Origin of the sequence: Leptospira noguchii serovar Panama str. CZ214 (assembly GCF_000306255.2) — a bacterium.
GTDB lineage: Bacteria > Spirochaetota > Leptospiria > Leptospirales > Leptospiraceae > Leptospira > Leptospira noguchii.
In genome coordinates this window covers 57,672-115,342 of sequence record NZ_AKWY02000031.1, presented here as the reverse complement: position 1 = coordinate 115,342, position 57,671 = coordinate 57,672, and the positions used below count along the sequence as shown (strand labels likewise).

The 57,671-nt window shown below is 36.5% G+C and carries 54 protein-coding genes, 1 tRNA gene and 1 pseudogene (2 of these 56 cut by a window edge); 41 read left to right on the top strand and 15 right to left on the bottom strand.

Annotated features, from left to right (window positions below; genetic code table 11):
• Window positions 1-17, top strand: partial view of a YraN family protein gene (locus LEP1GSC059_RS16395; RefSeq protein WP_002176681.1) — the 3' portion only. 334 nt of this gene lie to the left of the window's left edge; only the last 17 of its 351 coding nucleotides appear in the window; the start codon falls outside the window, past its left edge; its stop codon occupies window positions 15-17.
• A gap of 95 nt (window positions 18-112) precedes the next feature.
• Window positions 113-310: a hypothetical protein gene (locus LEP1GSC059_RS16390; protein WP_000836436.1), complete on the top strand. Its 198-nt coding sequence runs from the start codon at window positions 113-115 to the stop codon at window positions 308-310.
• Window positions 311-329: 19 nt separating this feature from the next.
• Here LEP1GSC059_RS16390 and LEP1GSC059_RS16385 read toward each other — a convergent pair whose 3' ends face one another.
• Window positions 330-1,859, bottom strand: a complete 1,530-nt coding sequence (locus LEP1GSC059_RS16385; RefSeq protein WP_017213202.1) for a YifB family Mg chelatase-like AAA ATPase — start codon at window positions 1,857-1,859, stop codon at window positions 330-332.
• Between the two features lie 156 nt (window positions 1,860-2,015).
• Here LEP1GSC059_RS16385 and LEP1GSC059_RS16380 point away from each other — a divergent pair, with 156 nt between their 5' ends.
• The 14 genes from LEP1GSC059_RS16380 to gspN all read left to right on the top strand — a co-directional run bounded on the left by LEP1GSC059_RS16380 (window position 2,016) and on the right by gspN (window position 15,728).
• Window positions 2,016-2,390, top strand: coding sequence for a type II secretion system-associated lipoprotein (locus LEP1GSC059_RS16380; protein ID WP_017213204.1), 375 nt, complete (start codon window positions 2,016-2,018; stop codon window positions 2,388-2,390).
• Window positions 2,365-3,369 carry a peptidoglycan DD-metalloendopeptidase family protein gene (locus LEP1GSC059_RS16375; RefSeq protein WP_085976722.1) on the top strand — a complete coding sequence of 335 codons (1,005 nt, stop codon included), beginning with the start codon at window positions 2,365-2,367 and terminating at the stop codon, window positions 3,367-3,369. Before LEP1GSC059_RS16380 ends, LEP1GSC059_RS16375 begins: the two co-directional genes overlap by 26 nt.
• A gap of 58 nt (window positions 3,370-3,427) precedes the next feature.
• Window positions 3,428-4,336, top strand: coding sequence for a type IV pilus biogenesis (locus LEP1GSC059_RS16370; protein WP_004430778.1), 909 nt, complete (start codon window positions 3,428-3,430; stop codon window positions 4,334-4,336).
• A gap of 5 nt (window positions 4,337-4,341) precedes the next feature.
• Complete coding sequence (gene gspD / locus LEP1GSC059_RS16365; RefSeq protein ID WP_002176710.1) at window positions 4,342-6,132, top strand: type II secretion system secretin GspD; 1,791 nt, start codon at window positions 4,342-4,344, stop codon at window positions 6,130-6,132.
• A 3-nt stretch (window positions 6,133-6,135) separates the two neighbouring features.
• The gene (gene gspE, locus LEP1GSC059_RS16360; protein ID WP_002176672.1) at window positions 6,136-7,809 is read left to right on the top strand and encodes a type II secretion system ATPase GspE; all 1,674 of its coding nucleotides are present in this window, start codon (window positions 6,136-6,138) and stop codon (window positions 7,807-7,809) included.
• 5 nt (window positions 7,810-7,814) lie between these two features.
• Window positions 7,815-9,041 (top strand): type II secretion system F family protein, encoded by a 1,227-nt coding sequence (locus LEP1GSC059_RS16355; RefSeq protein ID WP_002152195.1) that lies wholly within the window; start codon window positions 7,815-7,817, stop codon window positions 9,039-9,041.
• A 21-nt stretch (window positions 9,042-9,062) separates the two neighbouring features.
• Entirely contained in the window at window positions 9,063-9,539 is a 477-nt protein-coding gene (gspG, locus tag LEP1GSC059_RS16350; protein WP_002176729.1) for a type II secretion system major pseudopilin GspG, read from the top strand.
• Window positions 9,540-9,559: 20 nt separating this feature from the next.
• Window positions 9,560-10,129: a pilus assembly FimT family protein gene (locus LEP1GSC059_RS16345; RefSeq protein WP_017213205.1), complete on the top strand. Its 570-nt coding sequence runs from the start codon at window positions 9,560-9,562 to the stop codon at window positions 10,127-10,129.
• A complete protein-coding gene (locus tag LEP1GSC059_RS16340) occupies window positions 10,104-10,640 on the top strand; it encodes a type II secretion system protein (RefSeq protein WP_002176581.1) in 537 nt (178 codons plus the stop codon). The genes LEP1GSC059_RS16345 and LEP1GSC059_RS16340 overlap by 26 nt, the downstream gene beginning before the upstream one ends.
• Window positions 10,641-10,700: 60 nt before the next feature.
• Entirely contained in the window at window positions 10,701-11,294 is a 594-nt protein-coding gene (locus LEP1GSC059_RS16335; protein ID WP_337587754.1) for a type II secretion system protein GspJ, read from the top strand.
• Window positions 11,295-11,478: 184 nt separating this feature from the next.
• The gene (locus tag LEP1GSC059_RS16330) at window positions 11,479-12,639 is read left to right on the top strand and encodes a type II secretion system minor pseudopilin (RefSeq protein ID WP_002176567.1); all 1,161 of its coding nucleotides are present in this window, start codon (window positions 11,479-11,481) and stop codon (window positions 12,637-12,639) included.
• Window positions 12,640-12,644: 5 nt separating this feature from the next.
• Complete coding sequence (gene pilM, locus LEP1GSC059_RS16325; protein WP_017213207.1) at window positions 12,645-14,267, top strand: cell division protein FtsA; 1,623 nt, start codon at window positions 12,645-12,647, stop codon at window positions 14,265-14,267.
• Window positions 14,268-14,274: 7 nt separating this feature from the next.
• On the top strand, window positions 14,275-14,802 hold the full coding sequence (locus LEP1GSC059_RS16320) for a hypothetical protein (protein WP_002176723.1): 528 nt from the start codon (window positions 14,275-14,277) through the stop codon (window positions 14,800-14,802).
• A complete protein-coding gene (gspN, locus tag LEP1GSC059_RS16315; protein WP_020981087.1) occupies window positions 14,799-15,728 on the top strand; it encodes a type II secretion system protein GspN in 930 nt (309 codons plus the stop codon). The genes LEP1GSC059_RS16320 and gspN overlap by 4 nt, the downstream gene beginning before the upstream one ends.
• A 161-nt stretch (window positions 15,729-15,889) precedes the next feature.
• Here the strand turns inward: gspN and LEP1GSC059_RS16310 are convergent, their stop codons facing one another.
• Window positions 15,890-16,480, bottom strand: coding sequence for a TetR/AcrR family transcriptional regulator (locus LEP1GSC059_RS16310; protein ID WP_020981063.1), 591 nt, complete (start codon window positions 16,478-16,480; stop codon window positions 15,890-15,892).
• 218 nt (window positions 16,481-16,698) lie between these two features.
• On the opposite strand from LEP1GSC059_RS16310, the gene LEP1GSC059_RS16305 reads away from it, so the two are divergent.
• Together LEP1GSC059_RS16305 and LEP1GSC059_RS23770 are read left to right on the top strand one after the other, a co-directional pair.
• Window positions 16,699-16,914 carry a tautomerase family protein gene (locus tag LEP1GSC059_RS16305; protein ID WP_017213209.1) on the top strand — a complete coding sequence of 72 codons (216 nt, stop codon included), beginning with the start codon at window positions 16,699-16,701 and terminating at the stop codon, window positions 16,912-16,914.
• A 22-nt stretch (window positions 16,915-16,936) separates the two neighbouring features.
• Window positions 16,937-17,994: pseudogene (locus tag LEP1GSC059_RS23770) on the top strand (alcohol dehydrogenase catalytic domain-containing protein).
• A gap of 177 nt (window positions 17,995-18,171) precedes the next feature.
• Here LEP1GSC059_RS23770 and LEP1GSC059_RS16295 read toward each other — a convergent pair.
• On the bottom strand, window positions 18,172-21,759 hold the full coding sequence (locus tag LEP1GSC059_RS16295; RefSeq protein WP_020981062.1) for a vitamin B12-dependent ribonucleotide reductase: 3,588 nt from the start codon (window positions 21,757-21,759) through the stop codon (window positions 18,172-18,174).
• 208 nt (window positions 21,760-21,967) lie between these two features.
• Here LEP1GSC059_RS16295 and LEP1GSC059_RS16290 point away from each other — a divergent pair.
• A tRNA-Asn gene (locus LEP1GSC059_RS16290) sits at window positions 21,968-22,043 on the top strand.
• A gap of 1,478 nt (window positions 22,044-23,521) precedes the next feature.
• Here LEP1GSC059_RS16290 and LEP1GSC059_RS16285 read toward each other — a convergent pair.
• Genes LEP1GSC059_RS16285 through LEP1GSC059_RS16270 form a run of 4 tightly spaced genes read right to left on the bottom strand, consistent with a single transcriptional unit; the run spans window position 23,522 to window position 26,829 of the window.
• Window positions 23,522-23,809 (bottom strand): exodeoxyribonuclease VII small subunit, encoded by a 288-nt coding sequence (locus LEP1GSC059_RS16285; RefSeq protein ID WP_002176771.1) that lies wholly within the window; start codon window positions 23,807-23,809, stop codon window positions 23,522-23,524.
• Window positions 23,810-23,811: 2 nt separating this feature from the next.
• Window positions 23,812-25,080, bottom strand: coding sequence for an exodeoxyribonuclease VII large subunit (xseA, locus tag LEP1GSC059_RS16280; protein WP_002176698.1), 1,269 nt, complete (start codon window positions 25,078-25,080; stop codon window positions 23,812-23,814).
• A 3-nt stretch (window positions 25,081-25,083) separates the two neighbouring features.
• On the bottom strand, window positions 25,084-26,214 hold the full coding sequence (locus LEP1GSC059_RS16275; protein WP_002176518.1) for an AI-2E family transporter: 1,131 nt from the start codon (window positions 26,212-26,214) through the stop codon (window positions 25,084-25,086).
• Between the two features lie 6 nt (window positions 26,215-26,220).
• Window positions 26,221-26,829 (bottom strand): hypothetical protein, encoded by a 609-nt coding sequence (locus LEP1GSC059_RS16270; RefSeq protein ID WP_036057857.1) that lies wholly within the window; start codon window positions 26,827-26,829, stop codon window positions 26,221-26,223.
• On the opposite strand from LEP1GSC059_RS16270, the gene LEP1GSC059_RS16265 reads away from it, so the two are divergent.
• Window positions 26,818-27,459, top strand: a complete 642-nt coding sequence (locus LEP1GSC059_RS16265; protein ID WP_017213603.1) for a DedA family protein — start codon at window positions 26,818-26,820, stop codon at window positions 27,457-27,459. The genes LEP1GSC059_RS16270 and LEP1GSC059_RS16265 overlap by 12 nt on opposite strands.
• A 64-nt stretch (window positions 27,460-27,523) precedes the next feature.
• On the opposite strand, the gene LEP1GSC059_RS16260 is transcribed toward LEP1GSC059_RS16265, so the two are convergent.
• Entirely contained in the window at window positions 27,524-29,083 is a 1,560-nt protein-coding gene (locus tag LEP1GSC059_RS16260; RefSeq protein ID WP_002176726.1) for a phosphatase domain-containing protein, read from the bottom strand.
• Between the two features lie 145 nt (window positions 29,084-29,228).
• Between LEP1GSC059_RS16260 and LEP1GSC059_RS16255 the strand changes: the two genes are divergently transcribed.
• The 7 genes from LEP1GSC059_RS16255 to LEP1GSC059_RS16225 all read left to right on the top strand — a co-directional run bounded on the left by LEP1GSC059_RS16255 (window position 29,229) and on the right by LEP1GSC059_RS16225 (window position 36,870).
• Window positions 29,229-29,540, top strand: coding sequence for a Smr/MutS family protein (locus tag LEP1GSC059_RS16255; RefSeq protein WP_002176656.1), 312 nt, complete (start codon window positions 29,229-29,231; stop codon window positions 29,538-29,540).
• Window positions 29,537-31,087, top strand: a complete 1,551-nt coding sequence (gene cimA / locus LEP1GSC059_RS16250; RefSeq protein ID WP_020981080.1) for a (R)-citramalate synthase CimA — start codon at window positions 29,537-29,539, stop codon at window positions 31,085-31,087. Before LEP1GSC059_RS16255 ends, cimA begins: the two co-directional genes overlap by 4 nt.
• On the top strand, window positions 31,075-31,647 hold the full coding sequence (gene pth / locus LEP1GSC059_RS16245) for an aminoacyl-tRNA hydrolase (protein WP_002176770.1): 573 nt from the start codon (window positions 31,075-31,077) through the stop codon (window positions 31,645-31,647). The genes cimA and pth overlap by 13 nt, the downstream gene beginning before the upstream one ends.
• A gap of 236 nt (window positions 31,648-31,883) precedes the next feature.
• A complete protein-coding gene (gene xerC, locus LEP1GSC059_RS16240) occupies window positions 31,884-32,819 on the top strand; it encodes a tyrosine recombinase XerC (protein ID WP_002176667.1) in 936 nt (311 codons plus the stop codon).
• Entirely contained in the window at window positions 32,806-33,348 is a 543-nt protein-coding gene (gene hslV / locus LEP1GSC059_RS16235) for an ATP-dependent protease subunit HslV (RefSeq protein ID WP_002149760.1), read from the top strand. The genes xerC and hslV overlap by 14 nt, the downstream gene beginning before the upstream one ends.
• A gap of 9 nt (window positions 33,349-33,357) precedes the next feature.
• Window positions 33,358-34,791, top strand: coding sequence for an ATP-dependent protease ATPase subunit HslU (gene hslU, locus LEP1GSC059_RS16230; RefSeq protein WP_002176761.1), 1,434 nt, complete (start codon window positions 33,358-33,360; stop codon window positions 34,789-34,791).
• A gap of 696 nt (window positions 34,792-35,487) precedes the next feature.
• Window positions 35,488-36,870: a PQQ-dependent sugar dehydrogenase gene (locus tag LEP1GSC059_RS16225; RefSeq protein WP_036057869.1), complete on the top strand. Its 1,383-nt coding sequence runs from the start codon at window positions 35,488-35,490 to the stop codon at window positions 36,868-36,870.
• Between the two features lie 487 nt (window positions 36,871-37,357).
• On the opposite strand, the gene LEP1GSC059_RS16220 is transcribed toward LEP1GSC059_RS16225, so the two are convergent.
• Window positions 37,358-37,876 carry a hypothetical protein gene (locus LEP1GSC059_RS16220; RefSeq protein WP_036057867.1) on the bottom strand — a complete coding sequence of 173 codons (519 nt, stop codon included), beginning with the start codon at window positions 37,874-37,876 and terminating at the stop codon, window positions 37,358-37,360.
• Between the two features lie 396 nt (window positions 37,877-38,272).
• Window positions 38,273-39,103: a hypothetical protein gene (locus LEP1GSC059_RS16215; RefSeq protein WP_002176534.1), complete on the bottom strand. Its 831-nt coding sequence runs from the start codon at window positions 39,101-39,103 to the stop codon at window positions 38,273-38,275.
• 67 nt (window positions 39,104-39,170) lie between these two features.
• On the opposite strand from LEP1GSC059_RS16215, the gene LEP1GSC059_RS16210 reads away from it, so the two are divergent.
• Genes LEP1GSC059_RS16210 through LEP1GSC059_RS16195 form a run of 4 tightly spaced genes read left to right on the top strand, consistent with a single transcriptional unit; the run spans window position 39,171 to window position 42,093 of the window.
• Window positions 39,171-39,431, top strand: coding sequence for a lipoyl domain-containing protein (locus tag LEP1GSC059_RS16210; RefSeq protein ID WP_002152108.1), 261 nt, complete (start codon window positions 39,171-39,173; stop codon window positions 39,429-39,431).
• Window positions 39,428-40,306, top strand: a complete 879-nt coding sequence (locus tag LEP1GSC059_RS16205) for a metallophosphoesterase family protein (RefSeq protein ID WP_002176746.1) — start codon at window positions 39,428-39,430, stop codon at window positions 40,304-40,306. Before LEP1GSC059_RS16210 ends, LEP1GSC059_RS16205 begins: the two co-directional genes overlap by 4 nt.
• A 1-nt stretch (window position 40,307) precedes the next feature.
• Window positions 40,308-41,351 carry an Mrp/NBP35 family ATP-binding protein gene (locus LEP1GSC059_RS16200; protein ID WP_017213595.1) on the top strand — a complete coding sequence of 348 codons (1,044 nt, stop codon included), beginning with the start codon at window positions 40,308-40,310 and terminating at the stop codon, window positions 41,349-41,351.
• Window positions 41,352-41,403: 52 nt separating this feature from the next.
• Window positions 41,404-42,093, top strand: coding sequence for a hypothetical protein (locus LEP1GSC059_RS16195; RefSeq protein WP_002176576.1), 690 nt, complete (start codon window positions 41,404-41,406; stop codon window positions 42,091-42,093).
• A gap of 6 nt (window positions 42,094-42,099) precedes the next feature.
• Here the strand turns inward: LEP1GSC059_RS16195 and LEP1GSC059_RS16190 are convergent, their stop codons facing one another.
• Both LEP1GSC059_RS16190 and LEP1GSC059_RS16185 read right to left on the bottom strand, forming a co-directional pair.
• Window positions 42,100-42,714 carry a UbiX family flavin prenyltransferase gene (locus LEP1GSC059_RS16190; protein WP_002176495.1) on the bottom strand — a complete coding sequence of 205 codons (615 nt, stop codon included), beginning with the start codon at window positions 42,712-42,714 and terminating at the stop codon, window positions 42,100-42,102.
• A 613-nt stretch (window positions 42,715-43,327) separates the two neighbouring features.
• Complete coding sequence (locus LEP1GSC059_RS16185; RefSeq protein ID WP_017213594.1) at window positions 43,328-44,251, bottom strand: 4-hydroxybenzoate octaprenyltransferase; 924 nt, start codon at window positions 44,249-44,251, stop codon at window positions 43,328-43,330.
• Between the two features lie 62 nt (window positions 44,252-44,313).
• On the opposite strand from LEP1GSC059_RS16185, the gene LEP1GSC059_RS16180 reads away from it, so the two are divergent.
• From LEP1GSC059_RS16180 to rfaD, 6 genes are all read left to right on the top strand, one after another.
• The gene (locus LEP1GSC059_RS16180; RefSeq protein WP_017213593.1) at window positions 44,314-44,961 is read left to right on the top strand and encodes a hypothetical protein; all 648 of its coding nucleotides are present in this window, start codon (window positions 44,314-44,316) and stop codon (window positions 44,959-44,961) included.
• Between the two features lie 6 nt (window positions 44,962-44,967).
• Window positions 44,968-46,188 carry an LIC11612 family fibronectin-binding protein gene (locus tag LEP1GSC059_RS16175; RefSeq protein ID WP_017213592.1) on the top strand — a complete coding sequence of 407 codons (1,221 nt, stop codon included), beginning with the start codon at window positions 44,968-44,970 and terminating at the stop codon, window positions 46,186-46,188.
• A 39-nt stretch (window positions 46,189-46,227) separates the two neighbouring features.
• Window positions 46,228-47,325 carry a redox-regulated ATPase YchF gene (ychF, locus tag LEP1GSC059_RS16170; RefSeq protein ID WP_002176658.1) on the top strand — a complete coding sequence of 366 codons (1,098 nt, stop codon included), beginning with the start codon at window positions 46,228-46,230 and terminating at the stop codon, window positions 47,323-47,325.
• A 79-nt stretch (window positions 47,326-47,404) separates the two neighbouring features.
• Window positions 47,405-48,517 (top strand): A/G-specific adenine glycosylase, encoded by a 1,113-nt coding sequence (gene mutY, locus LEP1GSC059_RS16165; protein ID WP_036057854.1) that lies wholly within the window; start codon window positions 47,405-47,407, stop codon window positions 48,515-48,517.
• Window positions 48,514-50,271, top strand: coding sequence for a UbiD family decarboxylase (locus LEP1GSC059_RS16160; RefSeq protein WP_020981069.1), 1,758 nt, complete (start codon window positions 48,514-48,516; stop codon window positions 50,269-50,271). The genes mutY and LEP1GSC059_RS16160 overlap by 4 nt, the downstream gene beginning before the upstream one ends.
• Window positions 50,272-50,285: 14 nt before the next feature.
• The gene (gene rfaD, locus LEP1GSC059_RS16155; RefSeq protein WP_002176597.1) at window positions 50,286-51,257 is read left to right on the top strand and encodes an ADP-glyceromanno-heptose 6-epimerase; all 972 of its coding nucleotides are present in this window, start codon (window positions 50,286-50,288) and stop codon (window positions 51,255-51,257) included.
• 27 nt (window positions 51,258-51,284) lie between these two features.
• Here the strand turns inward: rfaD and LEP1GSC059_RS16150 are convergent, their stop codons facing one another.
• From LEP1GSC059_RS16150 to LEP1GSC059_RS16140, 3 genes are all read right to left on the bottom strand, one after another.
• Entirely contained in the window at window positions 51,285-51,584 is a 300-nt protein-coding gene (locus LEP1GSC059_RS16150; protein WP_000031888.1) for an ArsR/SmtB family transcription factor, read from the bottom strand.
• Between the two features lie 177 nt (window positions 51,585-51,761).
• A complete protein-coding gene (locus tag LEP1GSC059_RS16145; RefSeq protein ID WP_002176520.1) occupies window positions 51,762-52,532 on the bottom strand; it encodes an SDR family oxidoreductase in 771 nt (256 codons plus the stop codon).
• Window positions 52,522-53,226 carry a hypothetical protein gene (locus LEP1GSC059_RS16140; protein WP_002176754.1) on the bottom strand — a complete coding sequence of 235 codons (705 nt, stop codon included), beginning with the start codon at window positions 53,224-53,226 and terminating at the stop codon, window positions 52,522-52,524. The genes LEP1GSC059_RS16145 and LEP1GSC059_RS16140 overlap by 11 nt, the downstream gene beginning before the upstream one ends.
• A 760-nt stretch (window positions 53,227-53,986) precedes the next feature.
• On the opposite strand from LEP1GSC059_RS16140, the gene recN reads away from it, so the two are divergent.
• From recN to LEP1GSC059_RS16120, 4 genes are all read left to right on the top strand, one after another.
• Window positions 53,987-55,693, top strand: a complete 1,707-nt coding sequence (recN, locus tag LEP1GSC059_RS16135) for a DNA repair protein RecN (RefSeq protein ID WP_017213591.1) — start codon at window positions 53,987-53,989, stop codon at window positions 55,691-55,693.
• A 111-nt stretch (window positions 55,694-55,804) separates the two neighbouring features.
• Window positions 55,805-56,410 carry a MotA/TolQ/ExbB proton channel family protein gene (locus tag LEP1GSC059_RS16130; protein WP_017213590.1) on the top strand — a complete coding sequence of 202 codons (606 nt, stop codon included), beginning with the start codon at window positions 55,805-55,807 and terminating at the stop codon, window positions 56,408-56,410.
• A gap of 2 nt (window positions 56,411-56,412) precedes the next feature.
• Window positions 56,413-56,862 carry an ExbD/TolR family protein gene (locus LEP1GSC059_RS16125; protein WP_002176695.1) on the top strand — a complete coding sequence of 150 codons (450 nt, stop codon included), beginning with the start codon at window positions 56,413-56,415 and terminating at the stop codon, window positions 56,860-56,862.
• Between the two features lie 57 nt (window positions 56,863-56,919).
• Window positions 56,920-57,671 carry the start of a BamA/OMP85 family outer membrane protein gene (locus tag LEP1GSC059_RS16120; RefSeq protein WP_475065009.1) on the top strand. It continues 2,140 nt past the right edge of the window, so 752 of the gene's 2,892 nt are visible here — the first part of the coding sequence; its start codon is at window positions 56,920-56,922; the stop codon falls past the right edge of the window.

The following is a 57,671-nucleotide window of genomic DNA, read 5'->3' as shown; positions in this document are numbered from 1 at the left end:
ATCCGGATCTTTTTTGAAATAGTGGTTTAGGTACTTCCAACAAGCACCGAATTTTTAAACTGTCTGCGGGTTCTCAAGGAAGAGAGCCTTAAATCGTTACAAGGAAGTAACTATGAAGAGCATCACGATTTTAGGAAATCTGGCCGAATCTGACGATTTTGGTCCGGATCCGGTCATTCTCCGAAAACGGGGAATGCCGGTAAAAAAGCGAAAATTTGAAGATTATAAAAAGAAATTGGAAGACCCTAGTTATATCGATTTTGCGATCGATAAAATTGCTATGGAAATCTCTCACTTTCTTGCAAAATAAACTTCTCGCTTAACGGGAATTAAGCGCTGGCCCTGTTTTCTACGTATCTTCCGGCATTCTGGAAATTCAGGGCTTCTAGAAGATGTTTTTCTTTTACGATTGTGTTTTCCTCTAAATCCGCAATTGTTCTCGCCACTTTTCGAATTTGGTTGAGTTTACGAATGCTCGTTTTTCTTTTTTTCACTTCGTTTTCTAAAATTTCTTCACAAGCGGAATCAAATTGTAGATAAAAATTTACGTATTCTCCTCTGAGTTGGCCGTTAAAATAAAATCCACTTCCGCGATACCTTTCCCATTGAATGGTTGCTGCTTTTTGAATTTTCTTTCTAGACTCTTCTAGAGAAATTAAAATTCGTTTTCTTTCTTTTTCGTGATCGGGAAAAATTTCCACTTCCAAATCGATTCTATCTCTAAACGGTCCAGAGTAAGTAGATTGATATTTTTTGATCTTTTGAGGATTACAAGCACAAGGAATCTCTTTACTTCCATAAAATCCACAAGGACACGGATTGGTCGCAGCAATTAACAAGAAGTTAGCGGGATATACAATGGTTCCACTGATTCTAGAAACCGTTATGTTTCCTTCTTCCATTGGTTCTCTAAGCGCTTGCAAAATTCCCGATTTATATTCCGCGAGTTCATCTAAAAATAAAATTCCTCGATTTGCTAAAGTGATTTCTCCCATTCTTAAATCTCTGGAACCTCCCACCAAAGTGATGTCAGAAGTTGTATGATGCGGAGCTCGATAGGGTCTTTGTGCAATTAATTCTTTCAATGGAGAAATTGCAGATCGAATCTTCAATATATCTAATGCTTCGTTTTCTTCGGGGGTAGGAAGTAAAAAACCTGTTATTCTTGCCAAAAGACTTTTACCAATTCCAGGTGGCCCGGATAAAAGTACATGATGCCATCCCGCAGCGGCGATTTCAATCGCTCTAAATGCGACCATTTGATCTTTATACAATTCTAAATTTTTTGAAATGGTTAATTCTTGAATTTGGATTTTTGATTTTGTCTCTGGGCTTCTTCGATTTTCTAAAACTTCTTCTAGTTCTCTCAAATGAGAAATTCCATAAACTTCGAATTTTCGTAAAAGGGCCGCTTCTTCTCTATTTTCAAATGGAACAATTGCTGTATCGTATTTTTCGGAAGAAATTCCAGATAGAATTGGCAGCACTCCTTTGAGAGGTTTTAGACTTCCGTCCAGACCTAATTCTCCTAAGAATAGAGTTTTTTGTAATTTTCCGGAAGGGAAAATTTGTTCGGTTAACGCAAGAATTCCACATGCAATGGAAAGATCTAAAAGAGTTCCTTCTTTTTTTCTTCCTGCAGGAGCTAGATTTACTAATATATTTTGAAGAGGACAAGAGTAACCGCTGTTTTCTAAAGCGATCCTCACTCTTTCCGAAGATTCACGGATAGACTGAGCAGCAAGTCCAGTAATTGCAAAACGGGGTAATCCTCGTTTTAGATTGATTTCTACATCAACCGCAAACGCATCCAGACCTTCTAAATTAGCCCCGGTGAGACAGATCCAAGAATTTTTCATACTTCCCTCCTATGGAAGTACGGTTCCTATTCTTTTACTTGGGGAACGATTGTGATATAGATTTTGTGTTTTTTATTTGAAAAATTGAAAACGTAATTCGGCTTTTTCAAAAAAACTCCTTTCAAATACATTTAGCTTTTGTAATTTTGCTCTGAAATGTTTCGTATTGCCGTTTTCCTGCTTCCCACAATTTTTATTTTCCTGGCAGGTTGCGGTAACAGATTGATTCGTAAAGACGCGGTTGCTCACATTAACGAGCATTATTCGGAAAAAATTTATTACCTAACAAAAGATAAAAAGGTTTCCAATACGGAAACCTTTAAGAAAGGGATGCTCGTTCGGATTTACATAGAATCGACTCCTTCGATGGTGAAAATCAAATGTTACCCTGCGGATCATAAAAGAGAATATGCCATCGGAAGGATGATCCTTTATCAATTGAATGATGAATACGGTGGTAAAAAAATTACTGTAGAAGATTTGGATAAACTCATAGCCAATGAACTTGTGGAATATAAAAAGAAAAAATAAATCCTCGAGAAGTGGAAGATCAAGATCGGATATACCTGAGTCCGATACTAAAAAAGTGAATGGGAAACTTTTTTTCATTTTTTTGATTTCTTACTTGGTGTTCGGTTCTATTTTTGCAGACCCTCTGAAAAATTACGATGCAGAGATTTCTGAATATACCAATAAGGATTCTTCTTTTTTTTCCGATAAGGAAGAACGCAAAATTAAACAACTATTCTCTCAATCTCCTGAAAATTGGCAGGAAGAAAAATACTCTCTCAATTATCACAAAGACAAATCCAACTTAGAACTTCCTAGTTTTATCAACGTCAATAGGATTATCTCTTCTAAAATCGTTAGCCACAGTGGAACCATCTATAAAAATTACGTAGTCAAACCCAAAGATTCTTTCTCTAAAATTGCAAGAGAAATGAAAACTTCGGTTCAAAAAATCGTTTCTGCCAACGGTTTGAAAAAGAATTCAACTCTTCAAGTGGGCCAGAATCTTTCCATTCCGGTTCAGGTTCGTAACGCAAGTCGGGAAAAAGTAGAATTTCATAAATTGTTTGTGCATCCCGTTTTAAATGCAAGAATCACTTCTCGTTATGGAAGAAGAAAAGATCCGTTTCATACTGGTTCAGGTGGTTTTCATACCGGTTTGGATTTTGCGGGCGCTCAAGGTGCTCCGATCCTTGCCTCTGCCGACGGGGTAGTCTCCTTTACCGGGATAAATGGGGGATACGGAAATACTGTAATCATAGATCATGATAACGGCTATAAAACAATGTATGCCCACTGTTCTAAAATTACAATTGAACAGGGAACTAGAGTGAGCACTGGAACGGTCATAGGTGCAATTGGTAGAACCGGGTCGGCTACGGGACCTCATCTTCATTTTGAGGTCTTTTTAAACGGAAATAGGGTCAATCCAGATATCGCTTTGAAAAAAGCGTTAAAGATTGTGACTCCTTTAGACCCTGGTAAATTTGCCAGATTGTGAGTAGTCGGAGATTTTCTGACTACTTAGAAATAGAAAGAAACTTTCTAATCGGATTCCTATGAACGCGATTTTTTTAGAACTCAGGAAAAATACATTTTATACTCTCATTCCAGTTATTTTATTTTTTTCTTATTCACTTTCTTATCTTTTAAGGGCTGTGATTCTTGCTTTTTTAAATCCGAGCGTTCAAGCCGCTAGTTCCGGAGCAAATCCGATTCGCAAAATAGGTCTGGAAACTACAAATCGATCTCTTTCTTCTTATGAAGAAATGGTTCAAGGAAATTTAATTCGTGGAGTAATTCCTAAAGAAGGAGAAATTTCTACAGAAGGAGAAATTTCCGCGGCTTCTGCACCTCCGGATACGGGAGAAGGAGAAGAAATGAAAATTACCGGAACCTTAAGCGGTCACTGGTCCTTTGCTCGTGCCACGATTATAGAAAAAGGAAAAGCAGAAGCTCAAGAATTTGCGATCGGAGAAACAGTAGGTGGATATAAAATCCGTTCTATTTCTCTTAATTATATAATTTTGGAAAAAGGTGGAATTTCTCTCAAAGTAGAAATTGGTCAAACTCCAGGAGAAGCTAGGGCCAAATTGAATTTGGACGCGGGTCCAAAAGCGGAAGGTGGGCCTGCGACGGGTGATACGATTCGTAAGGTTCTTTCTAGACAAGACGTAAATCGTAAATTGAAAGACCAAGCGGCTATCTTTAAAAATGCGAGATTTGGTCCAGCGTTGATCAACGGTAAAATTTCCGGTTATAAAATTTATAGTGTTACTCCGGAACATATCTTTTATTCCTTAGGAGCTAGGAACGGAGATATTATCAAACGAGTAAACGGAATGCCGTTGACCGAAACCGAAAAAATGTTAGAGGTCTGGGGAACCGTAAAAACTGCCGATAAGATTACAGTAGATGTGGAAAGAGGTAGTCAGATTCTCACCTACGAATTTATTATCAGAAACTAAAAAAGATGTCCGGAACAATCAGCCAACTTTCAATCTTTAGAATATTTTCCTTTCTCATACTTTTGTTTTTAGTATGGGACAGACCAATCTTTCCTCAAAGTAAGAAAAAAACTTCTGCAAAGACAAAATCGATTACTCAAGACGAACCTTCGGAAAAAACTTTCTATGCAAATTGGAGAGATACAGAGTTAAACGACTTTCTCAAAGGAATGAGCGCCATTTTAAAGAAAAATATTCTTTTAGATGAAAGTCTAAAAGGTAAAAAAATTACGATTATTTCTCAAAAAGAAATTCCGATCAAAAATGGATTCATCTTTATGAAATCTGTTTTAGAGTCCCTAGGCTTTGGAGTAGTGGAAGAACCCGATCTGATTTCGATTGTTAAGATTAAAGACGCACTTGCCAGATCCCCTATCGTACGAGTTGGAAAGGAATTGATTCCTGAAGAAGAAGTTGGGGACTATCGAACGATCACTCAGGTTATTCCTATTGAAAATGTAAAACCGGAAGAGTTAGAACCTATCTTGAAACGTCTCACTTCTCCGAATACGGATGTGATCGTTTATAGGAATACAAATACGATTGTACTTTCTGGTTCTGCCGCAGACATCAATAAATTGCTGGTACTTGTAAGCGAATTTGACGTCAAAATCGAAGAGGCAACTCCAGGATCGATTTCGTCGGCGGGTGATATTCATATTTATACTTTGGAGTACAGTGAGGCTGAAAAGATTGCGGCGACCTTAGTAAAGTTAGATAATCCTGTGATTCAGTCTGAAGATATAGGTTCCGAAAGAAGACCTCCACCGCCGGGGCAACCAATGCCTAAGGTAGATAAGATTAAGGCGGTCGGCCATAAAGAATCTAATTCTGTGATCGTTACGGCCACAAATGCAGAATGGGCCGAAATCCGCAAAATTATTAAAGTTTTAGATTCGGCTAGAAAACAGGTTTTATTAGAAGTTTTGATTGTGGAACTTACTTCCAGCGATTTAAATGATTTCGGAATCGATTGGAGATATAAGGGAGAAGCTTTCGGTCAGTTCAATTCCGGTCTTTCTAAAGAAGCAAATATCATCAATTCGAATGGACAGGTCAATCCGAACATAAACACTTTGAGCGGTTTCTCTTTAGGATTTTTAAAAGCAGGTTCGGAACAAATCATTGGAATTTTAAGCGCCAATCAAGGGAACGAAAACTTTAACGTGTTATCCGCTCCTCAAGTGCTTACAGTAGATAACCAAGAAGCAGAAATCAGTGTGGGCCAGGACGTACCCGTTCGAACTCAGAGTAGGAACGCAGGTACAGGTGGAACCAACGCGGTGACAGTGGACAACTACGAATATCGTCCAACGGGTATCAAACTTAAGTTCACCCCTCACGTGAATAAAAACAATAAGATCACTCTTGAGCTTTTTCAGGAGATTAAAAATATTGCGGAGATTGCACTTGCCGGAGGAAACCCTACTTTCAATCGAAGAGAAATTAAAACTTCCATTTCGATTGAGAACACTCAATCTATCGTGATCGGTGGATTGATCTCAAATGATAAACAAAAAAGAATCATTAAAATTCCTTTTCTAGGAGACATTCCGTACTTAGGTCATCTTTTTAAACGAACCACTGAAAAAATTAAAAAGACGAACTTGATGGTTTTTATTACTCCGCATATACTCGATAGCAGAGAAACTGCGGATAAGATGACCGTGAAGAAAAAAATGCAACAGGAACGTTACGAACTAGAAAGAGAAAGAATCCTCAACAAAGAAAGAGAAGTAAGAGAAAGAGGGGATTAAAACTTGAAAACTCTCGGAGATATCCTAATCGAAGAGGGGATCATATCCGAAAAAGATCTGGAAGATTCCCTTAAAGTTCAGAAAAAAAACAACCTTCCTCTCAGTCATATCATTCAAAAAAAAGGAATCGCCGGAGAAACGGATATTCTCCGCGCCTTATCCAAACTCTATCAACTTGAGTTCAGAGAAAAACTAGAGTTTACGGGTATGGAAGATATATTTTTACAAGTTCCTCTTAAACTCATTCAGAAAAGTAGAATCGTTCCGTTTCAACTTTCTAAAAAAACGATTCGAATCGCAGTTTCCGATCCTTCCGATCTACATCCGATGGACGACGCTCGTAACTTTTTAAAAGGTTACAACGTAGAATTTATTCTCGCTCCCGAACCGGAAATTATGAGAATCATCCATTCTCATTTCGATAATACGTCTTCTGCCGCCAAAGAGATGTTAAACGAGATGGAAGGAAGTTTTTCGGAACTTGCGGAGGCCTTTGAAAACGAAACTCTAGATCTAAGCGACGACGCTCCGATCATCAAGATGGTCAACGTGATTCTTTCTCAAGCGGTCAACGAAAGGGCTTCGGACATTCACATAGAACCATACGAAAAATCTCTAGTAGTTCGTTATAGAGTGGATGGTATTTTGCATAACGTGCTTAGTCCTCCCAAATCGTATCACGCAGGTATTTCTTCCAGAATCAAAATCATGTCTAATTTGAACATTGCCGAAAATAGACTTCCTCAGGATGGAAGGATTAAACTTAGGCTTGCTGGTAAGGACATAGACATTCGGGTTTCCACCATTCCTTGTCAGTTTGGTGAACGGATCGTAATGAGGCTTTTGAATAAGACGGACCAAAAGTATTCTTTGGATACAATGGGTTTTTATCCTGAACTCATACAGTCTCTTCGTTCGTTGATCTATGAACCTCATGGGATTGTTCTTGTTACAGGTCCTACCGGTTCTGGAAAGTCTACGACCCTTTATTCCGCGTTAAGCGAACTCAATACAGAAGAAAGAAATATTATCACCTGTGAAGATCCTGTGGAATACCAAATCGAAGGAATTTCTCAGATGCAGATGCAGGAAAAAATTGGTCTTACGTTTGCAACTGGTCTTAGAGCAATTCTTAGACAGGACCCGGATGTCATCATGGTGGGGGAGATTCGAGACGAAGAAACGGCAAGGATCGCAATCCAAGCGTCTCTTACGGGTCACCTTGTGTTCTCCACGCTTCACACGAACGATGCAGCCAGCGCCGCAACCCGTTTGAACGATATGGGAATCGAGCCGTATCTGATTACTTCCACCGTTCTCGGATTTATGGCGCAGAGACTTGTGCGCGTCATCTGCGCTCAGTGCAAGGAAACGTATAAACCAACCGCTTCTGAACTAGAGTCAATTGGTATTTCTAAGAAATCTTTAAAGAACGGTAACTTGCATCGTGGTAAGGGTTGTTCTCATTGTATGGGGACTGGTTTTAAAGGTAGAACAGGGATCTATGAACTTTTACTTGTCAATTCTCCGCTCAAACAGGCGATTCTTCATGGTAAAGACGCTGGACAGTTAAATGAAATTGCTCTCGAACATGGGTTTCAAACTCTTAAAGATTACGGAATTAGAAAGGTAATCGATGGTGTAACTACAATCGATGAAGTTCTCAGGGTAACTTAATCTTTATGGCAATTTATTCTTACGTTGCATTTAATAAGAAGGGCAAAGAAGAAAAAGGAATTATAGACGCCGCTTCTCTTCAAGCTGCAAGATCTAAGTTAAAAAACAAAGGTCTTTATGTACGTAGTATTTCCGAAGATTCCGAAAGAAAAGATCGGGAACTATTTCCGTTTTTAGCAAAATTTCTTTATAGAATTCCTCGTAAAGAAGTAGGTCTTTTTTCGAGACAACTGGCCACATTACTTGGTGCTGGGATTCCACTCGATAAATCTTTATCGAGTATTGTGGAACAAACTGAAAATCAGAATTTCAGAAAAGTAATTACCGGAATGCAAGCAAACATAACGGAAGGTTCTTCCTTATCCGAAGCAATGAAAAAACATCCGGACGTATTTCCGAGTCAGTTTCCTTCTCTCGTTGCGGTAGGTGAAAAAACTGGGGACTACGAAGCCACTCTCACTCGACTTGCAGAACTGGAAGAAAAATCCAGCGAACTGAAAGCGAAAGTTCAGGTTGCAATGGTGTATCCATTTATTATGGGTTCCTTATCTATTTTTGTGACGATTTTTTTATTAACCGTAGTCATTCCTCAAATTCAGGAATTGTTTTTACAGTTCGACGCAAAACTTCCCCTGATTACTAGAATTGTAATTGGAGTTTCTGACGTTCTTATCGGATTTTGGTGGTTAATTCTTACTTTGGGTTTTGGGGGAATTGTAGGTTTTATCTATTATAAAAACACTCCTAAGGGAAAACGAAATTGGGACGAGTTTGTTTTGAAAATTCCGATACTGGGGTCTCTTGCTCGTAAGGTGCTTGTAAGTAGTTTTGCAAGAAATATAGGAATTCTTTTAAGCAATCGAGTTCCTTTAATCACTACTCTTGTCATCGTAGAAAAGATAGTAGATCATTCTATCTTTGGTGAGGAAATCAAAAATGCTGTGGAAAAAATCAAAGAAGGGGAAAAACTTTCCTCCTCTTTTAGCGGTTCTCTGATTTTACCTCAGATGGTTTTAGGTATGATCGCCGCCGGAGAGGTTTCGGATCGGGTTCCCGAAATGATGAACAAACTCGCTGATATTTACGATTCGGAAGTGGATACCGCAATTAAAACGATGACCCAATCGATGGAACCATTGATGATTGTGGTTATGGGTCTTTTGATTGGAACTATTATGGCTTCGATCATGGTCCCAATGTACAACTTGACGCAACAACTTCAAAATATATAGTTTAGATTAAGGAGAATTCAATTGAATCTGTCCAAATTAAAAAGAAAATATAGAAAAGGTCTAACGCTGATCGAACTCGCAGTTGTAGTGATTATCTTAGGTGCTTTGATCGCTCTCGTATATTCTAATTTTCGTCCGGGTGAAATCAGTGATGATACTGCCGCCCTCAAACTAAAAAAAGACGCCTACGAACTTCAGTCGCATTTAGAAAGATATGCACAACGTTATGGAACGTATCCTTCCGACGAACAGGGACTTGAAGCCTTGGTGGAAAAGCCAACTACGGGAGACGTTCCTGAAGACTGGAAACCTATCCTGACTAAAAAAACCGCGATTAACGATCCTTGGGGAACTGCCTATAAACTTAAAAGAGACGTAAATGGAGAAATTCAAATCGTAACTATGGGTAAGGACAAAAAAGACGGCGGAGAAGGTAAAAATGCCGACTTTAACATCCTCAACGAAGACGAATATCCTTCCGATTTCCGTAGAAAATAACTTCTCTCTTCTTTCCGGTTATGAAAGTTAAAAATATCCGGAAAGGATTTACCCTGATCGAGTTGATCGTGGTTATCGCGATCCTCGCAGGGTTAATTAGTATTCTTGCAAGTACCGCCGCAAACTTTATCATTCCATCGGGAAGTGACGCGACACAAACTTTAAAACAAGCCGCAGAATTCTGTTATCGAAAATCCATTCTTACAAACACTACGATGGTGTTGGAATTGGATATAGACAACGATACCTATTCTGTCAAAAAATTGCTTCGAGACGAAAGTGGAATTAAAGAAGTTTTGGTTTTTAAACCTCAGAAACTTCCTTATACTTCCGAAATTATAGATATAACTGATATTAGAGGTTTTAGATATACAAAAGGAATTATTAAAGTTCCGTATACCTATCTCGGGATCTCGGCAGATTACAGCGTACATCTAGGAAGTGATCCTTCTATTTATAGAACCCTGATTCTTTATAGATATGGCGGAAAGGTTTCCGTTTTGGAAGGAGAACAGTTTCATACTTCTTCGAATTTGGCGACCGATAAGAATTGGAAAGAACAAGATGAGAACGAACAACAACAACCTTAAAATTTTTGTTTCTATATTTTCTGTTCGAAGAGGTTTTAATTTAATCGAAGTTTCTATTGCACTTGCGTTAGCCGGAATTGCGATGACATACACTTACATGGTAATTTCAAACGGGATCAAGCAGCAGAGAATGGCTATGGTGATCTCAAATGCGGTTCATTTAGCAAAAATCAAAATGGCTCAGATCGATTCCGTATCCGTACTTCAGTCCGATAAGACTTCTGGAGATATTCCGGGTTATCCAGGTTACGGTTTTGAAACTTCCATCAATGAGGAAGACATGGACCTTTTAAAACTTTCCGGAAAGGACAGTCAAAAGCCGGAAGATTTACTCGGAGGTAGAGATTCGGAGATGAATAAATTGATTATGAGAAGATCTGGTCAAGCCAATCAAGGATCGGCCACAGCGGGGATTATTCGGGTTTTTAGAATCAAAGTTACGATCAAATATCCAACGGGCAGCGGAACAGAATCTTATACGGCGGAGACGTTTAAGTCTGCACAATATTAAGAGTTTTGAATGAAATTAAGAAACGCCAAATCCAAACGAAATGGTTTTACATTGATCGAAATCTCGATTGTGGTAATGATTTTAGGCGTGATCTTTGTTGGAATTTTTTCCACCTATTATACTTCTCTTAGAATTTCTAGAGAATCTTCTTCTCCTGGAGGTGCGGCCAAAAGAGATATTTTACTCGCACTGGAAAATGTACGAAGTACGATTTCCATGACTTATTTTCATCAAAATCAAAGAAGATTGATTTTTATCGGTAAAAATGAAGGTAGGGGCTCTATTCGTAAGGATCGATTGGATTTTGCGGCCACTCATCCTAATTCAGAGGAAGTTTCCTTGCCGGAGGTGCGTGAAGTTTCTTTTTATTTAAAACCTATGCCGGATGATTCTAATTACAATTTTTTAATACGCAGAGAAGATGAGATGGTGGACCGTTATCCGAAATCGGGCGGAACGGAATATACTTTGTTGACTCATGTAAAAAGTTTTCAACTTAAGTATTCTAGAACCGGAACAAAATGGGAAGACGAATGGGATTCTAAACTTACGAAAGCGATTCCTAGACTGATTCGGATCGAATTGATTGTAAATTCAGGGAAAAAGGAGGTCCGTTATGAAACCCTTGCGTTTCCGGGAATTCTTTTTAAATAATATTCAAATTTTATTAAAAACGAAACCCAGAGTTTCAAAAGAAACTACGATTTGTAAATTTTTAACAAAGTATAGTAGTTCTTATAAATTACATTTCTTTGAAATCTTTTTTCGGTTTTTAGGTGGTTGTGGCAGTTCCTATAATCTTGTTTGTTTACAGTTTTTTCGTTTTTATAACCAACTGATGAAGTTTAAGTTTTTAGTACAAATCCTCTGTTACGTTCGGAACAATTCTACTTTTAAAACAAAAAAGAAATCTTGGCGAATTTTATTTTACCGGCTTAGAAAATCTAGAGAAGGTTTTATGGTCGTAATTTTAGTAATGGCGATCGGAACCGCTTCATTTTATACCGCTACTGAATTTGGAGAACGTTCTTTAGGTGAGAGAAGAATTGCACAAGCAGATGCAGACGGATTTAGAGCGCTTCTACTTGCCAAGGCGGGTTTTCAAGGTGCTTTGGGAGCGCTTAAAAAGATACCAGAGGAGTATCTATACAAAAGTGGAATTGCACTCAATCCTCCCCCTTTGCCTTTGGGTGGTGGGACGATTTATTATAAGATCAGTTCGGAAGACGGAAAGATCAATTTGAATTCTCTTTTGAACCAAGATGATAATCAGCAAAATCTTCGCTCCGTCGAAATGATTTCCAGACTTTTTGATCACTTCGGTATCAAACGGGAAAAAATTTTTCCAATTTTTGATTGGATGGATACAGACCTTCAAGAAACGGGAGGAGGTGCGGAAGATGGATATTATTCTTCTTTAAAACCTCCTAGGAAAAATAAGAATTCTTTTATGTACTCTATTTCGGAACTGGTTTCCGTAAAGGGATTTGACAGAGCTACTGTTTACGGTTCTTTAAAGCCAGCGGATTTTGATCAAAAATATTCCAAGGCGTTTCAATCGGAAGAAGAAAAGGCATTGATCGGGGACAGCGATTTTGTATTGGCAAATAACGTAACCGCATACATTCCTTCGGGACAAAATTCGGATGATAGAATCAACTTGAACGGTGCACCATATTTTGTTTTGATGTCTTTATCCGATTTTATGACTAAACAGGCCGCTATGAGAATTCTAAAATTCAAATTAGAGCAGGGCGGTTTTATCAAAGAACTGAAGGATCTGGAAAAATTTCAGGAATTTCAAATTCCTACATCAGGTGGGTTGACTCTTTATAAAGAACTTGCTGGAGAAGGAACCGAAGTCTCCGGAGGAAGAGTCAAAACCAAAGGAGAAATTTTTAGAATCGTAGCGGTTGGTCAAGTAGGGAAAACAATTCGAAGAATTACCGGGATTTTTGATCTGACCAACAACCAAATGCTCTATTATATGGAAGACTAAATCAGATGTTTATTTATGATCAATTTCTCGCAGTCGATTATGGAACGAGCACTATCAAAGGTGTTCTTTTTCAAAAAGTTCTAGGAAAGTTGACCATTCTTCGTTCTGAAATCATGAGTATTTCTCATGGAGAAGAAGAGGAGTATAGGCATAATGTTCTTCGTTTTATCAATTCCTATTTTCCAGGTGAAACAAGTATTGTTTTGAATCTTCCTTTGGACCGTCTTTTTGTGAGGGAACTTCATATTCCTCTAACAACTGTAAAGGCGATTCGGGAAGTGATTCCATTTGAAGTAGAAAGTAGAATTCCTTTTCCTATGGAAACAGTGGAAGTAACTGGAAATATCTGGAGAATTGACCAGGAAAAATCGGACGTGATCGCGTATTCTGCGCATCATAGCGAATTGGATTTTATCACAGCACCGTTTTTAGATAGTAACATAGTGTTTCGTGGTTTGTTTGTAGATTCGGTCAGTCTTTCTTCCATTATTACACAATATTCTAATAAAGAAATTCAAAGTAAAAACTGTGCTCAAGTAGATATAGGAGGAAGAGTTACTATATTAAATATTTTGAGTGATGGAAAAGTAGCACATACAAGATACATTTCTATGGGAGGAGATACTTTGACGGATCAGATCGCTTCCGATCTTAAAATTCCTTTTGAAAAAGCGGAAGCGATTAAACTTTCACTTCAATTTGAACCTTTTTCAGAAGAAGAAGACGATCTCAATTTGTTCGCGAAAGAATTTAAACTCAAAGAAGCGGATATTAAAAAAGCATTTCAAAGTGCGGAAAAATTTTTAGAAAAACTTTCCTCCGAATTTCAAAGAAGTATCGTATCTATGAATGAAACTGAAAGACCGGAAGTTTTATATCTTTCGGGAGGCGGGAGTAAAATCCGCGGGATTGAATCTTTTTTTACAGATTCTCTTGGTTTAGTCACTCATAGATACGATTTTCTTTCTTTAAACGGGGATTCCTTTGCCACTTGTTTGGGGATGGGGTATCATTTTGGTTTTGCTAAAAAAGATAAGGTAGACTTTATCGACACACCTCACGTAAAACGGATTAATAAAAATATTCTAAATTTAGATCAGTTCAGACATCATTTGATCTTCTCCGGAATTTCTTTATTTATTTTAATTACCGTTTTTTTTGTAGGAATCGTAGTAGATAAACGTAAACTCAGCGCAAGCGATAAAACGCTCGCAGAAAAATTTCAAAAAGGTTTTGGCAGACCCGTTCCCGAAGAAGAGGATATATTAGAATATGCTGCTAAACTTAAAAACGACGAAAAGAAAAAAACGGAGATTTACAGACTCTACTTAAGTAAACCTAGCATTTTAGATATTTTATTTGAACTTTCCATGAATTTTCCCTCTACAGATATGCAGCCGTTTCAATTGGATCAATTTGACTATGATCAGGATTTAGTCAAGATCGGAGGAAGAGTGAACGAATTCAGCGAAATCGGTGTAGTACAAAGATCTTTGGAAAAATCTACTATGTTCAAAGATATAGAGATTGTGGATAAAAAATTGATGCAGGGTGTCAAAAATTATAAAGTTTCTTTTATCATTAAAATGAAAGTCACCAATAAGCCAACCTCTGAGGAGTCTTTTTAAGATCGCCATGTTTGATAAATTAGAGCCAAGAGAAAGGCTGCTCGTATTGGGAGGAATCGGATTGATTCTTTTGCTGATCGTGTTTTTGGCGATCAGAAAAGTGGTGACCCTTCGTCAAGGACTGACGGAAAGAGTACAGGATTCCAGAACCGCACCCGTAAAACTCGACAAAATTATCCAAGAATTCAACGAATTCAGATCTTTAGATTCTTCTGGGGGAGAAACTGATGTAAGCGCCGTTTACGCGAAGTTAGACGAGATTTTTGTACGATATAGTTTGAAAGAAAAAATTTCCACAATGAAGGATTTCAATTCGATCGAAGATAAAAAATACAACCGGATCACGATCGATATTAATTTTAGATCAGTAACTTTGGATAATATTTTTAGACTGATCTACGATATAGAAAAGAATAAGATGATTAACGCCAGGGTTGAATATTTAAATTTTAAAAAACCGTTTCAAGGTAAGGAAGTATATGATGTAAATCTAAAGCTTTCTACCTACAGTCGAGTGGCGGGCGCAAAACGATGAAAAAAGAAAAAGAGTTTCCGGAAGAAACCACGCTGACTCCTGAAGAAGAAGAGTTTTTGACTCTTGAACTTCAGGAGGAAGAAGAAGTTGTTTCTCGTTTTACCTTCAAACAAAAATTAATACTGATCGCCACTGGGATTTTTTCGTTTTTTATTTTTACGATTTGGCTTTTCCCTCTGGATGAGATTGTACGTAGTTCTTTGTATTCCTCATCCGTAAAAACCGGAACGATTATCAATTTTAGAGATCTGAGTATTTCCGTTTTAGGAAATGTAACTTTAGATTCTCTTGAAGTTACAACTTCTTCCAATCTTAAAATTAAAGCAGAAGAAGCGGTTCTAAAAACTTCTTTGTTAGGTTTGATTAAGAGAAAATTTGATGGGAAGTTTAAATTGGTTTCCCTAAAAATTGATACCGAAAATGGACCTTTGGCGAAGATACGTAACTTTGAGGGTAAAGGAAAATTTGATAACTTAGATCAAGGTATTTCCAGAATGAACGGAACGTTGGATTTGGAAATTCCTGCAGGACCGTCTTCTGGAATGATTCAGGAACTTCCAGAAATTCCACTTTTAGGTGAACTGAAAAATATAACGGTTAAAAAATTTCTTACGAAAGTGAATCTTCAAGGTGGAAATCTGATTTTTAACGATTTTACGTTAGACACATCGATTGCACGTTTTGATATTACTGGAAATATTCGTCTATTTGAAAATATGTCCTTTTCTCAACTAAATCTTAGAATCTGTCTAGAGCTTGATCGTAACTTCGCTTTGGAAAGACAAGATATAGCGGATATGTTGACTCTTTTAGAAAAACAGAGTGGAAGTAAATGTATTCCTGTGATGGGAACTGTTAGCAAACCGGATGTAAAAATTCCAGGTTTGACCGGACCACCAGCTGCGTCTCCTGGGATTACTCCTTAGATTTATAAGTATGTTCTGATTTTTTTATATTGAATTCTAATTTAGAAATTGTAATAACCACCTCGTACTTAAACGCGCTTTGTTATTAGAATCATTATAAATTTATTATATTCAAGAATAATAGTTTAGTAACAATGAATTCAAGGTACCTATTTTCAGTATTATTTATTTTCTGACTGATCTTTAGCCGTGACACCTGCAATGATCAAATCAACGATTGTATCGTAAGGTTTTGAAGAAGACAAACCCCTAGATAACAACAAACCGCCTTCCAAAGCCGCAACAATACCGACCCCAATTGATTTTGCATCTTCCGGTTTAAGCCCCGCTTTCGATAAGGTAAATTCAATTGCCTTACCCCAACGCGAAAAAGCGTCCGCGACGGCATCTCGGACGATTGGGGATTGAGAATGTCCCTCGATAGCTGTTGCCGCGACAGGGCAACCTACCTGCCATTTAGAATTTTCGGGAACTTGTCGAAAAACGGATGCAATCTTTTGTATTACTTCGGAGACGCTTTTTCCTTTTTTTCCTGCACGTAAGATTCCTAACTCCGCAAGAATAGCCGCTTCTTCGATTGCCAAACAAATTAGTTCGTCTTTTCCGCCCGGAAAATGATGATATATCGATCCTCTGGAAGTTTCAGCTACTGCAACAACTTCCATAAGACCTGTTGCGGCCACACCTTTTGCTTGAATCAATTTACGAGCAGCCGTAATCATCTCTTGTTTAGTACGGTTTATTTTCTGCATTTTCTCCCTAAAATGAAGCCGATGTACAATTAAAAATGGTTTTATCGATAAATTTTTTGTGTAAATGATCATATTTTAATTTCTCATCTCAGCTTTCAATCCGTAAAAATCGCTTCAGTAACTCGGTATTCTTCGTAATTTTATATATAATCAGATAAAAAAATCATTGAAAATTATGATGATCGTCATAGAATTTATTATTTCAAAGGAGGGTGATTATGCCCCTTGTTCAAATTTTTGTACCAGCCGGATCCTTGTCAGCAGATATGAAGTACGATATGATTCAAAAGGTTACAGATGCAGTTGTCGAAGCAGAAGGAAAACCAATTGTTCGTAGATATACCTGGGTTCATATAAATGAAGTTCCAGATGGTGGTTGGGGAATGTCTGGAAAAGTAGTCACGCAGAATGCGATGAAGAAATCGATGGAATAGGGTAAAACCCAAGAAAAACACAATGAACCGAGTTCTCACATATCTTTCACCGGGAGAGTTGGATTGGCGTGAAATGCCCAAGCCTATGTTATTACACCCAGAAGATGCAATTGTTCGTCCTGTAGCATCATCAACTTGCGATCTGGATATAATGATTATCCAAGGAAGAACTCCTTTTAAAGGCCCTTTCGATATTGGTCACGAATGTATCGGTGAAATTATAGAGATTGGTGAAGGAGTTCGACGATTTTATCCTGGACAGTTGGTTGTTGTGAGTTGGCATATTTCTTGTGGTCAGTGTCACAGATGTCGTAAAGGACTGATGAATACATGTGCTTCTTATCCTCAAGGGGCGATGTTTGGTATGTCCATAGGTGGTAAGTGGGGAGGTTTTTTTCGGATTTCATTCGTGTGCCAAATGCGGATGCTACACTATTTGTTTTACCACCAGGGATTAATCCTTCGCACGTTGCAAGTTTAAGTGATAACATTCCTTTCGGTTACGAGTTAACAGTACCACACCTTACTCGTAATTGCGGAGCAGACGTATTGATTATGGGCGGTACGGGTTCCATCGGATTATTTGCGGCTGCTTATGCAAAAGCGGGCGGGGCCGGATCTGTCGATTATGTTGACACAAACAAAATGCGGTTAGGTGTCGCTGAAAAACTAGGAGTAAATCCAATCGAGAGCCCTCCAAAACAACGAATTGGTAGGCGTCCTGGAAGATACCCAATCACTGTGGATGCGAGCGGTTCATCTGAAGGTCTTTTATGTGCAATTCGTTCTACGGAACCAGAAGGTTATTGTTCTAGCATAGGTGGCCACTTTGGAAACATTGCGTTTCCGATGTTAGAGATGTATGCTAAAGGTTTACATTTTTATACGGGGCGCGGTTTAGGAAGAATCAACTTTGAAGCTGCTACGGATTTTATTATAAGTGGGAAAGTCAAACCGGAACTGATCGTTACGGAAGAAAGACCGTTTGATGAGGCGGCTGAAGTTTTGCGTGATCCTTCCATGAAGCCGGTACTAGTTCGACAGAGCATTCTCTCTAAGACTTACCAACCCAAAGTATAATTATACGAATTTGATTGATTTTCCGGTTGTTGTACGTTCAAACTCGTATATATTCAAACTCAATTTAAAAAATAAAGGTCTGAATGGATTTATCCGTTCAGACCTTTTCAAAACCTCACTCGAGATTTAATTAAAAATTTCGAAGAAGAATTTGTTTTTTCGTTTTATTTTATCCAATTAAGAACATCCAGTGGTTGCACCACAGGACATACATTTCAAACAAGAACCATTACGCACCATTTCAAAAGAACCACACTCGGAACAAGAGTCTCCGGTATAACCTTTGATTTTTGCGAGTTTGACTTCTTCTAAAAGAGAAATTCCAGAGGGAGAAGATGGTTTTTCTTTGGAAATCATTTGAGAATAAGAAATGGTTTCCACTTCTTTCTTAGGAGGTAAGCTAGAAACCGTCGCTTCTTTTTCTAAAACATTCGATTCTTCAGTAGCACGTTTAGAGCCGATTTCATCTCCTCTTAGATCCTCCGGAGCCACTTGTCCCAGATCGTATCTTCCTAAATAAGTAATTGCTAATTCTCGGAATATATAATCGATTACGGAGGTGCTCATTTTGATATGTTTGTTGCCAGAGACGATACCGTTTGGTTCAAACTTGAAGAAAGTGAACGCATCCACGTATTCTTCTAAAGGAACGCCATGCTGTAATCCAAGTGAAACCGAAATGGCAAACGCGTTCATCAAACTTCTAAACGCGGCACCTTCTTTGTGCATATCGATAAATATTTCTCCGATTTGGCCGTCTTCGTATTCTCCGGTTCTTAAATAAACTTTATGACCACCTACAATTGCCTTTTGGGTATAACCGGCTCTTCTACTTGGAAGTTTTCTACGGTGAGAAATATATTTTGTGACTATTTTTTCCGCAATTTGAACTGGATCTTTTGAGATTGTCGCTTCTCTGATTTCTTCTTGGTCGTCTATTTCAATTCCATTCAAAAGTTCTAATACGGAATTGAGAGGCTGAGAAAGTTTAGAACCGTCTCTGTAAAGTGCATTCGCTTTGATCATCATCTTCCAAGAAAGAAAATAAGCGTTTTTAATATCTTCGATTACGGCTTCTTCCGGTAGATTGATCGTTTTAGAGATCGCACCGCTGATAAAAGGTTGGGCTGCGGCCATAATTCGGATATGAGATTCGTAAGAAAGAAATCTCTTTCCATACTTTCCGCATTTGTTGGCACAATCAAATACAGGATAATCTTTTTCCTTTAAAAAAGGAGCGTTTTCGATTGTCATCGTTCCACAAACGTAATTGTTTGCTTTGTTAATTTCTTCTTTGGTAAAACCTATATGTTCTAAAAGAGAAAAACCGGGAGAGTCAAAAACTTCTTTTGAGATTCCTAAGTTTTTAGTTAAAAAGTTTTCTCCTAAATTAAACTTATTGAATGCAAAATTGATGTCAAATGCAAGAGGAAGAGACGTTTCTACTTTTTCTAAGATTTCGTTTGTAAAACCTTTTTCTTTTAGAGTTTGTGTGTTGATCACAGGAGCACCGTTTAAGGTGGCGTGTCCTTTACAATAGTTTACGATCGCTTCTATTTCGGAAGGTGAGTAACCTAGTTTTTTCAAACCATAAGGAACGGATTGGTTAATAATTTTAAAATAACCTCCACCCGCAAGTTTCTTAAACTTCACAAGAGCAAAGTCAGGTTCTATTCCAGTGGTATCACAATCCATGACAAGGCCGATGGTTCCAGTAGGTGCAATTACGGTAACCTGTGCGTTTCTAAATCCATATTTTTCACCGAGGGAAAGAGCCGAATCCGCGTCTTCTTGTGCTGCTTTGAGCATATAAGAAGGACAAAAGGCAGGATTGATTCCTATTGGAGTGATGGTCAAACCTTCATAATCGCTAGAAGGAGCGTTATAAGCAGCTCTTCTATGATTTCGAATAACACGAAGCATATGCTCTTGGTTTTTAGCATAACCTGCAAATGGGCCTTGTTCTTTTGCCATTTCTGCAGAAGTAGCATATGCAGTCATGTGCATGATAGAAGAAATGGCGCCTGTGATAGCCATGGCTTCTTGAGAATCGTAAGGAATTCCAAGAATCATAAGAACAGAACCTAAATTCGCATAACCAAGACCTAATGTACGGAATTTATAAGAAAGTTCCGCAATTTCCTTGGAAGGAAATTGAGCCATGGTTACTGAAATTTCGAGAATGATTGTCCAAAGTTTACAAAGATAACGAAAGCCTTCCACATCGAAGTTTAGGGTTTTTAAATTTATGAATTTTTGTAAATTTGCAGAAGCTAAGTTACAGGCAGTGTTATCTAAGAACATATATTCAGAGCAGGGGTTCGATGCATTGATCGGACCGTCTTCCGGACAAGTATGCCACTCGTTAATCGTAGTATGATATTGAGTTCCGGGGTCTGCACTCGCCCAAGCCGCATAGGAAATTTTTTCCCAAAGTTCTCTGGCTCGAAGAGTTTGGGAAGGTTTTGGTTTACGTCCTTCTGTTTTTGCCTTTTCCTTTTCAGTTCTAAAGTAAAGATTCCAAGGTTGGTCTTGTTCCACCGCAGTCATAAACTCGTTTGTAAGACGGATTGAGTTATTGCTGTTTTGGCCGGAAACTGTGTTGTAGGCGTCTGACTGCCAGTCTGTGGTCAATTCTTCAAAAAGAATTTCTTTGTATCCTTGTCTGGCAAGATCGATTACACGTTTAATATAATTGTCTGGAATGAGAACTCTCTTTGCATCCTGAATGGTTTTTTTCAGAGAGGAATTCTTTTTCGGATTAAAACGGTCTTCTCCTTCCATTTCGTAACAGGCTGACATAATTGCATTGAGATGCCGGTTATTTAACATTGAACCGGTTACAAGAGAGGCTACTTTTTTCTCTTCCGTTACTTTCCAATCAATAAAATTTTCTATATCGGGATGATCTATGTCTAAACAAACCATCTTCGCTGCACGACGGGTAGTTCCACCGGATTTAATTGCACCCGCGGCTCTATCTCCAATTTTTAAGAAACTCATGAGACCGGAGCTTTTTCCACCACCAGAAAGAGGTTCGTTTTCTCCTCTTAAATTAGAAAAGTTGGTACCAGTACCGGAACCATATTTAAATAGACGGGCCTCACGTACCCAAAGGTCCATAATTCCACCTTCGTTGACAAGATCGTCATCTACACTTTGAATAAAACAGGCGTGAGGTTGGGGATGTTCGTAGGCAGAAGTGGACTTGATCAGTTTACCTGTGGAAGGGTCCACATAATAATGCCCCTGTGATTTTCCGTCGATTCCATAAGCCCAATTTAAACCTGTGTTAAACCATTGAGGAGAATTTGGAGCCGCCATTTGAGTCGCGAGCATATATATAATTTCATCATAGAAGATTTTGGCGCTTTCTTCGTCGGAGAAATATTTATATTTATAGCCCCAATACGTCCAACAACCTGCAAGTCTATGAAAAACTTCTAATGCACTGGTTTCTCCACCGAAACGGTCTTCTGGTTTTAGAGATTCTAATTTTTCGGTATCAGGAATCGATTTTTGTAACCATTCTGGAATTCCGTCTTCTTGTACTTTTTTGAGATATTTTGGGACTCCTTTTCTCCGGAAGTATTTCTGTGCCAAAATATCAACTGCAACTTGAGACCAATTTTCTGGGACGAGGATATCGTTTGCTTCAAAAACTTTCGATCCGTCTGGATTGGTAATTTTAGAATTTCGTTTTGTCCATTGAATTGTGGACGCCCCATTGTTTTGAGGAACCGTAAAGTGGCGATTCATCTTCATAATTTTTTTTTAACTCCATAACACTCTTAAGAAGGGATTATGTCACTCTAAGGAAGAGGAAATTGTATCCAAAGCGTTTTTTGAACCAAACCACTTCCTATATTTAAAATTTTTCCTTTAAAAAAGTTAGAAAAACACATGTTAATGAGACAAATTGAGATTGCTTCCTTACCCCTTTTTGAAAATATGGGCTCACTACCGAGGATACTCCCCTTTAGCTCAGTCGGTAGAGCAAGTGACTGTTAATCACTGGGTCGCTGGTTCGAGCCCAGCAGGGGGAGCCAATTCTTTTATCTCTTCAATTTAAAAGCCATTTTTCTTTCTTTTGGGTTCTTGTTAGACATTTTCTAACAATCGAATTCACAAAAAAACTCAATTTTTGTATAGTGTTTTAGAAAAAATTCAGCAGAATTCAATTTCACTATTTTCAATTTTCGTGTGATTGTGGGAACTCTTACGGTTTGAGATTTTACAGTGAATCCTAAATTTGTGGGAACTCTTACAACTTGTAACTTGCCCACAAATTTAGGATTAGTACAATGTATTTAGAATCAAATTTCTACATAAAATCGTCGTTATATGATAATTAAAATTAAATTCATCTTGTATAGATTTTAGAATCTGTCTCAAAAACCTAAAGAGTATAAAGGATTTATGATAAAGAACTATCGGAAAGTTTACGAACTTTTTGGTTTAGTCAAATTTGTGAGAGTTCCCACAAAATTGTCGTATCGTATGGTTTACAGTTTTTTAGTATTCTTTTTGTTATTATCATTTTTGCATGAGTTCCCATATTTTTGTGAAACTCAAATGATCACTTTGGGTAGGTTCTTATGAGAGCCCCGTTTTTAGCGCCAATTGTTTTGGCAAAATTCCGATGATAACTTTCCTTAATATTAACGTTAGTTCGACTTAGCGAAAATCTGGACGAATCCGACTGCCATGTACAACCGGCTCTCCACTTCAATCTGTAAAGTAACATAAAGTTATCGTAAATAGAAATGATTGCATGGAATCGCAATATTGAACTCGAATGTTGCAGTTGCAACATAATGTATCGATCCATTTCACGTTAATATTAAGGAATTAGCTAAGAATAAGTAATCTACAACTTGGAACAGGCTCTTACTCATAAAATTTCGCAGATTTTTGGAAGTTACTGCTCGGACGTATAAATAGAATACTTAGATTAGATTGTTTCAATAATTTGAATGTTTTAGTCATGCTCTAAAATGTCGCAAATCCCGCATTTGCGTTATTTTTTAAATAACTCTATTTTTTCCCAAAATTCGACCGTTAATAACTTTAGTATCATTTTCATGTGTCCGAGTAGTAAGATTTAAAGATCATCACGGATAAAAATTAAATTTTAGAAACGGATTTATGAAGTTGAAGTCTACATTAAAATAACGTGAATTCTGTATAACCAATGTGAATGCGATTATTATGTTGTGCCCGCAACATTGATGAGTGGAAATTCCGAAGGAATTGGAACGAAAAGAACTCAATGAAACGCTTTTTACGAAATCGTTTCAGGTCGGCGAGCCTTTTTAACTATGAAATTTGCGAACTGAAACGACGCTCCAAAACACGATTCGTCGAACGAGTAAGACTTTGAATGTCCCATAAAACTCAGCGAATGCTTTTCTAAGGATCGCATTCAGGGAGTGAGACTCTGAGTTTAAGAAAGTGTTTTGTTGAGTTCAGGAAGTCGTTGTATTGAGTTCTTTATTTACCAAGATTTTCTTACGCCCTGCTCATATTAAAATAAATCTTCTTCTTGGGTGGTATTATTTTTGGTTTCTGTCGTTTTAGATTCTCCTCTAAAACCGGTTTTATTCGTTTTTTTAGATTCGTCTTTGGTAAGAGCTTCTATCTTTCCTTCTGCAGTGTCTAAAATTCCCTGACAGATTTTTTTAAGTTCCATTCCTCTTTCATACGCTTTTAAGGATTCTTCTAAACTGAAATCTTGTCGTTCCAGTTTTTCTGCAATTTGTTCCAGCTCCATAAGAGCGTCTTCAAATGAAATTTTAGATTTTGTCTCCGTCATTTTTATTTTCCTTTTCTGATCACTTGCATCGTTCCACCTGAAAGTAAAATTTGCAATTCTTCTTCCGGTTTTGTTTCTTCCGGAGATCGTATGATTTTTCCATTTTTGTTTTTAAGAATTGAATACCCTCGTTTCATCGTAGCCGCAGGAGAAAGATCTTCCACTTTGCTCGTCCAAAATTCAGCCTTTTGTTTTTTATGAAAAAGAATGTTCTGGATTCTGGAAGTAAAATTTTGGTATCTCTCCAATCGAACTCTGGCTAAACCTAATTTGTTGGATAATGCCTTTTGTAATCGAATTCCAATTTCATCAACTCTCTGGCTTCTTTGATTTAGAAGTTGCATCGGTTCTTTAAAGATAAACTTTCCGGATAAAAGTCTGAGTCTATCTTTGTTGGAAGATATTTTTGTTACTAGAGAGCTTTTAATTCTTCCTTCTAATTGGGATAAAAATTGAATTACGTCCTCTTCTTTAGGAATTGCGTATTCTGCGGCGGCGGTAGGAGTGGGAGTAAAATAGTCTGCGGCAAAGTCGCTTAATAAAACGTCGGTTTGATGACCTACCGCCGATATGATTGGAACTCTGGAATTTGCATAGGCTCTGACCACCTTTTCATCGTTAAACGCCATTAGATCTTCAAAACTTCCTCCTCCTCTTCCTGCAATAATCACGTCTACTTTCCAGTTCGGATGATTTAATTCCTCTATAGCCGCGACGATTGAATCTGGGGCGTCTTCTCCTTGAACGCTACAGGGAGCGATCAGTATATTGATTCCCGGAAAACGGGAACGGGAGATTTTGATAATATCTTCGATTGCGGCTCCTGTGGGAGAAGTGGCAATTCCTAACGTTTTTGGAAAAGATGGAATTCTTCTTTTTCTTTCCGGATCAAAGATTCCTTCTGTTGCGAGTTTTTGTTTGAGTTTTTCGATTTGGAGTAGAATATCTCCTTGTCCCAATTCTTCTACCCTGGTTACATTGAGATTATAAGAACCTCCCGCTTCGTATAGAGTGATCGTTCCGTAGACTTGGATTTCTTTTCCATCGGATAATGGTTTTCCGGAATAATTTTTATTCGAGTAATTGAAAAAAGTACATCGAATGAGAGCCCCGGCGTCTTTGAGAGAAAAGTAAATATGTCCTGAGCTGGCCTTGCTATAGTTGGAAATTTCTCCTCGGACCCAGATATTTTTTAAGTCCTTGGAACTGGAAATCAGATTTTTAATAATTCTAGTGACTTCCGAAACGGAAAGAGGTTTGGAGTCTTCCAATGTCTATCTATGTCCTTTGTTTAAAATCAGTTCTCTGCGATACAATTTCCAAAAATCCCAAAGAATGACGACTAACGTGACTGTGATCGGCCCCACGACCAATCCCATAATTCCGAATTCCTTGATTCCTCCGATTAAAGACAAAAAGATCAGAAGTGGATGTACTTGTAGTTTTTTATCGAGCATTCTAGGTTTTACAAAATTTTCCAGAACTATGTAAAAGAATAATCCGCTTCCCATAAAAAAGAAAGCCATCATTGGATTGTTTTCCAAAAATAGAATGTAGAGACCGATGGGAAGCCAAACTGCGGAAGTTCCTACAACTGGAATGATGGAAAAAAAAGCGGCTAAACTCGCATATAAAAACGGACTAGAAATTCCAGCGATCCATAAAAGAATATAAATCGCCGCTCCTTGTAGAATTGATATGATTAGATTTCCTCGTATTACGGTTTGAACTGCCGCGGTTAATTTTCTTCCGACTTGTTCTTCCAATTGTTTGGAAAAGGGAAGGTTATCCAAAATAAATCGTTCTACCTTTTTTCCGTCTTGATAGAGGAAAAATAAAACTAATAAAGCAAAGAAAAGATTCATTAGAATTCCTGTAGGTAGTTCTATATTTCCTAAAATAAAAGAAGAAGCGTTGCTCAAAATTCCATAGATACTGTCCAGGTTTAGAATATCCACGTAACTTTCGGCAAATTCTCCGTAGATTTCGGGAACCTTAACCCAGAAAAATTCGTTGTCTGTAATAAAGTCTGTAAGAAGAGCAAAATTCATCAGAGTTTCGATAATTTTATCTTCGCTTAACGAAATTCTTAGTTTAAAAAGAATAGAAAGTGCCTCGCTGATCAAAGTACGAATTACAAAGTAGGACGGAAGTAACACGATCATAGATACGAGTGTAATCATGATCCAAGGTACGAGCCACTGAAGTTTTTCTCCTAAATATCCTTTTAAAAGTTTATGAGGTCTTCTAGTGGCGAGATACAAAATCAGTGCCATTAGGGAAGAGTAAAGATAAGGTCGAAATACTAAAAAGAAAACACCGATTGCAAATAGGAATGAAATGGAAAAAAAGATGAGAAAGGTATACTTCCCAGGTTCAGGATTGACGTGAATTGGTTCGATCATAGATTTTTAGCTTCCTGAATTTTTATAAAAAAGTTTGATTTTACTTCCATTCTCCAAAGCTTCGATTTGAATCGTTACTACTTTTTTATTTTGGCTTTCTACCATGATCACTGTTTTGTTTTCAGTGATTTCTTCCTGTAAAATTTTCCAATAGAGAGACTCGAAAATGGATTCATAATAAACTTCTATTTGTTTTTTCTTAAATGTATGTGTGAATAAAAGAAAAGATTCCCTTGTTTCAAAATAACCCCTTTCGGATTTGAGTTCCGTTGAATAAATTAGATCAGAGCCTTCGGGAACGAATTCGATTGGAAGAGATCTAGGATTTCGAACTGGATGATTTTGTAATGTAAGTTTATTATAACGATAGAGTTCCGTTTTTTTAGAATCCTTCGTTTCGCCAAACGTGGGTGTTGCGAAAAAGAAAAGCCAAAAAATTATCGTAAAACCAATTTTCCAAATGGTTAGGGACGTTAGGTCAAACTTTGGGAAAGTAAATTTTTGATCTAAATTCGAATTGTTTAAGAATTGTAAATAAATAGGATTCACTTTTTTTACTTGAACCTTATGCTTGATCATTGACAATTCTTTTATTCTAACTTCATGACTTTTCACGAAACTCTGCTCCAAATTCTCAATCGTTTTTCCGAAACGAATCCTATTTTTCTCTGGCTCTTTTTTGCCTTTTCTAATTTTGCGGAAAACGTTTTCCCCCCTTGGCCTGGTGATACAGTTACTGCTTTCGGAGGATTTTTAGTGGCAAGAAATTTACCTACATTCGGCTGGGTAGAATTGATTACGAGCACATTGGCTGGAAACCTTTTTGGGGCCTGGGTCATGTATCGTTTCGGCCAAATTTTTTTGGATTGGGCCAGGGAAAAAGAATTTCCTTTTAAAAATTCCATTTACGATGAACGGTCCTTAGAGAAAACATTAACTTGGTTTCGAAAAAATTCTATCTTAGTCGTTTTATTCAGTCGGTTTTCGGCGGGGATTCGATTTTTTGTTTCTATTGTTGCTGGAATGGTAAAAATGAGTCCGGTTCTTTTTTTCGGATGTTTTAGCATTGCCGTAGTTCTTTGGTGTGGAATCTTAATTGTTTCCGGTTTTTACTTGGGTTCTCATTGGGAAGACTTACTCGGTCTTTTAGAAATTTATAATAAAGTCATCATTACTTTGTTGGTCCTAGGAGTGATTTTATTTTTTTGGCGTCAAAAACAAAAAACGAATAGAACAAACTCTTAAATCTTCGTGTGAGTTCCCACATTTAAAATTGATAAAAAAAGACAAACTTATATAAGTTTGGGTTTTAGGAAATTTCTTCTTTTTTCAGAGCCTTTTTTAAACCTTCTAAAATTAGATCTTTTTCGTTTTGATAATCTCCCGGTAGAGTCAAATTTTGGATCCACTCCATCAACGCCGTAGCATCAATCACTTTACCTTCCATCCATTCTCCTGTCATTTCTGCTACAATTCTAAATACAGCAGAAGTATCTAATATTCCATTATCTTGAAGTACTACTGCAAAACCCGGGGCGCCTTCGGTTAGGATATACGGATGAATCTCCTTTTGTTTAAAAGGATCGATTCCGGCGGGGAGCGCACTTTGAATGTTCCAGTGCATTTCCTCCTGATCCGGCCCATGAGCAGTTTTATTGATAAGAACCAAGGAAACCGAGTTTAAATCTCCATGAATGTTTCTATTTTCCTCTCCGAGTTCTCGGATCGTTCTCGCGGCGTCTCTTGTAATAGCATCCCTTCCTAAAAAGTTGAGACGGTATAGATAGTCTTCCAGTTCTTTCCCTTGCATTTTACCGCAGAGTATATATTGATAAAGAATAAAGATTAGATAATCACTTTCGGTATTATCTCCGATTAGAATTTCTTTTGCGTTTGTAGGAAGATACAATCTGTCTCTAAGTAGGATCGTAAGTTTATAACTCATCTGATCAAAAAGACTTTGAAAGGAAGCTCCTGCAAATTTTCGGATTCTTTCCATTGAACCTAAAATTCCATCTGTGATAAATTTGGCGGGATGAGTAACTGAATCCCAAAATTTTTCGACGATCCCTTTGATTGTTCCTTCTAAATATTTGAGATGTAAAGATTCGGTGACAATGGAATGACTTTGAATTGTACTGAGTAGTGTCCTTCTAAAAAAATGAGGACTGGCGGAGATAAAACAAAGAGGAGAATCTTCTGTAGCCATCCGAATTTCTCTATAAAGAGCGGGCATTCCAGGAAGAGAAAGTTTTTGCTCAGGTGTTTCGAATAATGTGGAAAGTTTTCCTTTGTTAGAATGAATGTCCGTGGCGAGATAAGTCTGATCTATATCCGAAGTAGTGACGTAACCGTTAAAATTTTCGGGAAGAATTCTGAGTTTTCCTTTTCCGATTAAAGATTGTCCTGAAATTTCACTCTTTCCTTTTTGATTTAAGTAGGCTATGTCCTTTGTAAATTGTCTGTAAGAATCTAATTTTCTAAAACGAATCTGAAAGATATACTTTCCGGGAGGAAGGGGCTTTGTAAACTCGTGAAAAAAAAATCCACCTTCGTCCCCTTTGATTTCGGGAGACTGATGAATTAAAGTGTCGGATTCGTCCCAGATTTCTGCGACTAAGATTGGTTTTCGAACCGGTTCTAATCCATAATCTAAAAATGGAGTGATTTCTTTTTCCTGACCTTCAAACAGGCCGTTTAACAAATCCCAACGGGAATCGTCTCTCATTTCTTCGGTGATTCCTACGTCTACGACCTGACCACGAACGTAATACCGATTTTCGCGTCCGAGGGTCCCTCCGCAAATTGCGATCCTTTTTTTATCTACTAACCTTGCCGTTTCCGATTTGGATTCTGCCTGTTCGTCCAAGTTCTAAAACCTACCTATTTGATAGAATGGATGGATTGAAAATTGTACCGAATCGTTCGGAGAGTGAAAGCATAAAAAATGAAATTCTTTGTTTTCTGTACTTCCAACCAAAAAACACTGGTACCTAAAAAGAGTCTCGGATTGTATGAAAAAAAAATCCGTCAAATTAGGATATTCAGGAGCAAAAACGATTTATATCCGAAAGCTTCGATTTGAAGAAGCACAATGGAAACTAGAAAAGGAAATTCAAGAAGCTTTTTTAGCTGGGGAAACTCTAATCGAAATTGTTCATGGTATCGGAGAAGGAATTCTCAAAAAACTAACTTTGGATACGATTCGATCACACGATTTTCTCAAGGAAGTAGATTATTCTCAGTTTGGGATTTCCAATCCAGGTTCCACGTTGGTCGAAGTATTAGGTCCCGATAAGAACGTTCTCAAAAGGTATCTCAAATGACAAAGGTAGAAACTCGGTTGGAAATTTTAGACGTAACTTTGAGAGACGGTGAACAGACCAGAGGGGTCAGTTTTTCCACTTCCGAAAAACTAAATATCGCAAAATTTCTATTACAAAAATTAAATGTAGATCGGGTAGAGATTGCATCTGCAAGAGTTTCTAAAGGAGAATTTGAAACGGTCCAAAAAATAATGGAATGGGCCGAAACGGAACAGCTCACGGAAAGAATCGAAATCTTAGGCTTTGTAGACGGAAATAAAACCGTGGATTGGATGAAAAACAGCGGAGCTAAGGTTTTGAATCTTTTGACTAAGGGATCGCTTCATCATTTAGAAAAACAACTGGGCAAAACTCCAAAAGAATTTTTTACGGACGTTTCTTTTGTAATAGAATACGCAATCAAAAACGGACTTAAAATAAATGTTTATTTAGAAGATTGGTCCAACGGTTTTAGAAACAGTCCAGATTATGTCAAAACGTTCGTAGAACATCTAAGTAAAGAACATATAGGAAGAATTTTTCTTCCAGACACGTTAGGCGTTCTTTCTCCAGAAGAAACGTTTCAAGGAGTGGACTCTCTCGTTCAAAAATATCCAGATCTTCATTTTGAATTTCACGGACATAACGACTACGATCTTTCCGTAGCCAATAGCCTTCAAGCAATTCGTGCCGGAGTCAAAGGCCTTCACGCTTCTATGAACGGGCTCGGAGAAAGAGCTGGAAATACTCCGTTGGAAGCTCTCGTAACTGCGATTCATGATAAGTCTAACTCTAAAACGAACATAAACGAAATTGCAATTACGGAAGCAAGTCGTCTTGTAGAAGTATTCAGCGGAAAAAGAATTTCTGCAAATAGACCGATTGTAGGAGAAGATGTGTTCACTCAAACCGCGGGAGTACACGCAGACGGTGATAAAAAAGGGAATTTATACGCAAATCCTATTTTGCCAGAACGGTTTGGTAGAAAAAGAAGTTACGCGTTAGGCAAACTTGCAGGTAAAGCGAGTATTTCCGAAAATGTAAAACAACTCGGAATGGTTTTAAGCGACGTAGTTTTACAAAAAGTTTTAGAAAGAGTGATCGAACTAGGAGATCAGAATAAACTAGTAACTCCAGAAGACCTTCCGTTTATCATCGCGGACGTTTCCGGAAGAACCGGAGAAAAAGTAATTACAATCAAATCTTGTAATATTCATTCCGGAATTGGAATTCGTCCTCACGCACAGATCGAATTAGAATATCAAGGAAAGATTCATAAGGAAATTTCCGAAGGAGACGGAGGGTATGACTCGTTTATGAACGCTCTTACTAAAATTACGAACCGTCTTGGTATTAGCATTCCTAAATTGGTAGATTACGAAGTTAGAATTCCTCCCGGCGGAAAAACGGATGCACTTGTAGAAACTAGGATCACTTGGAATAAGTCCTTAGATTTGGAAGAAGATCAGACTTTCAAAACGATGGGAGTTCATCCGGATCAAACGGTTGCTGCGGTTCATGCAACTGAAAAGATGCTCAATCAAATTCTGCAACCATGGCAAATCTAAAACTATTATTGGTAGGGATTGGAAATCCAGGCCAAAAATATGTTCATAACCGGCATAACATCGGTTTTGTGATCTTGGATTCTCTTTTAGATTCTTCTTCCGGAAATTATCAAACCAATTCCAAATATTCTTTGGCTAGAACAGACGAGGATGGAGTTACGATTTTTTATCTAAAACCTTTAGAGTTTATGAATCTTTCTGGGAAGGCAGTGGCCGAAATCGCTAAAAAAAACGGAATTTCTCCTGAAAACATTTTAGTTATTCATGACGAAATTGATTTCGAATTCGGTAAATTGAAACTGAAAGGCGGAGGCGGTCACGCGGGACACAACGGACTTAGAAACATCGTGGAAAAATTGGGAACCAATACTTTCTTTAGACTTAGATTTGGGGTCGGAAAACCTTCCATCACTTCAGAAGTGCCGGATTACGTTCTTTCCAATTTTCTTCCGAACGAAAAAGAAAAAATTCCGGAACTTGTAAAAACCTCTTTGCAAAAAATCTCGGATTGGATTCGAGAAAGAAAAAACGGATTTCAAAAACTCTCCGATAATCAATAGGAAGGAATTGTTTCACTTTTGAAAACTGGGCATGAAACTAAGATTTATACTTTTATAAAAAAAATTTTTAATTGAGAATGATAGTCGCAAAACGGCGATTTCATGGTGAAATTTGGTTGTAAGATCATTGTCTTAGAAGTTGTAGAGATTTCTAAAAAAATCTTTATGATTGTGAATTATCAAGTTGTAAAAGTGGGTTTGGTTCTTTTGTAGAAATGATTATATGGAGAATTCCGTTGGGTGACTATCCTTTCCAATTTCCAGAATTTTCTTCCGGGTCTTTAAATGAAACGGCTAAGAAATTCATAAACTATTTAAAGATCGAAAAAAATTATTCACAAAACACAATCAACGCCTACAGTATTGATTTGAAGTTTTTTTTTGAATTTTGTGAAAAAGAACAACTGGATATTTTTCAGATTGAACCGGTGGATATCCGATCTTACTTTGCGTATCTCGCAAAAGAACACGAGATAGATCGTAGATCTCAAAGTAGAAAATTATCTTCTCTTAGAACCTTTTACAAAGTACTTTTGAGAGCAGATCTAGTAAAATCCAATCCAGCTACTCAACTTAGTTTTCCTAAAGTTAGAAAAGAAGTTCCTAAAAATTTTAGAATTAACGAAACAGAAGAAATTTTGGAATTTGAGTCAGAAAATGCTTCTGAAGTTTCGGAAATTAGAGATAGAGCAATGATCGAAGTTTTGTATTCTTCGGGTCTTAGAGTATTTGAACTTGTAAATGCAAAACTAAATTCTCTTTCTAAGGATCTAACAGTTCTTAAAGTTCTTGGGAAAGGACGAAAGGAAAGATTTGTGTATTTTGGCAAAGAGGCAGTCAATTCCTTACAACAATATTTGGAATATAGAAAGGTTTCTTTTCCAGACGCAGAGGAAATTTTTCTGAATCAAAGAGGAAAGAAACTGACGACCCGAGGGGTTCGATATATTTTGAATGAAAGAAGAAAAAAAATGGGCTGGGAAAAAACAATCACACCCCATAAATTCAGACATACTTTTGCGACCGATCTTCTCGATGCTGGCGCTGAGATTAGAGCTGTGCAAGAATTGCTCGGACATTCTTCTCTTTCCACGACTCAGATTTATTTAAGCGTGAGTAAGGAAAAAATCAAAGAGGTTTATAGAAAGGCCCATCCACATGCCAGAAAATAAAATTCGTTCTACAACCATTCTCTGCGTACGAAAAAACGGAAAAGTAGCCATTGGAGGAGACGGTCAGGTTTCTATGGGAAACACCGTTATGAAAAACACGGCTAAAAAAATCAGAAGGCTTTATGACGGAAAAATTCTTTCCGGTTTTGCCGGATCTGCTGCAGATGCATTTACACTTTTTGAACTTTTTGAAAAGAAGGTTCAAGAATTTGGAGGAAGTCTTTCTCGAAGCGCTGTAGAGCTTGCAAGAGAATGGAGAACGGATCGAATGCTTAGAAGACTAGAAGCGCTTCTAATCGTGGCCGATAAGGAAGAATCTTTTTTGATTTCCGGAACGGGAGACGTGATTTCTCCAGACGAAGGAGTGATCGCGATTGGTTCAGGTGGAAATTACGCGTTAGCCGCTGCTCGAGCGCTTTACGATCATACAAATCTTTCTTCCAGAGAGATTGTAGAGTCTTCGATGAAGATTGCGGCAGATATTTGTATTTATACAAACGATCATATCACTTTAGAAGAAATCCTTTAAAATAACAACATGACAAATCATCTAACAGACCAGGAATTTTTATCACAGGCAGAAGAAGAACTTACACCTAGAGAAATCGTCGCAAAATTGGACGAACATATTATCAGTCAGAAAAACGCAAAAAAGGCAGTTGCGATCGCTCTTAGAAACAGAACCAGACGTAAAAAACTGGATCCGGAAATGAGAGAGGAAATTTATCCCAAGAATATCATCATGATCGGACCTACGGGAGTTGGGAAGACTGAAATTGCAAGAAGGCTTTCCAAACTCTGTGGCGCTCCCTTTTTAAAAGTAGAAGCTACAAAATATACGGAAGTAGGTTATGTTGGAAGAGACGTAGAATCTATGATTCGCGATCTTGCTGTAATTTCTATGAATCTTGTAAAACAAGAATTTAGAATTAAAGTAGAAGAAACTGCAAAACAAAAAGCAGAAGAAGTTTTATTAGATATTTTGCTTCCGTTTCCGGGAGAAAACAAACACGGTTCCACTCATCAAATTACGGGTTCTTCTCAGTTTACGGAAGAAGAGGATAGAAAGACTCATTTTCTAGAGACCAGAGAATTTATGAGAAAAAAATTAAAAACCGGAAAGTTGGATGATCAAGAAGTAGAATTAGATCTTCCAAATCCGAGTGTGTCTCAGGTTCCTATGCTTCAAGTTTTTGGTGCGGGAAACTTGGACGATCTTGATAACCAACTTCAAAACGTTTTAGGAGATATACTTCCTAAAAAAAATAAAAAAAGGAAACTCAAAATCCCTGAAGCTCTAAAAGCTTTAGAAGAATCTGAAGCAGAAAAACTTCTTGATCCTGATAAAGTACAAAGAGAAGCGCTTAGAAGGGTGGAAGAAATGGGAATTATCTTTTTAGACGAGATTGATAAGATTGCTGGAAGAGAGGGAAAAAGTGGTGCTGACGTTTCTAGAGAAGGAGTTCAAAGAGATCTTCTTCCTATCGTAGAAGGAGCTACTGTAAATACAAAGATCGGTCCAGTAAAAACGGATCATATTTTGTTTATTGCAGCAGGTGCGTTTCACATGACAAAACCTTCCGATCTCATTCCCGAATTACAAGGAAGATTTCCGATTCGAGTGGAACTCGAAAAACTTTCGAGAGAGGATTTTGAAAAAATTCTTACTGCACCTCGCTCTTCTCTTACAAGGCAATACGAAGCATTACTTTCTACTGATGGAATTCAGTTAGAATTTTCTTCGGAAGGAATTCAGGAAATTGCAAGAATTGCTTATGACATGAACGAAAAACACGAAAATATCGGTGCCAGAAGACTCAATACTATTTTAGAACGTCTTCTTGAAGAAGTAAGTTTTGAGGGCCCTGATCTTCCGGAAAATCAGAGAAAGGTAAGGATAGACAGTAAATACGTTACCGATCGTCTACAGGGTGTTATTCAAAATAAAGATCTGAGTCAATATATTCTTTAAATAAACTTTTAGAATATACTGAATTTTTAATATAACGTTCCCAGAGAAGTGATTGTGTAAAAAAGAAATTTTGCATGAAATCATTGTTTTGTGATTATCTTATGGAATCTAAAAAGTTAGTTTAATTTAAAGTGAGCAGGGCGTAAGGAATTCATTTTTTTGAAAAAAGTTAAGATTTGAACTTTGTAGATCGATTCCTAAAATGTGGGAACTACCACAAATTACAATTTTACGAACTCATACTTTTTAAGTTTTGTGTGAATTTCCACATTTAGAAATCCTGAAATTCAGTGATTAACAATTTTGTAAATAGCCTTTTAGTTTTTTCAAAATATGATAGTTACCACATTCATTTTTTGCAATAAAGCGAACTTTTATGAAACAGGTTTTTTTTTATTATCAATGTTTCTTAGAATAATTTTCTATCAAGATTTCTAACTCGCGAAGAGGTTTTTAGAGTTTATTTCTAAATCTTTTAGGTTTTAATACTTTGTCTATTTTAAGAATAAAAAAGTTTCTTAATTTGATTTGACTCTTCTTTGAAAAATAAAATTCTATGACGTTATGTTTTTTAAAATTCAATTTTGCGTTTTTGGGTTTATTAGAATAAAGGCAAGTAAAATTTCAAACTTATTGTCTAGATGGTTTTCATTTTGTCTAAAGCGATTGGAAAGTTTTTCGTTTAAAATTCAAAAAATGTTTCAAGAATTCATATTCTTCTGTGAGTCATTTAATAAAAGTTTTAAACTTTTACGGATAAAAACCCACCAAACAATTCGATGGATTGAAATGTTTAAATTGAGTAATAAGATTTCTTTTGGTTGGAAAAAAATTTCCATTTATTTACTTTTATTTCTGTCTATAATTTTTTCCAACGGTTGTGAGTGGGTTCAAAAAACTCTCGTCGAAGTTTTAGGAGCGCCTGACAAGTATAAGGCGGAAGGGAATTCTAATCTTTTACAACCAATTTATTCTGGTAAAGACGTGACCAAAGAAAAAATTTTGATTTCACTCCAAGAAGTTTCTTCAGGGTTTCAACAACCAACAGATATTCAGTTTCCTCCTGGTGAAACAGAAACTTTTTTAGTTACGGAGAAAACGGGCACTCTGCGTTGGGGGAAGGTTCGTAAAAATGAAACCGGAATATTATTAACTCTGAATGTTCTTTCCGAATCCGAACAGGGACTTTTAGGTTTGGCATTTCATCCCGATTTTTTAAAAAATGGTAAATTCTATCTTAACTACGTCCTAAAAGTAAACGGAAAAGATACAAGTCGTGTAAGCGAATGGATAGCTTCTTCTCCTAAAGAATTAGAAAAATCTAAAATTACTTCTGAACGAATTGTCATGGAAGTAGTTCAACCGTATTCAAATCATAATGCCGGACAACTCGCTTTTGGTCCGGATCATTATTTATATGTAGCTTGGGGAGACGGAGGTTGGAAGGATGATCCGAAAAAAAATGGACAAAACCCTAAGACTTTATTGGGAAGTATGCTTCGTATCGATGTTAATTCTTCGGAAAATGGAAAGGGTTATAAAATTCCAGAAGACAATCCTTTTGTAAATGATTCTTGTTGTGCTCCCGAAACGTTTGCATACGGTTTTAGAAATCCTTGGAGGTATAGTTTTGATCCTAAAGGAAGGCTGATTGTTGCGGATGTTGGTCAAGATCTTTGGGAAGAGGTTAGTATCGTAGAGCGAGGAAGAAATTATGGATGGAATATTAAAGAAGCTTCACATTGTTTTGATCCTAAGCGAAATTGTAAACAAGAAGGTTTGGCCGATCCGATTTACGAATACGGTCGAGAAGAAGGTCAGTCGATTACTGGTGGTTATGTGTATTCTAATTCTCTAATATCCGATTTAAATGGAAAGTATATTTTTGCAGACTTTGTATCCGGTAGAATTTGGGCCTTGGATCTTCCGGACGAGTTCACACAATCTGCAAAAAAAGTTTATAGTCTAGGAAAATGGCCGTTACTCATATCTTCTTTTGGGAAGGACGCGTCTGGAAAAGTTTATCTAAGCGACTTTGGCAGCGGTAAAATTTATAGAATTGATCGTTCTAAGAATTAAAACCTGCACTACTTGAGAATTATAGAACGATTACTAAGGATTTTTATCATACAAACGCGTTTGATTATTGAATATTAGAATTTTATTATATATTTTTGAGTAAAGTTTTTCAGTGCGGGAATTTTACACATTAGAGTTGTTGAAAAATTAATTCTAAATTAGTTTCTGTTTCATGGAAACGGTAGATTAGAGCAGTTTTGTTGATCTGAATTATGGAATTTTTCAACAACTCTATTAAAAAACTTAACAATAAATATGCGGTTCAAAAGCGGATAAATTGTTTAAATATGGAGGGAACTACTGCAGAATGATTTAGCGATTATGATTGTAAGTTTGAAAATGAGTTTAATTTAGAGTATGACCTACTGTTAAAAATTGTAAATTTTGGAGGCAAAATTCTTGTTGTTCTTCGATTTCATTCAAGAATTTGAATTTTAGAATTGTGTTATTTTTTAATTTGTATAGATACCCTGAGAATGGAATGAAATCACCAATTTCCCTGTCCTTTCTCCCAGAAATTTGCAGAATTACTTGGATTTAACCAACAACCTCGAATTACCGCAAGATATAAAGAGTTCGCTTGATCTTGCGGGTTAGATTGGCAAGGGCTAGTCAATATCGTTTCGGTACAATATTCTAAAGAATCTTTATAAAAGTAATGTACTTTAGATGAACTATAGGATAGATATAAATCATCAAGATTTTTTCCCATGTCAAAAAACGAAGTTCCATTATATTCTTCATTACTTCCTAAAATTAATAAAGTGACGAGCGTATAAAATTCATTTTCTTCCATTTTGAAAACGTCAAACCCGCAGGAAGTATATCGGATTGAATAAGTTTCTACCATACGTTGTGTCCATTCGTATTTCGTGACGGTTAACGAAGAATCGACTCCGGATTCGTCTATATGTGCACCACCTATGTACAAATCAATGCATGTAATTTGAGATAAAATATTGAATATAATGAAAAGGAAAATTGATCTGTGAAATTTATTTTTCATAAAATTTGAAATATAAATGGAAAGTTTAAACTTCAAGTCGGCTTATTTTAAAATCTTAAAGCAATTCGTAGTTTTACGAATTTTTATAAAAAACGAAGCCAACGCAATTAATTTTTGATCTCACTACACAATTTATTCTTAAAAATAATGAACTTCTCTTTAATTAGTAGATGAATTTGTATAAAAGAAGAAAGGATAACTCGTAAAACTTAAAGATTATATTTATGAATTGATAGTTTTCATTACAAATAAAGAGCTACGTTTTTTTAAAATTTTCTTTTAAGTCGAATTTTCTACTGACTCTTATAAAATTAAGAACATTTTATACTTTTGAGTAAAGAGAATTCTATAATAAATTTATAATTTGCTAATGACTAATGTGAATTTTATAATACATTAAAATTCCATTTTCAGTCCGGTAATCGGATATTTCATATAAACTGTAGTAGTCCTTGCACCGGATGTGATTGTAAGTAAATCGAGAGGATTTAGGCCGATAGAATAAAAACCCTCGTCTATCATAGCAATTCCGAAACCTGCGCTTTCTTTTTCATTTAAAAATTCTGGACGAAAAAAATCTGCGGAATTTCCACGATCAAAAAGTTCTTTGTGTTTGAGTCTGGATTCTTGGATTCTCTGAAAATCTAAGTGATGAATGGGAGAATCGTTTCGAATTCGAAAACTTAAATCTTCCGAGGTGATACGAATTTTCAGAGAAATATTCATGTTGTACTTTTTGATTTTTGTTCGAACGTCGGTTAGAAAAGTCTTTTCGGTTTCTGTAAGATCTTTCTTTTTTGTACGAATTTTATCTTCTAAAAAAAGTACACTCTGTACTTGTTTTTTCACTTTTTCTGGAACGATATAACGATGCATTGCGTCTCTAAGCATAGAAGTTTCCATGATAATTTCTAGAAGATCTTCCGCGTCTTGACGACTGGATTCTCCTTGTTCTAATTTTTTAAGAAGTTCATCTCTAAAGATGATATGTCGAATGTTGGCCTTAATTGCATTAAGCAAAGCCTCCATAAGCCCACTGAACAGGTGAAAACCTGCTAATGGATTGGCTCCTATCTCTGATAAAATTCCATTTACGAGTTCAGATAAAATGTCTCGAGTGGGTTTAGTGAGACCTTTGAGTTCAAGATGAAAGAATTTTTTCTTCTTAAGAGCCTCGATATTTTTCAGAATCTCGTTGCCTTTAAGCGCCGTTTTCTGGTTTGCCATATATCCCCGCCGAGTTTTTTAGGTATCATTGATGTACAAAGTCTTTTACGCAAGTTTGTTTTAAACTATGAAATCAAAATCCTACATTTTTGAATTGATCACGCCAGACCTAGGAGATACCGACAAGATAGAACTCGTTCACTGGAATTCGAAAATAGGCGATTTAGTTGAGCAAGGTCAAGAGGTTTTAGAACTAGTTACAGATAAAGCGTGTTTTCCTATGGAGTCCCCAGTGAAAGGTACACTAACGCAAATTATAAAAGAGAAAGGGGCTATTGTTCGCAAAGGCGAAGTGTTGGGAATTTTAGAGCTTTCTGAATCCGAATGAAAATTCTTCATCTATCAGACTTACACTTTCCGACTTCTCTCCCATTCTTTCAACTTAAGGGTAAGATGTTTGTGGGATATTTAAATTATAATCTTAGAAGAAAGAGTAAATATCCTAAAAAAGTTTTAGATTCTATCTTAACTTTTATTCAAGAGACAAATCCGGATGCGATCGTAGTATCTGGAGATCTTACCAATGTATCTCATGAAGAGGAATTTAAAAAAGCCAAAAAAATATTAAACGAACTTCCTTTAGAAAAAGTTTTTTATATTCCTGGAAACCATGACCGTTATGTAAAACAATCTTCCGGAGAGAACGCTTTGTATGAAAGATATTTCTCTGAACTTTCAGGCGAATCTATTTCGCATAACAAAAGTTATATTCGAATCAAAAAGATTCAAAATCTTCATTTTGTGGGTTGGGATTCAAGTGTTCCTCTTTCCATCTTAAATGCTCATGGGTGGATCCATCCGGAAATTGTCACACAAACAAAAAGATTTCTTTCCGAAAAAAAAATTACGAATTATATTCTAGTATGTCATCATCCAATTTGGAATCCGAGTGATAAACAAGAAACAGTACATCATAAATTACTAAATCGAGAAGAGATCGTTTCCTTACTAAAAGAACAACCTCCTCTTGTTTATTTACACGGCCATGTTCATACGAACTGGGTAAAATTTCCTGGAGAAAAATTACCCTATTACGTAATCAATTCTGCATCTAGTACTCGTCTTCCGGATGTAAAACACGAAAGTGGTTTTCATCTTCTCGAAATTCAAAAACAGAAAGTTAAAATTCAAAGATATACTTACAATTTAGAAAGGTCTAAGTTTACGGAAGCCCCTTTGGTTTCCTATTTGGAAAAGGAATAGAATGGCAACAATCGAAGCAGTTAAAATTCAAAGAGAATTAACTAAAATCAAACATCCCGAGTTAAAGAAGGATATTGTATCTTTAGGTATGATCGGTTCCCTCGACATACAAGAAGGAGAAACAAATATACTTTTAAAAACTCCAAACCAAGACAGAAGAATTCAAATTGGTCTGGAAGCACAGATCCGTCAGAGCCTGGCCAAACTGGAAGGGGTCGGAAAAATAAAGATTAAATTTGAAGTAGATCCGAAACTCATTCTGGATGATTCCAATAAAATCCCAGGAGTTAAGAATGTGATCGCGATCGGTTCCGGTAAAGGCGGGGTAGGTAAATCTACTGTGACTGTAAACTTAGCAGCAATGGCGGCTTCTCTTGGATACAAAGTTGGGATCTTAGACGCGGACATTTATGGTCCATCCGTTGGAAAAATGTTTGGAATCAATGGAAGAGTGGCGTTAAAAGCAGAAGAAGATAAAATTTATCCTTTAGAAAAAGACGGACTCAAATTGATTTCGTTTTCTTTTTTAATCGATGAAAAACAACCAGTGGTCTGGAGAGGTCCTATGCTTGGAAAAGCTGTGGAACAGTTTTTATACGACATCGTTTGGGATGAACTGGATTATTTATTTATAGATCTTCCACCTGGTACCGGAGACGTTCAACTTTCTCTTGCACAGTTGATTGATTTGAATGGAGCTGTAATCGTAACTACACCTCAGTCTGTTGCTTTGTTAGACGCGAACAGAGCTTCCGCGATGTTTTCTCAAGTAAAAGTTCCTATTCTTGGAATCGTAGAAAACATGAGTGAATTCATTTGTCCTAAGTGTGGCCACGCTTCTGCCATATTTAGTAAAGGAGGTGGTCAGAAATTGGCAGAATCATCTGAAACAAGTTTTCTTGGTGGCATTCCTCTTACAATGGAAATTATGAATGCAGGAGAAGATGGTAAACCTATAATACTCAAGGATAAAAACGGACCTGTGTATCAAGCTTATAAAATCATATTCGATAAATTAAATGAAGAAATAAAAAAGTGGGAATAATACATGCTTTGGAGTCTGTTGTACATAGAGAGACAGAGACGGGAGGTGAACCTTGAAATTTGAAAAGGGATCCGAGAAAAACCCAACAGGTAATTTAATCGTATATTGTAATGTATTTGGTGAAAACCCTCTCAGCCCCGGAGGAAAGATCATCGCGTCTAACGTGGTTGTTAGCTTTCTAAAAATTGGGGAAAATTTTCCTGTCGTAACGTTTCCTCCAGTATCGTTGGAAAGTTATGAGGAATTAAAAAAGGTCATATCGGAAAATATAGAAAAATACGACGTGATCAAAATTAAAGACTTCGAGATGCCTGCGTCTAAAGAAGCTTCTAACGATTACATTCAAGAAAGAATGGATCAGTTCAATAGTGTAGTGATCAAATATGTAGAGATTTGTAAAAATCGGGAAGTAGGCGGAGGACAGGTCAATTTTCCGGAGGAAGAAAGTGGTGTTCGAGAATATTTAGATGTGCTCGCAAATCTTTCTCTTAAAATCAGAAGATCTACTGGAATTGCGAGAGAAGCATCTCTCATTAAAATGGATCAGCTAGTAGAAAACTTTTCGACGAAACATCCCGAGTTCGACTTAGATAATTTCAAAAAGGCACTTTCTTTGCCTGGACAAACCGGAGAGGAATTGATCGGACTTTATCTTCAAAAGTTCAACGCGATTTCAAAAGAAAACTATGAAGACGCATCCACGCTTAAGAAGAAAATTCACGACATAGAATACTTCGCCTAATCAGGATTATTCCCCTGTATTTTTAGGGGTCCATGGTGGATATAGATTCATTTCCATACCTAAAAGTTTAAAAACTTTTTCGCTGATAAAATCCCCTATGTCTTCTAGAGTTTTAGGTAATTGATAAAACCCTGGAGAAGCGGGTAATATGATCCCACCTGCATCGTGAAGTTCCAGCATATTTTTCAGATGAATCCGATTGTAGGGGGTTTCTCTTGGAACTACTATAAGGTTTCTTCTTTCTTTTAAAGTGACGTCAGCGGCTCTTTCAATTAGGTTTTCCGTCAAACCGGCGTTAATCGAAGCGATCATTTTCATAGAGCAGGGTAGAATTACCATCGCATTCCAAAAATTAGAACCAGAGGCTATATCCGCTCCTATATCCGTAAAACTACGGATTTCAAATTTATGATGATTAGTTTGGATCTTATATTTAGAAACGATAAAATCTAGTAATTCTTTTGATGAAGAAACCTGACATTCCATTTCCTCTCTGAAAACTCTAAGAGATGCATTACTACAGACTAAAAAGGTAGTTCCTTCGATCGTAAAAAGCGCTTTGATAAATCTTTCCACGTAAATAGAGCCACTGGCTCCTGCTATTCCTAAAACAAGTTTCATTTTATCTCTTCATTATATACAGAAATTTTAAAATTCTTTGGTCTACATTTTTAATTTTTAGAATTTATAATACTGATCTTTATAAAATTGAATGCTCGGATGTATAAAAATAATACAAAAAATTAACAGTCATTTTATTAAAAATATAGAAGTTCTTAAGGTTGTGTCTAATCTGGAATTGTTGACTTTTTTGAAGGATTCTAACTTTTACCATAGTTTTTTTTTCATACATCGGAATCTTAATCGTAAAGTTTTACTCTATTGTAAAAGATCGGGTATTCTTTTATATAGTTTTTGAGTGAAACCGAACTATTACAAACTAAGATTAAAGTCTCTAGAAGTATAAAATTATTGTAAATCCTTTTTATATTAGAAGTTTATGAGATAGAAAGAATGGCCACGTTTATTTTAGATTCATGTGGGAACTATTACATCTAATTATTGGGACTTCTATAAAATGAATTTTTAATTGAGCGGTAGTTACACGCACTAAAGAATATTACATTTGGATTTTATAAAAATTCCCAACATAAAAAACGATCGCTGTCATTTTTTAGAGTTTTGAAACAAATTCTAAGCGAAATTTACCGAGAAGTTTATAAGATTCTATTTCCTAAAAATAAAAATATAAAACTCGATCAAACAACAAACCACCAAACAGTATCAAAGAAATATAAGAATGAATCTGATAGAATTTTGGAGGAAAAAAATGATTTATAGAAGTCCTAGCAATTTTGTGTTCTTGAAAAAGAAAATATGAGATAACTACTAAAAATATGATAAATATAAATCCAAGTCCAGAAACAAAACCGGCCATAAACAAGAATCCGATACAAAGAATATGACTCGCGATTGCAATTCTAAGAGAAGTTTTTCTTCCGAACTTTGTAGGTATGGAATAAAGTCCTTCTTTTTGATCGAATTCTTGGTCTTGTAAAGCGTAAAGAATATCAAACCCGGCCAGATTGAATGCAAGACCAATTGTCCAAAGAATCGGTTCCCAAACGATTTCTCCTCGAACTGCCACCCAAGTTGCAAGTGGCGCGAGTCCGATCGAAAAACCTAAAATAAAATGGCAAAACCAAGTAAATCTTTTTGCCAAAGAATATCCTAAAAGAATGATCAAGGTAGGAAAAGAAAGTAGAAACGCCATCGGATTGATAAACCAACTCACGATTAAAAATCCGCAAGAGGATAGAACAACGAACAAAACCGCGGAACGTTTTGAAATTTTACCTGCTGGAATTTCTCTGTCTCGAGTACGCTCATTTTTTGAGTCTATATCCGTATCTACGATTCGATTAAAACCCATAGCTGCGGATCTTGCAAATATCATGGAAATCAAAATTAAAATTGAAAGAATAATCCAGTCTGATACAGATTTCCCTTGTGTTTTTAGAAAGGATAGAACAAACGCAATTCCAGCAAAAGGGAGCGCGAATAATGTATGAGAAAACTTAATAAGACTTCCGTATTGCTTCAGAGATGTTAGAGTTTGATTCATGATCTTTAAAATTCCAAAATTCTTTTCCTGCATAAAATCAGAAAGAAAGCCTAAAAAGCGATGATTTTTTCCGCCCTTTAAAAAAGGATACGTCTATGACAGCCGCTTTGACAAATCTTTCTTTATCCACAAAAAACATACGTTCTTTTCTTAACAAAATTATACAAGACCAGAAAATACATTCCAGATGGTTAAATACGATTTCTTTTTTAGAACATATCGGTTCTAGAAAAATTCTTGCGACTCAAAGCGGATTTGCGGTAGGAGAGATGATTTTGAGACACGCATCTGAAGAAACCAGACACGCCCACTTTTTCAAAAGAATGAGTGAAAGAGTTTCTCCGGGTACCTGTCCTGATTATCAAATGGAAAATCTACACTGCGGTTTTTCCGCATTCTTATATTTTCAAAGACTGGACGGAATGGTTTTAAAAAACTTAACTTCATCCGGTATCAAAGGTAAAAAACGATCCTTTCTTTCTTATCTTTATGTGACCCACCTCGTTGAAGAAAGAGCGGATTTTCTCTATCAAGAATACGATCAAATTTTAGAAGAGAACGGAATTCCAGTCAGTTTAAAAGCGATTCTGAAGGAAGAGGAATCTCATCTTTTGGAAATGAAAAATGCTCTTTATCAGGAAGATTCTGAATACAAAACACGTTATTCGTTATTTCAAGAAAAAGAAGAAAAAAATTATCTGAAATTTGAACAAACTCTATTGAAATCCGTAGGAATCGATTAACTTAGGATGTTTCAAAACGTTTTCAAAAAAGTTTTTACGATCTTTTTAACGGTAGGTATATTCTGTTTTCAGAATGTATTTTCCGAAGCGGGTGGACTTAAAGATCGTCCTATTAGTGTTGTATTTGTTTGTAAACCTTCTTCTCAAGCGGATAAACCGCGTTATTATAGATCTACTTCTTTGTTTTTTAAAAGACTTAAAAATAAACGAATTCAAGAAAGTGGGACCGCGTATTTTGTAGGTTACGGAGCTTTTTCTTCCGAAACTCCTACGGAACAATTGAAACTCGCCGGAGAAAACGGATACGATCTATATATTTTTCCAAAAAATGTACAGGAAAATTTTCTAAACGATACCGTTCCTTGGATCGGTTTTGTAGAAGAGAAAAAAGAAATCGAAAAATCTAAAAAAAACTTCAAATCTCAAAAGAAATCAAATCAAAAATCTAAAACCGGAAAGTCGACAAAAAACAAAAAACGTTTTTTGAATGTAACAAAGAAAAATGTTTCTCAAAGTTCTTCTTCAACTCTAAAATCAGATGATTCATTTGCGGATATTTTAAAAACCGAGTCTTCTAAAATTTCCGAAACACAAGATCAATCTAAAAAAGAAAATACTGTTTCTGCACAAGAAGGTGTGTCAAAACCAGAATCTTCAATTTCAAAGGAAACTTCTCAAGAGAATCTTGTTCCTAAAAACGATTTTTCTAAATCGAATAAAAATCCAAAAACAAAATCTTCCAAAAGTTTTAAGAAAAACAAGGGTTCCGGTTCTGTTAAAAAAGATTCAACTTCAATCTACAGTTCTAAGAAAAAAGTAGAATCTTCCATTTCAAAGGAAACTTCTCAAACAACGACTGTAAATGATCCGATTCGATACGACTTTTTTGAATTGAGTTTTGATTCCTTAAAGTTTTGGTTTTCAACAAACGTCAATTTGGCGATTTCTCTGGAATCCAATCCAATTCTATTTTTAATCGGAGAAAAAACTCCTGAAGATTTACTTTCACGAAAAAAGGAAGAAGATACTTGGATTCAATTCTTGGATTTTCCACAGGATTTAAGATTTAAAGATGGGGTTCATTCTATCGGTTGTGTGTCTGCTAAAATTCCAAATGGAATTTCGGTTTTACATTTTTTCTTTCGAGGGGACAGATTGATTCGTCTCAGACAAGAAAGTTTTTCTCTCAATAGCGACGGTTCTGGTAAATCCTGGGAACTGGAATAACGATTTTACTTTTCGCCTGTTCCGGAAAATCTGGATCGCATGAGTCTGAATTGCGGTATTGTAGGTCTTCCCAACGTAGGTAAATCCACTATTTTTAACGCACTTACAAAAGCGGGTGCGCAGATGGAAAACTATCCTTTTTGTACCATCGAACCTAACAAAGGAATTGTAGAAGTTCCGGATTTACGATTGAATCGACTGGCAGAAATTGCAAAACCTCAAAAGATAGTTCCTGCAATCATTGAATTTGTGGATATTGCCGGTCTTGTCAAAGGCGCCAGCCAAGGAGAAGGCCTTGGAAATAAATTTCTTTCCCATATCCGAGAAGTGGATGCGATTTGTCACGTTGTGCGTGCTTTCGAAGATGAAAACGTTACTCACGTTAACGGAAAAGTAAATCCAGTAGAGGACGCCGCCATTGTAAACATGGAGTTAATTTTCGCGGATTTAGACAGCGCGGATAAACAGTTTCAAAGGGTTTCAAAAAATGCCAAAAATGGAAATAAAGAAGCGCAGGAACAAACTTCTGTTCTTGAAAAAATCTTAATACTTTTAAAAGCGGGAAAACCTGCAAGACTCGCCGAATTAAAAGACGAGGAAAAAAAAATCGCCAAATCTTTTCAACTGATTACATTAAAACCAGTTATGTATGTGGCAAACATAGCAGACAAGGACGCCGCCAAAAAAGATACACCTTTATTAAATCAAATCAGACAAATGGCAAAAGAAGAAAACGCAGAGCTTGTAATTCTTTGCGGTCGTTTTGAAGAAGAAATTTCCGGTTTAGATCGAAACGAACAACTCGAATTTCTTAAAGAAATTGGAGAAACAGAAAGTGGTTTAGATCGTATGATCAAAACTGCATATAAACTTCTAGGTTTGATCACTTTTTTTACTGCAGGAGAAGCAGAAGTTAGGGCTTGGACAACTAGTTTCAATAGCACCGGTCCTAAGGCAGCTTCTGTAATCCATTCTGATTTTGAAAAAGGTTTTATTCGGGCCGAAGTGATGAGTTACGAGGATCTGAATAGGGCCGGTACTCAGACAAAAGTAAAAGAAGAGGGAAAACTTAGAATTGAAGGAAAAGAATATATCGTTCAGGATGGGGACGTGATCTATTTTAGAATCAACGCCTGAAGAAATTGTGTTTTGACGTTGTTGAAGATTGTTTTTCTTTTTAAGTTTTTAGAACGATTCTTTTTAAAATAGGATTACAGTGAAATTGAATACGAACTCAATCGATTCTAAACTGATCATAGAACTTAGAAAAAATTTACTTTCTTGGTTTTATAAAAACAAAAGAGAACTACCATTTCGAATTAATAAAAACGCATATAGAATTTGGGTGAGTGAGATTATGCTTCAACAAACTCGAGTCTCTGCTATGCTTCCTATTTATGAAACTTTTTTAAAAAGATTTCCAGATCCAAATTCATTGAGTGAAGCTTCGGAAGAAGAAGTAATGAAATATTGGAAAGGACTTGGGTATTACTCCAGGGCTAAAAATTTAAAAAAAGGAGCTAGCCTTCTTGTCGAAAAATACGAAGGTCGTTTTCCTGAAAATTATGAAGAAGCGCTTTTAATTCCGGGAGTAGGAAGTTATACCGCTTCCGCCGTTTTGTCGATTGCTTATAGAAAACCTCACGCAGTTTTGGACGGAAACGTAAAACGAGTTTTATCTAGATTGTTTTTGATCGAATCTGATCCTAGTTTAACTTCGACTAACCAAACACTTGCGGATTTAGCGCAGGAATTTCTAAATACAGAGTTTCCCGGAGATCATAATGAAGCCGTAATGGAATTAGGAGCTCTCGTTTGTGTTCCGATTCCAAATTGTTTTGCTTGTCCATTACAAAATCATTGTAAAGCAAGAGCCGCAGGGAAAGAAAAAGAAATCCCTATCTCTAAGTCTGTGGAAAATTGGGTAGATCTGGATCTCAATTTTCTTTTTTTGAAATCGGAAGATAAAATTCTTTTGGTGAAATATACAACTCGAAGATTTTTTAAAACGATTTATTCGTTACCGTTTCGATTAGAGGGAAAACATCCTTATAAAGAAGACGAATGGGTAGAGGAATTATTTCAAGATCCCAGAATTGTTTCCAATTCTCTTCAAACAAAACATTCGATCACCAATCACAAGATTCGATTGAAATTCAGCGAGTTAGAAGAGAAAAACGTTTCTAAAATAGAAAAAAATCTAAAACAAAAGAAACACATAGAATTTAAATGGGTACACGAATCGGATCTTAAGGAAGAATTTCCTTCTTCCATTTCCGGTAAACTGATCAAACTTAAAAATAAAAAACAACCGGAACTTAAATTATGAAAATTAGATCTACTTCGGAGTTTGTAAAAGAATTACAAATACAAAATGAGCTTCTAATTATCGAAGAAGAAGTGGACCCAATATTAGAATTAGCTGAAATTCAAAGGAGGGTTGTCGCCAAAAGAGGACCAGCGGTTCTTTTTAAAAATGTAAAAGGTTCTCGTTTTAGCGTAGTAACCAATCTTTACGGTTCCGAAAAAAGAATGAAAATAGCTTTCGGAGAAGATCCGATCCGGTTTGTGCAAAAAATTGCAACTACGATCCAACACATTCTTCCTCCAACGCCAGCAAAAATTTGGGATTTAAGAAATGTCGCCTTTCAAGCCTTGAAGGTGGGCCTCAAAAAGGTCGGTTCGGCTCCTGTTCTTGAAAACACATTAGATTCTTTGCATGAGCTTCCGACGTTGATGTCCTGGCCCAAGGACGGTGGAAGGTTTGTGACTCTTCCTTTGGTATATACCGAAAGTCCTAAAACCGGAAAAGGTAATTTGGGAATGTATAGAATTCAAATTCACGGATCTATGGAAACCGGAATGCATATACAGATTCACCGAGGAGGAGGAAATCATTATTACGAAGCGGAAAAAGAAGATCGTTCTCTTCCTGTACATATCTATACGGGAGGCCCCCCTGCTCTGACCATTGCAGCGATCGCTCCTCTTCCAGAGGAAATCAGTGAATTGATCCTCGCCTCTTTATTGTTAGGTGAAAAATTAAAAATTCAAAAAAAAGGAAATGTTTCTCCGTTACCGATTGTTGCCGATGCAGATTTTCTAATTCAAGGAGTCATTCCTCCAAAAATTCGAAAACCGGAAGGTCCCTTTGGAGACCACTACGGATATTATGCTTTAAAACATGATTATCCGATTGTTCAAGTAAAACGGATTTATTATCGAAAAGACGCAATTTGGCCCGCGACCGTAGTGGGTCGTCCTCCTCAGGAGGATCATTGGATTGCGGAATATTTACAAGATCTTTTGTCTCCTTTGTTTCCGGTTGTGATGCCTGCCGTAAAAGGAGTATGGGCTTATGAAGAATCCGGAGTACATTCTCTTGCAGCCGCCGTTGTAAAGGAAAGATACCAAGGAGAGGCTTTTACGGGAGCTCTTAGAATTTTAGGAGAAGGACAACTTTCTCTTACTAAAGTATTGCTCGTGACTGACCAAGACGTGGACCTAAAGAATTTTAGAGAAACGTTTATTACAGTATTAGAAAGAATGAATCCAATTACGGATCTTCATATTTTTGCAAATATCTCTCAGGATACTCTCGATTATACTGGACCTGTTGTAAATCAAGGAAGTAAATCAATCTTTTTAGGTTCTGGTAAAAAGAAAAACGATCTCAAAACTCAGTTTAAAGGTAAGTTTGGAAATTCTTTATTTAAAAATCCGAAAGTTCCTTATCCAGGAGTTTTAGTAGTATCCGGGCCTAAATACAAATTAAAAGACGGAGTTCCTACTAAACTTTTAAAAGAAAAGGCGATCCAAGATTTTTTGTTCGTGTTTCTAGTTGACGATTCCGAAGACGTTATCCGTTCCGATCACGATTTTATCTGGTCCATTTTTACGCGTTTTGAGCCTGCGGGGGATATTTATGCGAATACGAAATTAATTCGAAATCACCCCGCTTTTTATCCTCCAATAGTGGTGGATTGTAGAATGAAAACCTGGTATCCTCCGTTGACCGAAGCAGACTCTAAAACGATTCAAAGAGTAGATAATAGATTTGGTAGACTGATAGACTCACTTTAGGAAATTTGAATTCTATGGCAAAAAAAAAATGTATTGTTACTGGTGGCGCTGGACTAATCGGCTCCAATCTAGTTCAAGAACTCAATAGATTGGGAATCGATGATATTCTAGTTGTAGACCATTTGGGAACTTCTTCCAAATGGAAAAATTTAGTCGGAAAAAGATATTCCGATTATCTGGAAAAAAAAAGTTTTTTGGATTATACGATTCGGTTTTCTCTATTAAAAGATTATGATATATTGTTTCATTTGGGAGCTTGTTCTTCTACTACAGAGATAGACGCTTCTTATTTAGCGGAAAATAACTTTGAATACACAAAACTTCTTGCCGAAGAATCTTTAAAAAATGGAGTTCGATTTGTATATGCTTCTTCCGCCGCTACCTATGGAGACGGAGCCAACGGATACGACGATAAAGCCCCCATTGATTCGCTCAAACCATTGAATATGTATGGATATTCGAAACACATGTTCGATTTATACGCTCAAAGGCGAGGGTTTTTAAATCGAATTACAGGAATCAAATACTTCAACGTGTTTGGATACGGGGAGGGGCATAAGGGAGACATGAGAAGTGTGGTTCTTAAAGGATACGAACAGATCAAAAAAGAAGGTAAAATCCGTCTTTTTAAATCGTATAAACCGGAATATAAGAACGGAGAACAAAAAAGAGATTTTTTATATGCTAAAGATGCAGCAAAAATTACCGCCTATTTGGCATTTGGTGATCATAATGGAATTTACAATTTAGGAAGAGGAATTGCAGAAACTTGGAACGATCTAGTATTCGCAATTTTTGATACTTTAAAACTTGCTATCAATATAGAATATATTGAAATGCCCGAAACTCTTAAATCGAAATACCAATATTATACTTGTGCAGATACCACAAAACTTTTGAAAACCGGTTATTCAGAAGGTTTTACTCAATTGAAAGAGGCAGTCAGGGAATATGTAACCCTCCTCGATCAAGAAGAGGGTACATAATTAATTTTTAAAGTAGTCGTTTAAAGATTAACCGTAGATTTTAACAATCGTACGAATTAGATCCTTATACTTCCCGTCTTTTAGGTAATAGAAAACTTGGTTGGATTCTTTTCTGCTAGATAGAATTCCATTGATTTTCATTTTACTGAGATGTTGAGAAGCCGCTGACTGGCTGATTCCCAGTAAATCCACAAGTTCGCCTACACTGTGTTCTTTTTGAGACAAGAAGAAAAGAATCTGCAAACGATCAGGGTGAGCGATCCCCTTGATTCCACGAATTGCTGATTCTAACTGGTTTTTCTTTAATGCTGATTTTTCTTTAGACATTGTTTTTACTCTTATTTATATTTCTAAAAGAAGATGCTTTCTCTTTTTAGACCAAAATACTAAATTAAGTTTATTCAATTTTAGTAAACTACTAAATCTCAATTCAGTAAATTATGGACTATTTTATTACAATTTTATCTTAATGTAAAGTTCTTTTCTTAAAAAAATGATTTCCGATTAAATTTTTACTCCACCTGATATTTCTAATATAACACCTGACACTAAATCGTTGCTAACAATGAAGTCTGCAGAGAGGGCAATTTCATAAGGTTCTCCTAATCTACCAATTGGTATAAGAGCTTCCCATTTTTTTAACGCTTCGGGGTTCATATCTTTCATTACCATTTCTGTTTTTATAAATCCAGGTGCTATCCCTGCCACACGAATGCCGTATCTACTTAACTCTTTTGCCCATAGTTTTGTCATTGAGGCAACTCCTGCCTTTGCAGCCGAGTAATTTGTCTGACCTGGGTTTCCGTGCATCGCTACGGATGCAATCGGAATGATCACACCTTTACTTTTACTTTCTATCATTTGGATTGCGGCTTCTCTTCCGGTCAAAAATACTCCGGTGAGATTGACGTCTATGACTGATTGCCAGTTTGATAGAGACATTTTAGAAATCACTTTACCAGTTTCTTTGTCTGTTTTTATTAGTAACCCGTCTCTTAAAATTCCGGCATTCAATATGGCTACGTCTAAACTTCCAAATTGTTTTACTGCAGACTGCATAAGCTTTTCTGCATCTTCTTCTTTGGATACGTCAGCTTTGAAAGAAAATACTTCGGCTCCTAAAGTTTTAATATCTTTTTCAGCTTCTTTCAGTTTTTCTTCAGATATGTCCGAAAGAACGATTTTTGCCCCTTTTTTGGCGAAATGCTCGGCCATTGCCTTTCCAAGACCGCTGGCGGAACCGGTAATGAGCACTGTTTTACCTTTAATATCCAAGATTATTTTCCTTTAATTCTTTACTTCTAATACTGATATAATTTTCAGAAAACGGAATTTCTACCCTCGAGACCGTTTCATGTTCCCGAGTCATAATTCGAAAGAGTTGAGGATCTATATTCTCACTTTTTAATAAAATCATAATGAGCGCGATTCCTAAACCTGCTCCTTCGGTATTGTCCATGTTATCCATATAAAATTCAGCAATGTCGTTGTATGACATTGCCTTTTTCATTTTTTCCCGCATTCTTTCTTCTTCTTCTTGTATTACAGGAGTATTGTTCGTTACTTCTACTATCAGTCCTTCGTTTGTATACGTAATATTTAGTTTTACTGAAATTCCACGGGCAAGACATCTTTTGCCATATTCATCCACCATTTTTTCAGAGAACTTAGCTTTAAAGGCGGTAATTCCTTTTTCATAATGTTCTGGATTTCGAATATCTAAACCTTCATCTTCGAAAAATACCCTTTTTTGGTTAGCTTTGACTCCGTTGATGGACATCTCTTTTGTAATCGTATATAACATTTCTATATAGCGGGTTTGGCCTACTTTGGTTAAGATTTCCGTAATGACTTTGAGTACATAATGTTCCAGTTTGGAATTCATTCGAGAGGATTGTAGCGTAATTTGAGAACGAGTTTGAATGAGTTCGGTTAGTTTTTGATCTAAGTCTTGAAAACTTTTTGCCATATTTCTTAAAATCCCCGTAATATAAATAAGCCAGACACTACAAAATTTCCCTGTCAGTTTCGATTATAAAGAGATGGAATCAATCAAATTCCAGAATTAAGATATTCTAAAAATCGGATAAATCTTCTAATCTAAAACACGAAATTCAAAATTCTATTCTTTAAAAAACTTAAGGTCATCGGATTTGATAACCTATCGTCAGTCGATTTTTTTCAAAGTTTCAGAAAAGTTTGTATTCTGAATTCTTCATATTTTCTTTTAAAGATTTATCGGATTGAATCTTATAAGAAGGGAATCTTTTTTCTTTTGAGAATTCTAATTTTTGAATCAGTAAGTTTTTAAGATATATTCCCCAAAAAGAAATCGGAGTTTATCATAATAAGTTCTAACGGAATTAAACGATTACAGATTTTATATAAAATCGTAAGAATGATTTTATTAAAAAAATTTAAAAAAGGATTCGTTCTAAGATTTATTTGAATAGGACTTTGTGACTAATCTTTTGATTTCTAAAGAGTAAAGATATAACGTTCATTTTATTTTTTATAAAAAATAAACTTACTCAAAAAATCATATTTTGAGTTTTGAAAACAAAAGAGTGAGTGCAGGTTTCAAGATAAAACTTAAGGATTTTCAAGGGTGAGTGAGAATGGATTATCCCAAAAGAGATACAAAAATTTTTTTCTAATAAAAAAAGATTGCAATCATTTGTATAGCAATTAAATAAAGGGTATAATTTGTTTAGTATTTTGAGGTAAGTATGTTAAAGACCCTGAATATAAGAGATTTTGCTCTGATTGAAGAAGCTTGTGTAGATTTTCAAAAAGGAATGACCGTAATTACCGGAGAGACTGGAGCTGGCAAATCTCTCATTTTGGACGCCATTTCTTCTTTGTTAGGCGGAAAAAGCAGCCCTATGGAAATCCGAACGAACGCTCCTCGATATGTCTTAGAAGGTGTGTTCGACCTTTCCAAAAATCCAGCCGCGATGGAATGGCTCAAAGAAAAAGGTTTTCCTTTTGAATCCAAAGAACTCACCTTACACCGAGAGTGTGGGCGGGACGGAAAATCTAGAATTTTAATCAATCAGTCTTTAGCTTCTTCCACCACGCTTCGGGGATTAGGGGAATTACTCGCCGAAGTGCATAATCAAAACGATCAGATTCTACTTTTGGATAGAGGAGAACAGTTAGACATTATTGATTTGCATGCAGGTCTTGTTCCTTTGAGAAATGAAGTGAAGGAATGTTTTCTTACCTATCGAAGTTTGAAAAAACGTCTAGAAGAATTACGTAAGAGTGAGGAAGAAAAATCCAAACGAATTGAATTTCTTACCTTTCAAATTCGGGAAATTAAAGAGGTGGATCTAAAAGAAGGGGAAGAAGAAGGACTCACCCAAGAAGAACATCTTCTTGCACACGGAGAATTGCTGGCGGAGAATTATGAAATTTTATCTTCTTATTTGGCGGATAACGAATCGGCCATTTTACCTTTGTTCCCAAAACTTCTGAGTGCGGCGGAAAAAATTAAATCCATTCAACCCGATTTTTCGAAAACTTTGGATTCTTTACAGGAAATTTATATACAACTCAAAGAAATCAATTCTTCCATTTTAGATGAAAAGGAAGAAATTTTCTTTTCTCCGGACAGACTTCAGTTTGTTCAATCTAGGTTGGATCTGATTTCTAAAATGAAAAAAAAATACGGCTCCGATTTGGGAGAGATTCTGGACTGCAAAAATAAAGCAGAACAGGAGTTAGAAGCGATGGAAAAAAATTCCAAAAATAAGGAATCTATGGAAGTAGAAATAGAAAAGGTCGCCTCTAGACTTGCTTCTCTATCAATTCAACTTTCCAAATCGCGAAGGGAATCTCTGATTCGTTTTGAATCCTCTCTGAAATTAGAATTGGAACAACTTGGAATGTCTGGGGCTGCGGTTCAAGTTGTATTACGTTGGGAGCCTAATCCAGAAGGAGAGGTTTCCGCTTCCGGTAAAAGTTATATCGTAAACGAGTCTGGGCTTGATCAGCTTGAATTTTATTTTAGTCCCAATCCAGGAGAAAAACCTAGACCACTTCGTAAAATTGCTTCGGGTGGAGAAGTTTCTAGAGTCATGTTGGCGATCCGTTCCATTTTGGGCAGACAATCTAATTTACGAGTTTTGATTTTTGATGAAATTGATTCTGGCTTAGGTGGAGAGATTGCTATGGATGTGGCTCGCAAACTGAAGAATCTAGCGGAAAATCATCAATTGATTTTGATCACTCATTTACAGCAGATCGCTTCGGCTGCCAACGATCATTTAAAAATTACTAAATCAGTGGAAGGAGGACGTACATTTTCTAAAGCGGAATTTCTAAGTTTAGAGGAACGAACTTTGGAACTTGCTAGAATGATTTCGGGTCAGAGAGTATCGAAAGGCGCTCTTGAACATGCAAAAGAACTGCTCAAAAAACAGGCGGTTTAGTTGCAGATTTCCCGATTTAGAATCTCTGTAAAAAGGAGGTATGCGGATTAGAAAACTGTTTGGCAGCTACAAGAGAGTTTTAAACTCTACTTATAGGAGAATTTTACTCAAATGTTTTTAGCTAAATCTGATTCTCTAATTTCCGCAATTCCTCCGGAATCTGTACCGATTGTTATCGTTTTAGTTTCCATCATCGGTTTTACAATTATCATAGAAAGACTGATTTATTTTTCCAAATGGAAACCGATTTCTCAAGAAGATTGGCGTTCTTTGAAAGAATTGTTTCGCCAAAGAAATTGGAATACCGCAATCGATTTTCTAAAAGGAATGAAAAGCGGTCCTTCTGTTTTAGTCCTCCAAGCAGGTATTGAATCTTCCCTTAAAAATTTAGAAGCAGCTGAAGAAGAAATGCTTTCAGCTGGTTTTGCACAGATCTTAAAAATGGAAAGATTTCTTTCCGGACTAGGTACGATTGCAACTATTTCTCCTCTTTTGGGAGTTTTGGGAACTGTACTTGGAATTATTCGTTCTTTTGAAGAAGGTTCTGGAACTAGAGGGGCAGAAGTTGGAATTAGTGAAGCGCTGATTACTACTGCAATGGGACTTGCAATTGCGATTCCTGCTTACGTAGCTTATAATTATTTTCAAAAGAAAAAAGAAGACACGATTGCTGAAATGGAAAATCTTTCCGGTCAGGCTCTCAAATATATGAAATAAATATGAAATTTAGAAAATTTCGATCTTCTGCAAATAGAACTGGCCAAATTGAATTGGCTCCTTTGATCGATGTAATTTCATTTATCGTCATTTATTTTTTGATGAATGCGACTTTGGAAAAATCAACCGTAATGAAAATTGAACTTCCTAGGTCTTCTTCCACTGCGCAGGAAAAGAAAAAAGACGAACTTGTAATTACTGTAAATAAAGATGGAAAAGTTTTTTTGGATAAGGATACAGAACCGGTTCCTGTGGAAAAGCTAACCGAAAAAATCAATGTTTTCCTAGGCCCTTTGGAAAAGAGAGAACCAGGGAAGAATCGAGTGATCATCCGAGGGGATGGAACTGCAAGTTATCAAACCGTGATCAAAGTAATTGATAAGGTAAATGAAGCAGGAGTAAGCAAATTTAACCTGGCTATGGTAAGACAAACTGGTTCCGGAGAAAAATAAATTCTGGTTTGAGCGGTTTTGATTCATTGCAAATATCCGGGTGGTTTTAGTTTTACGTTGAAGCGAAGAATATTCTCCCCAATTTTAAAAGGAACTTTATTTGCGGTCCTTGTAGGACTTCTATTCTATTCAGGCGAACTAACTCAGATCCTTTCTAAACGAAATGACTTTTTAGGAAAGACAATCAAAGAAGTTAAATTCAAAGGAAATAAAAATACTCCCGACGCGGATCTCGAATCTATGATCGAGATAAAAGTTGGTAAAATACTTACAAAAAGAATTCTAGATAGAGATTTAAAAAATCTTTTTAATTCTGGTTTTTTTTATTTCGTAGATATTCAAGCGGAAGATTTCCAAGACGGCATTCGAATCATATTTGATCTTAAAGAAAGACCTAGAGTTAGAGAAATTGAATTTGTAGGAGCAGATGAAGTTTTTCCTGCGGACCTAAGAGATAAACTTCCTCTCAAAGACAATGAAGTGATCACACCTCAAAAGATCACTAAGTCTAGAGATTTAATTCTTCAAAAATACAGAGACGAGGGATTTTTCCTGGCTTATGTAAAAGTGGAATTGGGTAAACCAGATCCTAAAACAAATCTGGTTCGAGTTCGCTTTATCATAGATGAAGGAGAAGAGATTCCAGTTTCTAAGATCAACGTTTACGGAAACGAATCTATTGAAACGTCCGAAATCCTTTCTATTATGGAGATGAAAGAGGAAGGGGTTTTTGAAGGTGGAAACTTTAAAGAATCTTCCTTTGAAAAAGATAAGGATATGATTGTCGCTTATCTTAAAAGTAAAGGTTA

Excerpts from the sequence above, each read along its gene's own strand:
- LEP1GSC059_RS16255 (WP_002176656.1), top strand. The coding sequence starts at position 29,229 with ATGAAAAAAAAATCCGTCAAATTAGGATATTCAGGAGCAAAAACGATT.
- LEP1GSC059_RS16305 (WP_017213209.1), top strand. The coding sequence starts at position 16,699 with ATGCCCCTTGTTCAAATTTTTGTACCAGCCGGATCCTTGTCAGCAGAT.
- hslU (WP_002176761.1), top strand. The coding sequence starts at position 33,358 with ATGACAAATCATCTAACAGACCAGGAATTTTTATCACAGGCAGAAGAA.
- rfaD (WP_002176597.1), top strand. The coding sequence starts at position 50,286 with ATGGCAAAAAAAAAATGTATTGTTACTGGTGGCGCTGGACTAATCGGC.
- ychF (WP_002176658.1), top strand. The coding sequence starts at position 46,228 with ATGAGTCTGAATTGCGGTATTGTAGGTCTTCCCAACGTAGGTAAATCC.
- LEP1GSC059_RS16295 (WP_020981062.1), bottom strand. The coding sequence starts at position 21,759 with ATGAAGATGAATCGCCACTTTACGGTTCCTCAAAACAATGGGGCGTCC.
- LEP1GSC059_RS16390 (WP_000836436.1), top strand. The coding sequence starts at position 113 with ATGAAGAGCATCACGATTTTAGGAAATCTGGCCGAATCTGACGATTTT.
- pth (WP_002176770.1), top strand. The coding sequence starts at position 31,075 with ATGGCAAATCTAAAACTATTATTGGTAGGGATTGGAAATCCAGGCCAA.
- LEP1GSC059_RS16220 (WP_036057867.1), bottom strand. The coding sequence starts at position 37,876 with ATGAAAAATAAATTTCACAGATCAATTTTCCTTTTCATTATATTCAAT.
- recN (WP_017213591.1), top strand. The coding sequence starts at position 53,987 with ATGTTAAAGACCCTGAATATAAGAGATTTTGCTCTGATTGAAGAAGCT.
- LEP1GSC059_RS16380 (WP_017213204.1), top strand. The coding sequence starts at position 2,016 with ATGTTTCGTATTGCCGTTTTCCTGCTTCCCACAATTTTTATTTTCCTG.
- LEP1GSC059_RS16150 (WP_000031888.1), bottom strand. The coding sequence starts at position 51,584 with ATGTCTAAAGAAAAATCAGCATTAAAGAAAAACCAGTTAGAATCAGCA.
- LEP1GSC059_RS16210 (WP_002152108.1), top strand. The coding sequence starts at position 39,171 with ATGAAATCAAAATCCTACATTTTTGAATTGATCACGCCAGACCTAGGA.
- LEP1GSC059_RS16265 (WP_017213603.1), top strand. The coding sequence starts at position 26,818 with ATGACTTTTCACGAAACTCTGCTCCAAATTCTCAATCGTTTTTCCGAA.
- LEP1GSC059_RS16160 (WP_020981069.1), top strand. The coding sequence starts at position 48,514 with ATGAAAATTAGATCTACTTCGGAGTTTGTAAAAGAATTACAAATACAA.
- LEP1GSC059_RS16205 (WP_002176746.1), top strand. The coding sequence starts at position 39,428 with ATGAAAATTCTTCATCTATCAGACTTACACTTTCCGACTTCTCTCCCA.
- LEP1GSC059_RS16180 (WP_017213593.1), top strand. The coding sequence starts at position 44,314 with ATGACAGCCGCTTTGACAAATCTTTCTTTATCCACAAAAAACATACGT.
- LEP1GSC059_RS16190 (WP_002176495.1), bottom strand. The coding sequence starts at position 42,714 with ATGAAACTTGTTTTAGGAATAGCAGGAGCCAGTGGCTCTATTTACGTG.
- pilM (WP_017213207.1), top strand. The coding sequence starts at position 12,645 with ATGTTTATTTATGATCAATTTCTCGCAGTCGATTATGGAACGAGCACT.
- LEP1GSC059_RS16215 (WP_002176534.1), bottom strand. The coding sequence starts at position 39,103 with ATGGCAAACCAGAAAACGGCGCTTAAAGGCAACGAGATTCTGAAAAAT.
- LEP1GSC059_RS16370 (WP_004430778.1), top strand. The coding sequence starts at position 3,428 with ATGAACGCGATTTTTTTAGAACTCAGGAAAAATACATTTTATACTCTC.
- LEP1GSC059_RS16345 (WP_017213205.1), top strand. The coding sequence starts at position 9,560 with ATGAAAGTTAAAAATATCCGGAAAGGATTTACCCTGATCGAGTTGATC.
- LEP1GSC059_RS16285 (WP_002176771.1), bottom strand. The coding sequence starts at position 23,809 with ATGACGGAGACAAAATCTAAAATTTCATTTGAAGACGCTCTTATGGAG.
- LEP1GSC059_RS16310 (WP_020981063.1), bottom strand. The coding sequence starts at position 16,480 with ATGCAGAAAATAAACCGTACTAAACAAGAGATGATTACGGCTGCTCGT.
- LEP1GSC059_RS16140 (WP_002176754.1), bottom strand. The coding sequence starts at position 53,226 with ATGGCAAAAAGTTTTCAAGACTTAGATCAAAAACTAACCGAACTCATT.
- LEP1GSC059_RS16320 (WP_002176723.1), top strand. The coding sequence starts at position 14,275 with ATGTTTGATAAATTAGAGCCAAGAGAAAGGCTGCTCGTATTGGGAGGA.
- LEP1GSC059_RS16330 (WP_002176567.1), top strand. The coding sequence starts at position 11,479 with ATGAAGTTTAAGTTTTTAGTACAAATCCTCTGTTACGTTCGGAACAAT.
- hslV (WP_002149760.1), top strand. The coding sequence starts at position 32,806 with ATGCCAGAAAATAAAATTCGTTCTACAACCATTCTCTGCGTACGAAAA.
- gspN (WP_020981087.1), top strand. The coding sequence starts at position 14,799 with ATGAAAAAAGAAAAAGAGTTTCCGGAAGAAACCACGCTGACTCCTGAA.
- LEP1GSC059_RS16185 (WP_017213594.1), bottom strand. The coding sequence starts at position 44,251 with ATGCAGGAAAAGAATTTTGGAATTTTAAAGATCATGAATCAAACTCTA.
- LEP1GSC059_RS16175 (WP_017213592.1), top strand. The coding sequence starts at position 44,968 with ATGTTTCAAAACGTTTTCAAAAAAGTTTTTACGATCTTTTTAACGGTA.
- LEP1GSC059_RS16355 (WP_002152195.1), top strand. The coding sequence starts at position 7,815 with ATGGCAATTTATTCTTACGTTGCATTTAATAAGAAGGGCAAAGAAGAA.
- LEP1GSC059_RS16385 (WP_017213202.1), bottom strand. The coding sequence starts at position 1,859 with ATGAAAAATTCTTGGATCTGTCTCACCGGGGCTAATTTAGAAGGTCTG.
- LEP1GSC059_RS16340 (WP_002176581.1), top strand. The coding sequence starts at position 10,104 with ATGAGAACGAACAACAACAACCTTAAAATTTTTGTTTCTATATTTTCT.
- LEP1GSC059_RS16125 (WP_002176695.1), top strand. The coding sequence starts at position 56,413 with ATGAAATTTAGAAAATTTCGATCTTCTGCAAATAGAACTGGCCAAATT.
- LEP1GSC059_RS16275 (WP_002176518.1), bottom strand. The coding sequence starts at position 26,214 with ATGATCGAACCAATTCACGTCAATCCTGAACCTGGGAAGTATACCTTT.
- LEP1GSC059_RS16200 (WP_017213595.1), top strand. The coding sequence starts at position 40,308 with ATGGCAACAATCGAAGCAGTTAAAATTCAAAGAGAATTAACTAAAATC.
- cimA (WP_020981080.1), top strand. The coding sequence starts at position 29,537 with ATGACAAAGGTAGAAACTCGGTTGGAAATTTTAGACGTAACTTTGAGA.
- LEP1GSC059_RS16130 (WP_017213590.1), top strand. The coding sequence starts at position 55,805 with ATGTTTTTAGCTAAATCTGATTCTCTAATTTCCGCAATTCCTCCGGAA.
- LEP1GSC059_RS16225 (WP_036057869.1), top strand. The coding sequence starts at position 35,488 with ATGTTTCAAGAATTCATATTCTTCTGTGAGTCATTTAATAAAAGTTTT.
- gspD (WP_002176710.1), top strand. The coding sequence starts at position 4,342 with ATGTCCGGAACAATCAGCCAACTTTCAATCTTTAGAATATTTTCCTTT.